General features: G+C 62.9%; 57 protein-coding genes (2 of these 57 running past the window's edge). 23 read left to right on the plus strand and 34 right to left on the minus strand.

Translation table 11 applies throughout. The features are described 5' to 3' along the window. The 6 genes from AC0L26_RS00770 to AC0L26_RS00795 all read right to left on the minus strand — a co-directional run. A protein-coding gene (locus AC0L26_RS00770) for a DUF2333 family protein (RefSeq protein WP_473630815.1) crosses the window boundary here: on the minus strand, positions 1–509 show its start. Its footprint begins 616 nt before the window's first position; 509 of the gene's 1,125 nt are visible here — the first part of the coding sequence; it begins with the start codon at positions 507–509; its stop codon lies beyond the left edge, outside the window. A 51-nt stretch (positions 510–560) separates the two neighbouring features. Next, positions 561–1,865: a DUF6638 family protein gene (locus AC0L26_RS00775; protein ID WP_473630816.1), complete on the minus strand. Its 1,305-nt coding sequence runs from the start codon at positions 1,863–1,865 to the stop codon at positions 561–563. A gap of 198 nt (positions 1,866–2,063) precedes the next feature. Further along, positions 2,064–3,974: an AAA family ATPase gene (locus tag AC0L26_RS00780; RefSeq protein WP_473630817.1), complete on the minus strand. Its 1,911-nt coding sequence runs from the start codon at positions 3,972–3,974 to the stop codon at positions 2,064–2,066. 24 nt (positions 3,975–3,998) lie between these two features. Next, positions 3,999–5,144, minus strand: a complete 1,146-nt coding sequence (locus AC0L26_RS00785) for a hypothetical protein (RefSeq protein ID WP_473630818.1) — start codon at positions 5,142–5,144, stop codon at positions 3,999–4,001. 116 nt (positions 5,145–5,260) lie between these two features. Beyond that, positions 5,261–6,349 (minus strand): hypothetical protein, encoded by a 1,089-nt coding sequence (locus tag AC0L26_RS00790; RefSeq protein ID WP_473630819.1) that lies wholly within the window; start codon positions 6,347–6,349, stop codon positions 5,261–5,263. A gap of 241 nt (positions 6,350–6,590) precedes the next feature. Next, positions 6,591–7,196 (minus strand): thymidine kinase, encoded by a 606-nt coding sequence (locus AC0L26_RS00795; RefSeq protein WP_352933389.1) that lies wholly within the window; start codon positions 7,194–7,196, stop codon positions 6,591–6,593. Between the two features lie 263 nt (positions 7,197–7,459). Between AC0L26_RS00795 and AC0L26_RS00800 the strand changes: the two genes are divergently transcribed. The 3 genes from AC0L26_RS00800 (at position 7,460) to choV (ending at position 10,551) form a co-directional block, all read left to right on the plus strand. Continuing rightward, positions 7,460–8,395 (plus strand): choline ABC transporter substrate-binding protein, encoded by a 936-nt coding sequence (locus AC0L26_RS00800; protein WP_473630820.1) that lies wholly within the window; start codon positions 7,460–7,462, stop codon positions 8,393–8,395. 123 nt (positions 8,396–8,518) lie between these two features. Beyond that, a complete protein-coding gene (gene choW, locus AC0L26_RS00805; RefSeq protein ID WP_473630821.1) occupies positions 8,519–9,373 on the plus strand; it encodes a choline ABC transporter permease subunit in 855 nt (284 codons plus the stop codon). After that, complete coding sequence (choV, locus tag AC0L26_RS00810; protein WP_473630822.1) at positions 9,370–10,551, plus strand: choline ABC transporter ATP-binding protein; 1,182 nt, start codon at positions 9,370–9,372, stop codon at positions 10,549–10,551. The genes choW and choV overlap by 4 nt, the downstream gene beginning before the upstream one ends. A 63-nt stretch (positions 10,552–10,614) precedes the next feature. Here the strand turns inward: choV and AC0L26_RS00815 are convergent, their stop codons facing one another. Continuing rightward, positions 10,615–12,021 carry an ATP-binding protein gene (locus AC0L26_RS00815; protein WP_473630823.1) on the minus strand — a complete coding sequence of 469 codons (1,407 nt, stop codon included), beginning with the start codon at positions 12,019–12,021 and terminating at the stop codon, positions 10,615–10,617. Beyond that, positions 12,018–12,734, minus strand: a complete 717-nt coding sequence (locus tag AC0L26_RS00820; protein WP_473630824.1) for a response regulator — start codon at positions 12,732–12,734, stop codon at positions 12,018–12,020. Before AC0L26_RS00820 ends, AC0L26_RS00815 begins: the two co-directional genes overlap by 4 nt. A gap of 237 nt (positions 12,735–12,971) precedes the next feature. Between AC0L26_RS00820 and AC0L26_RS00825 the strand changes: the two genes are divergently transcribed. The 3 genes from AC0L26_RS00825 to clpS all read left to right on the plus strand — a co-directional run bounded on the left by AC0L26_RS00825 (position 12,972) and on the right by clpS (position 14,144). After that, positions 12,972–13,301 (plus strand): hypothetical protein, encoded by a 330-nt coding sequence (locus AC0L26_RS00825; protein WP_473630825.1) that lies wholly within the window; start codon positions 12,972–12,974, stop codon positions 13,299–13,301. A gap of 37 nt (positions 13,302–13,338) precedes the next feature. Then, a complete protein-coding gene (locus tag AC0L26_RS00830; protein ID WP_473630826.1) occupies positions 13,339–13,554 on the plus strand; it encodes a hypothetical protein in 216 nt (71 codons plus the stop codon). Positions 13,555–13,838: 284 nt separating this feature from the next. Further along, positions 13,839–14,144 (plus strand): ATP-dependent Clp protease adapter ClpS, encoded by a 306-nt coding sequence (clpS, locus tag AC0L26_RS00835; RefSeq protein ID WP_354493199.1) that lies wholly within the window; start codon positions 13,839–13,841, stop codon positions 14,142–14,144. 52 nt (positions 14,145–14,196) lie between these two features. Here clpS and AC0L26_RS00840 read toward each other — a convergent pair whose 3' ends face one another. The 4 genes from AC0L26_RS00840 to AC0L26_RS00855 are packed head-to-tail and all read right to left on the minus strand — an operon-like array spanning position 14,197 to position 21,028. Next, on the minus strand, positions 14,197–16,284 hold the full coding sequence (locus tag AC0L26_RS00840; protein ID WP_473630827.1) for a hypothetical protein: 2,088 nt from the start codon (positions 16,282–16,284) through the stop codon (positions 14,197–14,199). A gap of 3 nt (positions 16,285–16,287) precedes the next feature. Beyond that, entirely contained in the window at positions 16,288–19,113 is a 2,826-nt protein-coding gene (locus AC0L26_RS00845) for a DUF4159 domain-containing protein (protein ID WP_473630828.1), read from the minus strand. After that, complete coding sequence (locus tag AC0L26_RS00850) at positions 19,110–20,024, minus strand: DUF58 domain-containing protein (RefSeq protein ID WP_473630829.1); 915 nt, start codon at positions 20,022–20,024, stop codon at positions 19,110–19,112. The genes AC0L26_RS00845 and AC0L26_RS00850 overlap by 4 nt, the downstream gene beginning before the upstream one ends. After that, positions 20,024–21,028 (minus strand): AAA family ATPase, encoded by a 1,005-nt coding sequence (locus AC0L26_RS00855; protein WP_352933427.1) that lies wholly within the window; start codon positions 21,026–21,028, stop codon positions 20,024–20,026. The genes AC0L26_RS00850 and AC0L26_RS00855 overlap by 1 nt, the downstream gene beginning before the upstream one ends. Before the next feature lie 146 nt (positions 21,029–21,174). On the opposite strand from AC0L26_RS00855, the gene AC0L26_RS00860 reads away from it, so the two are divergent. From AC0L26_RS00860 to AC0L26_RS00870, 3 genes are read left to right on the plus strand one after another with little or no spacing between them, the layout of a single operon-like run. Further along, positions 21,175–21,804 (plus strand): DUF1285 domain-containing protein, encoded by a 630-nt coding sequence (locus tag AC0L26_RS00860; protein ID WP_473631508.1) that lies wholly within the window; start codon positions 21,175–21,177, stop codon positions 21,802–21,804. A 47-nt stretch (positions 21,805–21,851) separates the two neighbouring features. Next, on the plus strand, positions 21,852–22,484 hold the full coding sequence (locus tag AC0L26_RS00865; RefSeq protein ID WP_473630830.1) for a CoA pyrophosphatase: 633 nt from the start codon (positions 21,852–21,854) through the stop codon (positions 22,482–22,484). Continuing rightward, a complete protein-coding gene (locus AC0L26_RS00870) occupies positions 22,481–23,749 on the plus strand; it encodes a CCA tRNA nucleotidyltransferase (protein ID WP_473630831.1) in 1,269 nt (422 codons plus the stop codon). Before AC0L26_RS00865 ends, AC0L26_RS00870 begins: the two co-directional genes overlap by 4 nt. 5 nt (positions 23,750–23,754) lie before the next feature. On the opposite strand, the gene AC0L26_RS00875 is transcribed toward AC0L26_RS00870, so the two are convergent. From AC0L26_RS00875 to hemF, 3 genes are all read right to left on the minus strand, one after another. Further along, a complete protein-coding gene (locus AC0L26_RS00875) occupies positions 23,755–23,940 on the minus strand; it encodes a DUF1059 domain-containing protein (RefSeq protein ID WP_027024449.1) in 186 nt (61 codons plus the stop codon). A gap of 268 nt (positions 23,941–24,208) precedes the next feature. Next, entirely contained in the window at positions 24,209–24,469 is a 261-nt protein-coding gene (locus AC0L26_RS00880; protein ID WP_473630832.1) for a DUF1344 domain-containing protein, read from the minus strand. 244 nt (positions 24,470–24,713) lie between these two features. Further along, the gene (gene hemF / locus AC0L26_RS00885; RefSeq protein WP_473630833.1) at positions 24,714–25,628 is read right to left on the minus strand and encodes an oxygen-dependent coproporphyrinogen oxidase; all 915 of its coding nucleotides are present in this window, start codon (positions 25,626–25,628) and stop codon (positions 24,714–24,716) included. Between the two features lie 105 nt (positions 25,629–25,733). On the opposite strand from hemF, the gene AC0L26_RS00890 reads away from it, so the two are divergent. Beyond that, positions 25,734–25,991, plus strand: coding sequence for a hypothetical protein (locus AC0L26_RS00890; protein ID WP_006202578.1), 258 nt, complete (start codon positions 25,734–25,736; stop codon positions 25,989–25,991). On the opposite strand, the gene soxR is transcribed toward AC0L26_RS00890, so the two are convergent. Beyond that, complete coding sequence (soxR, locus tag AC0L26_RS00895) at positions 25,988–26,434, minus strand: redox-sensitive transcriptional activator SoxR (RefSeq protein ID WP_473630834.1); 447 nt, start codon at positions 26,432–26,434, stop codon at positions 25,988–25,990. The genes AC0L26_RS00890 and soxR overlap by 4 nt on opposite strands. 169 nt (positions 26,435–26,603) lie before the next feature. Then, on the minus strand, positions 26,604–27,062 hold the full coding sequence (locus tag AC0L26_RS00900; protein WP_473630835.1) for a tRNA (cytidine(34)-2'-O)-methyltransferase: 459 nt from the start codon (positions 27,060–27,062) through the stop codon (positions 26,604–26,606). A gap of 422 nt (positions 27,063–27,484) precedes the next feature. Here AC0L26_RS00900 and AC0L26_RS00905 point away from each other — a divergent pair, with 422 nt between their 5' ends. Genes AC0L26_RS00905 through AC0L26_RS00920 form a run of 4 tightly spaced genes read left to right on the plus strand, consistent with a single transcriptional unit; the run spans position 27,485 to position 32,070 of the window. Further along, the gene (locus AC0L26_RS00905) at positions 27,485–27,928 is read left to right on the plus strand and encodes a hypothetical protein (protein WP_473630836.1); all 444 of its coding nucleotides are present in this window, start codon (positions 27,485–27,487) and stop codon (positions 27,926–27,928) included. 28 nt (positions 27,929–27,956) lie between these two features. Next, entirely contained in the window at positions 27,957–29,831 is a 1,875-nt protein-coding gene (locus AC0L26_RS00910; protein ID WP_473631509.1) for an ABC transporter ATP-binding protein, read from the plus strand. Positions 29,832–29,841: 10 nt separating this feature from the next. Further along, positions 29,842–31,725 (plus strand): ABC transporter ATP-binding protein, encoded by a 1,884-nt coding sequence (locus AC0L26_RS00915; RefSeq protein WP_473631510.1) that lies wholly within the window; start codon positions 29,842–29,844, stop codon positions 31,723–31,725. A 30-nt stretch (positions 31,726–31,755) separates the two neighbouring features. Beyond that, positions 31,756–32,070: a DUF6665 family protein gene (locus AC0L26_RS00920; RefSeq protein WP_473630837.1), complete on the plus strand. Its 315-nt coding sequence runs from the start codon at positions 31,756–31,758 to the stop codon at positions 32,068–32,070. 108 nt (positions 32,071–32,178) lie between these two features. Here the strand turns inward: AC0L26_RS00920 and AC0L26_RS00925 are convergent, their stop codons facing one another. Both AC0L26_RS00925 and AC0L26_RS00930 read right to left on the minus strand, forming a co-directional pair. Continuing rightward, complete coding sequence (locus AC0L26_RS00925; protein WP_473630838.1) at positions 32,179–33,030, minus strand: alpha/beta fold hydrolase; 852 nt, start codon at positions 33,028–33,030, stop codon at positions 32,179–32,181. 84 nt (positions 33,031–33,114) lie between these two features. Further along, complete coding sequence (locus AC0L26_RS00930) at positions 33,115–33,471, minus strand: cupin domain-containing protein (RefSeq protein ID WP_473630839.1); 357 nt, start codon at positions 33,469–33,471, stop codon at positions 33,115–33,117. Positions 33,472–33,772: 301 nt separating this feature from the next. On the opposite strand from AC0L26_RS00930, the gene petA reads away from it, so the two are divergent. From petA to AC0L26_RS00950, 4 genes are all read left to right on the plus strand, one after another. Continuing rightward, on the plus strand, positions 33,773–34,333 hold the full coding sequence (gene petA, locus AC0L26_RS00935; RefSeq protein ID WP_354493214.1) for a ubiquinol-cytochrome c reductase iron-sulfur subunit: 561 nt from the start codon (positions 33,773–33,775) through the stop codon (positions 34,331–34,333). Between the two features lie 17 nt (positions 34,334–34,350). Next, complete coding sequence (locus AC0L26_RS00940) at positions 34,351–35,652, plus strand: cytochrome b (protein ID WP_473630840.1); 1,302 nt, start codon at positions 34,351–34,353, stop codon at positions 35,650–35,652. Positions 35,653–35,741: 89 nt separating this feature from the next. Further along, on the plus strand, positions 35,742–36,614 hold the full coding sequence (locus AC0L26_RS00945) for a cytochrome c1 (RefSeq protein WP_473630841.1): 873 nt from the start codon (positions 35,742–35,744) through the stop codon (positions 36,612–36,614). A 99-nt stretch (positions 36,615–36,713) separates the two neighbouring features. Then, positions 36,714–37,259: an adenine phosphoribosyltransferase gene (locus tag AC0L26_RS00950; protein ID WP_473630842.1), complete on the plus strand. Its 546-nt coding sequence runs from the start codon at positions 36,714–36,716 to the stop codon at positions 37,257–37,259. Between the two features lie 49 nt (positions 37,260–37,308). On the opposite strand, the gene AC0L26_RS00955 is transcribed toward AC0L26_RS00950, so the two are convergent. From AC0L26_RS00955 to AC0L26_RS00985, 7 genes are all read right to left on the minus strand, one after another. Beyond that, complete coding sequence (locus AC0L26_RS00955; RefSeq protein ID WP_473630843.1) at positions 37,309–37,779, minus strand: MaoC family dehydratase; 471 nt, start codon at positions 37,777–37,779, stop codon at positions 37,309–37,311. Beyond that, on the minus strand, positions 37,776–38,237 hold the full coding sequence (locus AC0L26_RS00960; protein WP_473630844.1) for a MaoC family dehydratase: 462 nt from the start codon (positions 38,235–38,237) through the stop codon (positions 37,776–37,778). The genes AC0L26_RS00955 and AC0L26_RS00960 overlap by 4 nt, the downstream gene beginning before the upstream one ends. A gap of 100 nt (positions 38,238–38,337) precedes the next feature. Then, the gene (gene corA / locus AC0L26_RS00965) at positions 38,338–39,312 is read right to left on the minus strand and encodes a magnesium/cobalt transporter CorA (protein WP_473630845.1); all 975 of its coding nucleotides are present in this window, start codon (positions 39,310–39,312) and stop codon (positions 38,338–38,340) included. Positions 39,313–39,534: 222 nt separating this feature from the next. After that, positions 39,535–40,638, minus strand: coding sequence for a redox-regulated ATPase YchF (gene ychF, locus AC0L26_RS00970; RefSeq protein ID WP_352933478.1), 1,104 nt, complete (start codon positions 40,636–40,638; stop codon positions 39,535–39,537). A 96-nt stretch (positions 40,639–40,734) separates the two neighbouring features. Beyond that, positions 40,735–41,460 carry an aminoacyl-tRNA hydrolase gene (pth, locus tag AC0L26_RS00975; RefSeq protein ID WP_473630846.1) on the minus strand — a complete coding sequence of 242 codons (726 nt, stop codon included), beginning with the start codon at positions 41,458–41,460 and terminating at the stop codon, positions 40,735–40,737. Between the two features lie 23 nt (positions 41,461–41,483). Beyond that, positions 41,484–42,125 (minus strand): 50S ribosomal protein L25/general stress protein Ctc, encoded by a 642-nt coding sequence (locus AC0L26_RS00980; protein WP_473630847.1) that lies wholly within the window; start codon positions 42,123–42,125, stop codon positions 41,484–41,486. A 364-nt stretch (positions 42,126–42,489) separates the two neighbouring features. After that, complete coding sequence (locus tag AC0L26_RS00985) at positions 42,490–43,356, minus strand: LysR family transcriptional regulator (protein ID WP_473630848.1); 867 nt, start codon at positions 43,354–43,356, stop codon at positions 42,490–42,492. Positions 43,357–43,449: 93 nt separating this feature from the next. Between AC0L26_RS00985 and AC0L26_RS00990 the strand changes: the two genes are divergently transcribed. Continuing rightward, positions 43,450–44,421: a DMT family transporter gene (locus AC0L26_RS00990; protein WP_473631511.1), complete on the plus strand. Its 972-nt coding sequence runs from the start codon at positions 43,450–43,452 to the stop codon at positions 44,419–44,421. 293 nt (positions 44,422–44,714) lie between these two features. On the opposite strand, the gene AC0L26_RS00995 is transcribed toward AC0L26_RS00990, so the two are convergent. Beyond that, a complete protein-coding gene (locus tag AC0L26_RS00995; RefSeq protein ID WP_473630849.1) occupies positions 44,715–45,890 on the minus strand; it encodes an FAD-dependent monooxygenase in 1,176 nt (391 codons plus the stop codon). A 138-nt stretch (positions 45,891–46,028) separates the two neighbouring features. After that, on the minus strand, positions 46,029–47,279 hold the full coding sequence (locus AC0L26_RS01000) for an MFS transporter (RefSeq protein WP_473630850.1): 1,251 nt from the start codon (positions 47,277–47,279) through the stop codon (positions 46,029–46,031). A gap of 129 nt (positions 47,280–47,408) precedes the next feature. On the opposite strand from AC0L26_RS01000, the gene AC0L26_RS01005 reads away from it, so the two are divergent. Further along, entirely contained in the window at positions 47,409–48,275 is an 867-nt protein-coding gene (locus AC0L26_RS01005; protein WP_473630851.1) for an AraC family transcriptional regulator, read from the plus strand. A 64-nt stretch (positions 48,276–48,339) separates the two neighbouring features. On the opposite strand, the gene AC0L26_RS01010 is transcribed toward AC0L26_RS01005, so the two are convergent. The 6 genes from AC0L26_RS01010 to lgt all read right to left on the minus strand — a co-directional run bounded on the left by AC0L26_RS01010 (position 48,340) and on the right by lgt (position 54,105). Further along, positions 48,340–49,275, minus strand: a complete 936-nt coding sequence (locus AC0L26_RS01010; RefSeq protein WP_337126612.1) for a ribose-phosphate pyrophosphokinase — start codon at positions 49,273–49,275, stop codon at positions 48,340–48,342. A gap of 155 nt (positions 49,276–49,430) precedes the next feature. After that, the gene (locus AC0L26_RS01015; RefSeq protein ID WP_473630852.1) at positions 49,431–50,030 is read right to left on the minus strand and encodes a hypothetical protein; all 600 of its coding nucleotides are present in this window, start codon (positions 50,028–50,030) and stop codon (positions 49,431–49,433) included. A gap of 54 nt (positions 50,031–50,084) precedes the next feature. Then, positions 50,085–51,236 carry a M24 family metallopeptidase gene (locus tag AC0L26_RS01020; protein ID WP_354493233.1) on the minus strand — a complete coding sequence of 384 codons (1,152 nt, stop codon included), beginning with the start codon at positions 51,234–51,236 and terminating at the stop codon, positions 50,085–50,087. Next, a complete protein-coding gene (gene pgeF, locus AC0L26_RS01025; RefSeq protein ID WP_473630853.1) occupies positions 51,236–52,030 on the minus strand; it encodes a peptidoglycan editing factor PgeF in 795 nt (264 codons plus the stop codon). The genes AC0L26_RS01020 and pgeF overlap by 1 nt, the downstream gene beginning before the upstream one ends. A 135-nt stretch (positions 52,031–52,165) precedes the next feature. Beyond that, positions 52,166–53,254, minus strand: a complete 1,089-nt coding sequence (locus AC0L26_RS01030) for a class I SAM-dependent methyltransferase (protein ID WP_473630854.1) — start codon at positions 53,252–53,254, stop codon at positions 52,166–52,168. Beyond that, on the minus strand, positions 53,251–54,105 hold the full coding sequence (gene lgt / locus AC0L26_RS01035; RefSeq protein ID WP_473630855.1) for a prolipoprotein diacylglyceryl transferase: 855 nt from the start codon (positions 54,103–54,105) through the stop codon (positions 53,251–53,253). The genes AC0L26_RS01030 and lgt overlap by 4 nt, the downstream gene beginning before the upstream one ends. A gap of 131 nt (positions 54,106–54,236) precedes the next feature. Here lgt and AC0L26_RS01040 point away from each other — a divergent pair, with 131 nt between their 5' ends. The 3 genes from AC0L26_RS01040 to AC0L26_RS01050 all read left to right on the plus strand — a co-directional run. Next, on the plus strand, positions 54,237–54,539 hold the full coding sequence (locus tag AC0L26_RS01040; RefSeq protein ID WP_473631512.1) for an accessory factor UbiK family protein: 303 nt from the start codon (positions 54,237–54,239) through the stop codon (positions 54,537–54,539). Between the two features lie 421 nt (positions 54,540–54,960). Continuing rightward, on the plus strand, positions 54,961–55,461 hold the full coding sequence (locus AC0L26_RS01045; RefSeq protein WP_352933531.1) for a type III secretion system chaperone family protein: 501 nt from the start codon (positions 54,961–54,963) through the stop codon (positions 55,459–55,461). A gap of 18 nt (positions 55,462–55,479) precedes the next feature. Continuing rightward, on the plus strand, positions 55,480–55,689 hold the 5' portion of the coding sequence (locus AC0L26_RS01050) for a tRNA-binding protein (protein ID WP_352933533.1). 150 nt of this gene lie beyond the right edge of the window; the window shows 210 of its 360 coding nt (coding positions 1–210); the start codon lies at positions 55,480–55,482; its stop codon lies off the right edge, out of view.

The raw sequence follows: 55,689 nt of genomic DNA on the forward strand, positions 1-55,689 counted from the left end.
TCGGTCGCCGTGCGCCGCACTGCCTGGTTGATGCCGCGCTGGAACGAGGCCTTGTTGTCCATGAACGGCGTATGGTCCCAGCTGATGCCGAACAGGCCAAGCTTATAGAGGATCATCGACGAGACCCAAGCATTCTGGTTGACGTTGAAGTCGGTCAGGTCGGCCGCCACCTGGGCTATCCCCGAGTTTCCGCAGGTCCTGGCGGTGTCGGTGCCGGCGCCTGCTGCGGTCTGCTCGCCGGCGGAAATATTACGTTTCTCGAAGGTGTAATTGTCGACGTAGTTCGGGTTGAAATTGTTCCACCACTGGGTGGCGTAGAAGAAGTTGGCGTAGAGGCCGATCAGAACGAGCAGTGCCAGCCCGAGCACCGCCTTCAGGATCCAGCCGCGCTGTGTGTACCAGCGCCCGGCCCACATGAACGGCCACAGGATCACGCCGATGGCGAAGCCGATACCGCGGCCGATCCACTGGAAAATCCGTGTGAAGAAATTCACGATCGGATCAAGCATGGCGATGTCACCCCCTCGTCAGTCAGCCAAGAATTCGATAAGGTTAGGCATTCAATCAGTAAGACCGTAGAGGCGTGTGCGAAACGCCACCTTGTCTTTCAGATATGTGGTTTTCAGAACGTCCACAACATGCGATCGCCAGGCGTCGCTGAAGCCGTCATAGTCGCTGTAGAAGCCTGGTTTGTTGAAGACGTAGCGCGAGACGAAATCCTGCGGCACGAAATCCGAGATCAGCTGGTTGGTCAGCCAGGCGTCGGGATGGTCGGGCTTGGCCCGGATCACCAGGAAACGCTGCTGCGGGAAGACGTCCTCGATCTTGAGACGTCCGAGGTGAGCGATCTCGCGCTTGGCGGCGTTGAGAAAGGGAAAATTGCCGTCCCTGGTGATCAGGTCGGCATGGCCGTGGATCCAGGTCTGCAGCCAGACCTTGTCGACGTCGGTCAGATTGCGATCGGGCTCGGCGTCGCGGATCAGAGCGCGCACCACCATCTCGGCGCGATGTTCGAGATAGCCTGAGGTTTCGATCCATGAGGCGCGCGGCAGTTCGATGCGGCCGGTGGCAGTGAGGAACTTGAACACCCTGTCGGCATCATTGATCGAGAGGTAGCTCACTTGCCACGGTCGCGAGCGGCGGAAGCCGGGTGCTGCCGGGTCGCTGATCACCGTCGTCATGTCAGGATCGATGAACACATAGAGCCCGCCGAAATGGCTGGTCCAATAGGCGCTGTGGCGAAAGATCACCTGATCCGGCACCAGCGCGTTCTCGCGGATGTCGCCGCAGATCTTGGCAAGCTCCACCATGCGGGTGAGCATGGCATTGTCGCGCCAGGCGTCCGGCTCCTGCTTCAACTGGTCGACGAGCTTGCCGAGTTCGGCGGCCTTGCCCAGCACGTCCTCCGCCGACAGCACCCTGAACTCGACCTGGTTGATCGACAGCAGATCCTCGATGTCGTCGACCTTGGGGACCGAATCCTCGATCTCGCCATAGATGACATCCTTGATGGTCAGCGCGTCGATGGCGCGCTGATTCTTCGACATGAACTCGAACATCAGCTGCGAGGTGTTGGAAAAGGCGGTGTGGACCACCGGCAGGTCGATCTGCGACGGCGTCAGGATGATGAAGCGGCGGTTGATCTCGTTGGGATCAAGGTAGTTGTAGTCGCCGCATTCCTCGGCCACTTCAGGCGAGAAGCCGGTGCGGTCGATGTCGAAGCTCTTCAGCTTCGTCGGCCTCAGGCCGAAGGCGACCAAAGCCTTGTTGTAGCGCTGGATGAGATGCGGCTCCTCGATGGTCAGCAGCCGGCCGTAGATCAGCTCGTTCTCGCGCAGCAGATCGGATTTCTTGGCGGGGCTCATTCTTCCTTCTCCCCGTTCACGGGGAGAAGGTGCCCGAAGGGCGGATGAGGGGCGGTGCCGTCCCTTCTCCCCTTGTGGGAGAAGGTGGCCGAGCGAAGCTCGGTCGGATGAGGGGTGTTCCAGCTTGACGAATACCCCTCATCCGTCGCCTTCGGCGACACCTTCTCCCACAGGGGGAGAAGGGAGCGTCGGCGCATCTCACGCATTCCACAGGCCCTTCTTCTTCAGCTCCTCGATCTCGCGCACCGCGCGGTCGCGCAGGCGGGTGTCGCGGATCATCTTGGTCACCGCCGCGTCGTCGGACTTGTCGGAATAGCGGAACTCCGAGTCGGCGTAGCGGTTGACCTCCTGCATGACCATGTCCATCGAGAACGGTCCGCGCAGTTCTTCGATCATCGCCTTCTTGTCGTCGTAGCCCTTGTGCATGAAGACTTCCGGCTTTTCGAACCACTCGTCCGGCAGCTCGATGTCCATGGCGCGCATCTTGATCGCGTCGGTGACGTTCTTGATGGCGCGGCCGGTGAAGCGCGGCTCGGCCTCCTTGATCATATGCAAATAGGTGCCGATGTCGGCCATCGACTTCGGCGCGCCGTTCTCCTTCATGTAGCGCTCGTAGACCTTCATCAGCCCGTCTTCCCTGGGCCTCTCATGCTCTTCATAGGCTTCCATCACCGCGCGCTTGATCTCCTGCGCGGCATAGAGCTTGTGGTCGCCGAGCGGGATCTTGTGGTTCTTGCCGGCAAGCAGCACGAAGATGTCGATGTAGTCGTCGCGGCTCTGCGGGCCGTCGACCAGCCAGCGGGCGCCGGCGCGCTGGCGCAACGCGTCGTCGACGTTTTCGGGATAGTTGGAGAACATGCCGAAGGAGCAGTTGCCGCGCACCACGGTACCGGCACCCGCGAACGCGTCCATCAGGACACCGGTGATTTCCTGCTGGCCGGCCGAGGCGCGATCGTCGGAACGGCGCGCCGCCACCTGATCGATGTCGTCGATGGTGCCGAAGCCGATAACGCGCGGGTTCAGCACATTGTTGATAAACTGGCGGCAGTTCTGGCCGGATTTGCCCTGGTAGGAGGAGATCTGGTCGACGCCGAAATTCTCGTAGGCGAAGGGATAGCCGGCGACCTGACAGTAACCGTTGACGAGGCCGGCGATCATCTGGATCAGCGTCGTCTTGCCGGTGCCGGGCGCGCCGTCGCCGATGAAGGTGAACAGGAAGCCGCCGAGCTCGACGAACGGGTTCAACTCGCGCTCGAAGTCGTAAGCCATCAGCATCTTGGCGAGCTTGACCGACTGGTACTTGGCGATGTGATTGCCGACGACCTCTTCCGGTTTCTTGAAGGTCATCACCAGCGGCTTCGACCGCTTGCCCGGCGCGACGTCGAAACCGTCGAGGGTGAAGTCGTCGACGTCGATACGGATATGCGCGTTCTCGAACGGGCCGATGCCGTCGAAGCGGCCCTTTCGCGCCAAAAGCCCGTCGATGGCGATACGGGCGAAGGCGCGTGCCCGGGTCATTAAGTCGGCGTCGTCCTTCGCGCCTGATATCGCCCTGTCGAGCCCTGATACGATCGACTTCACCGCGTCCTGCGGCGTGTCGAACAGAAAGTCCGGCTCTGGCGTGTCGTTCGGCGCCTCGCCATCGCTGTCGATCAGCTGGAACAGGTAGGAAGCGAGGCTGAAGGCTGAGATATAGGCCGAGGCCGACAGCAGCTTCTTGAAGGTGGCCGCCTCGTCGCCTTCCAGCGGGGCGCGGGCGTTTTTCGCCTGCAGGCTTTCGAGGTCTGAACCTTCGGCGAAGACGTCCGATATGGCCAGGGCGATCGCCAGGCCGCGCCGGGTGCGAAACAAAAGCATGTGCTGCGCAATGCTGAGCAGCTGGTCGTCGGGATGGACGGCGGCGACGGTCTTGGAAAGCTCGACCTCGCGCGTGCGCCTGACCGAGCCGACCGAGACGGTTGAGACGAAGCGGCGGTTGGTGCCGGCAAGCGGGGTGCCGGATTCACGCGACGGGTCTTCCAGCACGACGATGCGGGTGATGAAGCTCTGCGCCGTGGCGCGGTGCTTTTCGATTGCCGCTTCCGAAATCGTGGTCAGGCCGGTGTCCATGCAGGATGCTCCGCGGTTTGACGGTCAGACGTCGCTGATCACCTGTCCTTTGGACAGGATGTGGACCTTGTAGCCCGAAAAGATCTTCTGCGCCTCGCCGGCGGCGTACAGCGCCTGATAGGCTTCATGCGGGATCAGCGCGTGGTTCTCGTAGCTCGACACGCCCTGGCGCGCCGCCTCCAGATCGTCGGTGTCGATGAAGAATTCCTGCGTCGTCTTCTCGCTCGAAAACAGACCTTTGCGGCCCGGCTTTTCGGCCTTGGAATAGACCTCCTGGATGGTCCAGGTCAGCAGCCAGGCGTTTTCCGGTTTTCGCACCTTGGCCAAAACGTCGGTTACCGTCGAATTGTTCTCGGTAATCCCTGCCGAATAGAAGGGGCCGAGCACGACGCGGCGCAACTGCTTGGGGTGGAGCGGCTCGAAATCCTTGTCGAGATTGACGGCGATCGTCGCCGGCGACAGCGTGTAGGCGGAATTCTTCTCGGTGAAGTCGTCGAAGCGGTGGGCAAGCTCGGGGTTGAGCAGCCCTTCAACGGGAAGCGGAATGTCGACCTTGTCGTTGAGCTTGCCGTTGCGGTCGACAAGCTGGTCGATCATCGCTTCGGAGGAATCCTCGACCGTCAACATGTAGACCAGCGGCAGGTTGGCGCTGCCGTCGAAGGTGGCCCAATGGACGAGGTAATAAGGCCGCCCGGTCTTCGGATTGACCGAGACTTTTGCCGTCTGCGCCAATGTGAACGGCGCGAAGGTCGTCTCGCTCCTGACGCCCTCCAGATAGAGCCGCTCGGCCATCGATTTCTGCAGCGCCTCGGGGAACTCCTTGTGGCGCAGGATGAAGTCGGCCATTTCCTCGCGCAACTCGTCGGCCAGCGGTATGTTGGCAAGCCGCGTATCGGCCTGACGGCGGTCGTTTTCCAGCTCGAGTACGTTCTGGAAGACCGGAAAGCCGCTTTCGGCGCGCGAAATGCGAAACGTCTCCGTGAAACCCAGCCGGTTACGCCAACAGGAAAAGGAGTTGTCGAGCCGCGCAATATATTCGGCGACGATCTTGGCGACGATGCCGTGCCGGTAGAGCGGCGAGCGATCGTCGCGCATGAACACTTCGAGGCCGCTGAGTGCCGCCCTGATCGCCGAGAAGTAACGCGTTGCCGCTTCGTTTTCGGGGGTCATGCAGCCAGCCCTTGGTAGGTATGCTAAAGCGCGACGCGCTTTAAGTCATTGTTCTTATGCATGTCGTTATCCCAAAACCGCTGCGCACTTTTGGGCGACATGCATTGGTGCAGCAATTACGACTGCACGTAGTTTGCCGCATTGTGTTTTTTCAGCACGTCGTCGAAGCGGCGGGCAAAGGCATCGTCGGCCAGCTTCTTGCGGCGCTGGATGTCGGCGGTTGCCACCATGTTCTTCTCGTGCATTTCGAGAAGATCGCCAATGTGCTTCTGCGAGGCAGCACCAATGCCGGCCATGGTCTCCTCGGCGGTATTGTCGACCTGGCTGCCCAGCGTGTTGATCTTGTGGGCGACGTCCTGCTGGGCGGCGGTCTTCAGCGAGTCTTCCAGCGCCTTGTAGAGCACGATGCGCTGCTCGGTATCGATGGTCAGCTTGTTGATCAGTGTCGACTGCGCCGCGATCTGGTTGTTGAGCGAATCGACGAAGGTCTGGAACATCGAGGTGTAGCGCTCCAGCGTCTGGCTTTCAGCGAGCAACTCCTGCTCCTTTGCCTGCTTCTCGTTATACTCCGTGGCCAGCTTCGAACGCTCGCCTTCAAGCTGCGTGCGCTCCTTCTGGCTGGTGGAAGCGGCGATCTTGTTCTCGATGTCGAGCAGCATCGGGTTGAGCTCCTCGATGCGCTTCTGCACGGTCTCGAGATTGGACATGGTCGCCTTGCGGCGCTCGATCACCTGCGACAGGCTGGCCTCGGAGGTCTTGTAGCGCTGGTCGAGAACCTGCTTTTGCGCCTTGAGGATGCCGACGATGGTGTCGGATTTCGCCAGCAGCTCCTGCAGATTGCCGGCCAGCGACATGTTGCGGACACGGTCGGTGCGCATGCGCTGCTTGCGCTGACTGGAAAATATGCCGATGAAGCTTTCCCAGCCGGTGTAGTTCTTCATGCTCTCGAATTCGGCACCGAAGACGTTGGTGGCATCCTCCAGCCCGATGATCAGGTCGGCGATGTTGCCTTCCATCACCTTCTGCTGTTTCAGCACATCCTCGATGCGGGCGTTCTCGAGGTCGAAATTGGCGTCGCCGATCTTCTTGTCGGTCTTGGCGAGCGTGTCGAGCACCGTGCCAGACTGCTCGATCTTCGTGCGCATGTCCTGCACGACCTGCTTGGTCTTGGCAATTTCGGCGTCGAAATTCTGCAATGTCGCCATAGGGGCCTCCCGCTTCGGCATCTGTTCGTGTCGCGAACCGCCGCGAATATATGTGTGGCATAGGGGGAAGGGAAGGCGGAAGATTAGAAGCTTGCGAAGGATCGCGCCGAAGCCTGAAGCAAAAAACCCGCCTCTGCGGCGGGTCGTCGGCGCAAATCAGCACCACGCCTAAATCACTAGCATAACTGCCGTCACAAAGCAATCGAACGCGAACTCCCCGATTGGTTTTCTCTAGCGTGCATTAGGTGAAGCCGATGAAATCGTCGGGCGCGGCGCGGCCCATTTCTTCTTCCCAATGGCGGCGGCAGAGCGAGACATAGACATCCTTGCCGATCGCCACCTGTTCGCCCTGCCTTGCGACCTTGCCGTCCGCGCCGAGGCGCACGACCATCGTCGCCTTGCGGCCGCAGCGGCAGATGGTGCGCACCTCGCGCAGATCGTCCGATATCGCCAGAAGCGCGCGCGAGCCGGAAAACAGCTTGCCCTGGAAATCCGTGCGCAGGCCGTAGCACATCACAGGGATGTCCAGCCGGTCGGCGATGCGGGCGAGCTGCCACACCTGCTCCTCCTCGAGGAATTGCGCCTCGTCGACAAAGACGCAATGCACCGTCGTATGGTCGTGATGCTCGGCGACCCGGGCGAACAGATCGTCGCCGTCGCGGAACATCTCGGCTTCCGTCTCCAGCCCGATGCGCGACGAGATCAGCCCGGTGTCGCCCTTGCGGTAGAGGGCAGCGACGAACAGCATCGTCGTCATGCCGCGCTCGCGGTAATTGTACGAGGCCTGCAGCAGCATCGTCGTCTTGCCGGCATTCATCGTCGCATAGTGGAAGTACAGCTTGGCCATGCCGCCCTTTAAAGCCGAGTTCGCGCGGCGCGGGGAGGGGGCGTCCTCGTATTCCACCAGAAAGGCGCATTTCATCGGAAAGCGGCTGGCCACCGCAAAAGCCTGGAGCAGCAGGCAGCGTGTCGCTGATCGGCCAGTCCGCGCCGTTCGTCGCGATTGCCTTATCGCTTGAAACCGCACCAGAATGGTGTTTGGCTGACGAAACAAAGCGGAGATAAAACCGTAACTTCGCTTAGCCAAAGAATCAAAATGGGAGAATTTTCATGTTGCGTATCAATTCCTTCGTCGCCGGCCTTGGCCTGGCGGCTTTCCTGTCCACCAGCGCAGCTCTCGCCGCCGATCCGGAAAGCTGCAAGACGGTGCGTCTCTCCGATGTCGGCTGGACCGACATCCAGGCCACCACCGGCGTCGCCTCGGTGCTGCTCACCGCGCTCGGCTATGAGCCGGAGGTGATCCAGCTTTCGGTGCCGGTGACCTATGCGTCGCTGAAGAACAAGGACCTCGACGTCTTTCTCGGCAATTGGATGCCGTCGATGACCAACGACATCAAGGAGTACACCGCCGACGGCTCGGTCGAGACCGTCAGCGAGAACCTCAGCGGCGCCGGCTACGGCATCGTCGTGCCGACCTATGTCGCAGATGCCGGCGTCAAGACGCTGACCGATATTGGCAAGTTCAAGGACAAGTTCGACGGCAAGATCTATGGCATCGAGGCCGGCAATGACGGCAACCGCATCATTCTCGACATGATCAAGGAGCCGGCGGCCAATCTCGAAGGCTTCGAACTGGTCGAATCCTCCGAGGCCGGCATGCTCACCCAGGCCGAGCAGTCGATGAAGAACAATGAGTGGATCGCCTTCCTCGGCTGGACGCCGCATCCGGTGATGGGCGCCATGAAGATCACCTATCTCGACGGTATGGGCGACAGCGGCTTCGGCGCCGCCACCGTGCATACCAATGTGCGTAAGGGCTACATGACCGAATGCCCGAATGTCGGCAAATTCATCGCCAACCTGAAGTTCAACCTCGATATGGAAGGCGAGATGATGGACGCGATCCTCAAGGGCGGCGACGCCAATACTGCCGCGACCGACTGGCTGAAGAAACACCCGGATGCGATCACCCCCTGGATCGCTGGCGTAACCACCTTCGACGGCGGCGACGCGGCGGCGGCGGTCAAGACCGCGCTCGGAAGCTGAGCCGATAACTTTGAATTCGGGATAATCGGAACGAGGGCAGCCACGTAGAAAAGGCTGCCCTTTTTCATATCCTGTGACAAGATGACCGTCCGGCAAGGACGGCGCCGATAGAAGAGGGGCTAGATGGATCCGATTTCCAAATTCCTGGTCAGCTACAAGATCCCCATCGGCGCTTGGGGAAAGGCCTTCTTCACCTTCCTCACCGACAATTTCAACACCGTCCTCAGGGCCTTTTCCAACGGCCTCAATTTCCTGCTCGACGGGATGGTCGACGGACTTCTTCTGTTGCCGCCCGTCCTGCTCATCGCGCTGATCGCCTTGCTCGCCTATGTCCTGCAGCGTTCGAGGGGCCTGGCGCTCGCCGTCTTCCTCGGATTGCTGTTCATTCTCAACCAGAACCTGTGGAAGCAGACGGTGGAGACGCTGGTGCTGGTGGTTGCCGCCGCCGCCGCCTCGATGGCGATCGGCGTGCCGCTCGGCATCTGGGCGGCGCACAAGCCGAAGGTCTACCGCATCATGCTGCCGGTGCTCGACCTGATGCAGACGCTGCCGACCTTCGTCTACCTGATCCCGGTGCTGACCTTGTTCGGGCTCGGCAATGCGCCCGGCCTCATCGTCACCATCATCTTCGTCATCCCGACCTCGGTCCGTCTTACCCATCTCGGCGTCACCTCGGTGCCGAAGTCGATCATCGAAGCCGGCGAGGCCTTCGGCGCCACCAAGCGGCAACTGCTCTGGAAGGTTGAGTTGCCTTCGGCGCTGCCCACCATCATGGCCGGCTTGACCCAGTCGATCATGCTGTCGCTGTCGATGGTGGTGTTCGCGGCGCTTATCGGCGCTGGCGGCCTCGGCACCGAGATCAACCGGGCGCTCGGCTCGCGCCGGATCGACCTCGGACTTGAGGCCGGCCTCGCCATCGTCGTGCTGGCCATCGTGCTCGACCGGATGACCCGCATTGGCGTTGGAGGCAAGAAATGACCGTCGCCGTCGATTTCCGGAATGTCGATATCGTCTTCGGCAGCGACCAGGCCGGCTCGCTGGCGCTCATCGACAGCGGCGCGACGCGCGCCGAGATCCTCGAAAAGACCGGCAACGTGCTGGGCTGCGCCGGGGCAAGCCTCACCGTGCACGAGGGCGAGATTTCCGTGCTCATGGGCCTGTCCGGCTCCGGCAAGTCGACGCTGCTGCGCGCAGTCAACCGACTGAACGTCGTTTCGCGCGGCCAGGTCCTGGTCAAGGACGGCGACAAGACTGTCGATGTCGTGACTTGCGACGAGGCCACCCTTCGGCGGCTGCGGCAGAAGCAGGTCGCGATGGTATTCCAGCAGTTCGGCCTGCTGCCGTGGCGCACGGTGGAGGAGAATGTCGGCCTCGGCCTCGAGCTCGCCGGCGTGCCCGAAGCCGAGCGCAAGGAGCGCGTGCATCGCCAGCTCAAGCTGGTCAATCTCGACCAGTGGTCGAAGAAATATGCGCACGAGCTTTCCGGCGGCATGCAGCAGCGGGTTGGCCTCGCACGCGCGTTCGCCACCGAAGCGCCGATCCTGTTGATGGACGAGCCGTTCTCGGCGCTAGACCCGCTGATCCGGACCAAGCTGCAGGACGAGCTGCTGCAGCTTCAGGCCGAGCTGAAGAAGACCATTATCTTCGTCAGCCACGACCTCGAGGAGGCGCTGAAGATCGGCAGCCACATCACCATCATGGAAGGCGGGCGCATCGTGCAGACGGGCGCGCCGGAAGACATCGTGCTGCGCCCCGCCAACGACTATGTCCGCGACTTCATCGCCAATGTGAATCCGCTTTCGGTGCTGACCGCGTGGAACGTGATGCGCGACCGCCGCGATCTCGAACAGGGCAAGGATGGCTGGGTGTGGCTCGACCGGCGCCGGACGACGCGTTTCAAGATCGACGAGCACGGGCTGGTGGCGGCGGCCGAGCGTGACGGCAAGCCGGCGTTCTGGGTGTCGTGCGCCGATGTCGAGGCGCAGCCGGAGGAGACGGCGCAAGTGTTCTGGGCCAATCCCGGCACCCCGCTGAAGACCGTGATGCTGGCCATGCATCGCTCGCAGACAGCGCCCGTGGCGCTGTTCGACGACCAGTCGCGCTTCGTCGGCGCCATCGGCGTCAGGGATGTGCTGAGCGCAGTTTTGCGGCGGTAGCTGTTTTCTCCCGGGGAGAGAAAGAACCAACTGCCGCATTCCGTCGCGCCCCCTCTGCCGCACCTACGCCGCCAGCGGCAATTTCAGCTCCGTCAGCAAGCCGCCGCCGGGGTGATTGGACAGGCTGATCTCGCCGCCGGCGCTGCGGGCGATGTTGCGGGCGATGGTCAGGCCAAGACCGAGGCCGCCGGTCTGGCGGTTGCGTGACTGTTCCAGGCGCACGAACGAGCCGAACACCGCGTCGAGCTCGGCCTGCGGTATGCCCGGCCCCTCGTCGCGGATGGCCAGCGTGATAGTCTTTCCGGATAGATGCAGGCTGAGATGGGCCTTCTTGCCGTAGGTCACGGCGTTCTGGACGAGGTTGGTGACGCAACGCCTGAGCGCGACCGGCCGCGCAAGGCAGATCAGGCCGCGTGACCGCGTATCGTCATTGTCGAACGAGATCTCTTCGTAGTCGTCGGCGACCGATTCCACGAGCGACCAGAAATCGATCCGTTCGCTTTTCTCCTCGGTCACCTCGAAGGTGGCGAAGTCGATGACCGAGCTGGCAATCTCCTCGATGTCGGCGAGATCGTGCGCCAGCGCGGCGCGAACAGCCGATTTCCTGAGCAGTTCGAGCCGCAGCCGCATTCTTGTCAGCGGGGTGCGCAGGTCGTGGGCGAGTGCTGCCGCAAGATGTTCGCGATCCTCGACATAGTCACGCAGCCTGGCCTGCATAGCATTGACCGCCTTTGCCGCGGTGCGGATCTCGCGGCTGCCGGTCTCGGCGATAGGCGGGCTCTTCAGGTCGTTGCCGATCCGTTTCACCGCGGTTTCCATCATCCGGTAGGGCGCGGTCAGCCGGCGCAGCGACCATATCGACATGGCCACCACCAGTCCGGCGATCAAGGCATAGAGCGGCAGGCTGTCGAAGCTCAATATGGGTCCCACCGGCGTGTTCGGCTCGGTGAAGTTCAGCCATTGGCCGTCGGCGAAGCGGAGCGACGCTGTCAGCTTGTCGCTCTGGGCGAAGTCGGCGGCCAGCACCAGGAGGTCGCGCTCGACCTCGCCGACATCACGACCCTCGATCGCGCCCCCATCGTCGGCTTCCCGTGTCGCCTGGTCGCGCCGGACCCGTGCATCGGTAATGCCGAATTTCGACAGCCGCCCGACCAGTATGTCCTCCAGTTCGGCCAGTTCGTCGTCGCCCGCTATCGACGACGCGACGGCGGGCGTGTCGGAAACGGTAAGCGCGTAGTTCGCGTTGGACAGGCCGGATGCAGTGGCCTTGCGCGCTTCGGGCGGGGCGGCATGCATCAACTGCACCAGCGAGAAGGCGCGATCATTGAGCCTGTAGAGATCGACCACGTCGTTGGCGGCGGCACGGTCGCGCGAGACGATGTAAAGCGTGGTGATCTGGCTGATCAGCAGGCCGGCGATGACGATGAGCAGCACCCAGACTGGCAGGGTCTGCGGCAGGATGCGTCTCATTCGGAGGTCGTCTCGGGCAGGAACTGATAGCCGCCACTGCGCACGGTCAGGATCAGTTTCGGCGTTTTCGGGTCGTCCTCCATCTTGCGCCGCAGCCGGCTGACCAAAATGTCGACGCTGCGGTCGAAGCTGTAGCCGCTGTCGCCGCCCGACAGTTCGATGAGCTGGTCGCGGCTCAGCACGCGCTGCGCGCTCTTGACGAAGGTCTGCAGCAGGTTGAACTCCGCCATGGTCAGCTCGACCCTGATATCGCCCGGCGCCATCAGCCGGTGGCGCGAACAGTCCATCGTCCAGCCGGCGAAATGGTAGATCTGCCGAGAGCTGGGCCGCCGTGGCTCGGCGGCGCCGTTGCGCCTCAGCACGGCGCGGATCCGCGCCAGCAGTTCGCGCGGATCGAAGGGTTTCGGCACATAGTCGTCGGCGCCCATCTCCAGCCCGACCACCCGGTCGGTCGTCTCGGTGACCGCGGTCAGCATGATGATCGGCGTAGCATAGTTGGCGCGAAGATCGCGGCAAAGCTCCAGCCCGCTCTTTCCCGGCAGCATGACGTCCAGAACGACAAGGTCCACCTGCGCGCGGCGTAGGATAGCTTCCATCTCGGTACCGTCGGCGGCCACCGACGTGTGCAGCCCCCGTTTCCGGAAGAATTCCTGAAGCAGGTCGCGAATGCCCTTGTCGTCGTCGACGATCAGTATGTGTGCGTCGGATTTCACTGGAAGCCCCGCCGTCATTGGTGGCCGAAACCGTCGTTCGGTCATCACCCACACGATAGAATTCAGGCCATATGTTGGCCGGTGACGGCAAGCGGCCCCGAACGGGCTGCTCGGAAACAATCCAGAAACAAAATTCTACAGTTCGGAAAAACTCCCGAAAAAAATCAAGGGCATAAGGGGTGCCGTGGCGGTCAGGTTATCGACTGCGGCACGCGTTACGGAATTACGGACAAACCGATGCAAAGGTTCTCGATCAGCTTGATGGGTGTGTTGCTAGGCATCTCGCTTATCACCGCCGCGGTCGAACAATCCTATGCAAAGGTGGCCGACGCAAAGCTCGCCGATACAAAGGCGGCGATCACCCGGAGCGAGCGTTGCAGCAACCTGAGCCGTCAGTTTGACGAAGCCCTCGAAACCCATGCCGCGGCAACGCAGGTCACCGCGGCGAAGGCACTTCAAAGAAAGGGCAACCGGTTCTGCGCCAACAAGAAACAGGCACAGGGCATCCGGATGCTCGCCAACGCTTTGAAGCTGCTTGGAGTGACACCGAACGACCCGGTTCAGTGACCCTCAACCCGATCTGCAAGCAAAAGGAAACGAAGCCATGAAAAAGTCCCTGCTCTCTGCTCTCGGTCTCGCCATCGCGCTTGCCTTCTCGATGCCGGTTCTCGGCGTCGGCAGCGCCAATGCCGCAGGCACGACCGCGGCGGCGACGACTGCGACGACCGCTGCGCCTGCCAAGATCGTCAAGAAGGTCGCCGCCAAGAAGACCGTCAAGAAGCACAAGAAGCACGCAATCAAGGCAGCTCCGAAGGCCTGATCCAGCGACATCTCTTGCCTGCTAAAAAGACCGCTCCAGTTGCGATGCGCCTGGGGCGGTCTTCTTTTCGTTACAGATGGGCGGCGTCTGCGGCCGAGCCATCGAAATCCCTGCCGGGCTTCGCTGCGCCAAGCCGTTGAACGGCGGCCGGCAGTTCCCACATAGGCACGGACTTGTGAACGGCCGCGCCCGCCGAAAGGCGGTTTGTGCGCGGCTCAAAATAGACGACCGCTTTCCTCCATGTCAGAATAAGGCGAAGTTATCGCTCGCAATTGCCGGTTCCGATGCCTGAGATTGTCACCAAACCCCGCACCAAAACGCAGCCGAAGATCGAACGGCCGAAGCTCTACAAGGTCATCCTGCTGAATGATGACTTCACGCCGCGCGAATTCGTGGTGACGGTGCTCAAGGGCGAATTCAAGCTGAGCGAAGACCAGGCGCGGCGGGTGATGATCACCGCGCACCAGCGCGGCGTCTGCGTCGTCGCCGTCTTCACCAGGGACGTCGCTGAGACCAAGGCGACACGGGCGACCGATGCCGCCAAGGCCAAAGGCTATCCGCTGATGTTCACGACGGAGCCGGAGGAGTAGCGCAGCGTTTTATCCTTCTCCCCTTGTTGTGGGAGAAGGATAAACCGCCGCGCTACCGTCCCTCGCGGTACCACATCGAGCCCAATGCCAGAAGCAGCAGGCCGAGGCCGAGGAAGCCGCCGAACAGCGGCACGCGCGAGACGGCCTTCAGCACGCTGTCATCTGTGGTGCGCAGGCCGATCCAGTCGTTGCCGGTCGCCGCGCCCGAGGCGCGGACCGGGACGACCGAGGGCAGCGTCACGCCGCCTGTGAGGTTGCCGAGGGCTGAGGATGGCGCCAGCCGGCGCACGCTGCCGCCGGTGGCCTCGGCCGGCGCTTTCAGCCGGTTCTCGGTGGAAATGACGTCGGTGAATTCCGGTGCATTGACCGGGCCGACATGGGCAAGCGCCTTCAGATCGCCATTGCCGACCTGGTAAAGGCCGATCTCGTTGGTCTCGATACTGCCCAGGAAGACGCCGGGCTCGGCTCTTTCCAGCTTGACGGTCAGCGCCTTGCCGGACGGGGTGATGATTTGGGCCGGGCCGGGGTCGTCGCTCATCGTCTGGCGGCGGATTTCCAGCATCATGCCGCGGCCGTCGGCGGTCAGCCGCTCTTCCTCGAGTTCGGGCTCCTTCATCAGCCAGTGGGCGATGCGGCGATAGAGCTGGACATGCGGGCCGCCGCCTTCGAAGCCGCGCGCCCACAACCAGCCCTGGTCGGACAGGAACATGCCGACGCGGCCTTCCCCCTTGCGGTCGAGCAGGAGCAGCGGGCGATCGTCCGCCCCTTTCATCACCGCCTCGCCCTCGGGGTTCTCGACGCCGATGGTGCGGAACCAGCGGCTCCAGTGCGGCGGCTCGGTGGCGGAGCCGTCGAGCCCGCGCGTCACCGGATGGCGCTGGCCGAGCTCGGTAAGGCGCGGATAGAAGGCCTTGTCGACGACTTCGCCGGTCGGCATCGCAGGCAGCGCCGACATCAAAGGTGTGCGGGCGATGGAACTTTCGCCGGCATATTCGGGCCCCGCCGCGATCAGCAGCGCGCCGCCCTTTTCGACATATTCGGCGATGTAGTCGTAATAGAGGATCGGCAGCACGTCGCGGTGCTGGTAGCGGTCGAAGATGATCAGGTCGAAATCCTTGATCTTTTCGACGAACAGTTCGCGCGTTGGGAAGGCGATCAGCGACAATTCGTTGATCGGCGTGCCGTCCTGCTTTTCCGGCGGCCGCAGAATGGTGAAGTGGACCAGATCGACCGAGGCGTCGGATTTCAGCAAATTGCGCCAGGTGCGTTCGCCGGCATGCGGCTCGCCGGAGACCAGCAGCACGCGCAAATTCTCACGGATGCCGTCGATCAGCGCGATGGCGCGATTGTTGGTGTCGGTGAGTTCGTCGGGCTCTGGATCGATGGCGAGTTCGACGATGTTGCGGCCGGCACCGGGAATGGTCACTTGCAGCGGCATGGCCTGGCCGATGGTGGCCTGCTCGACCGATACCTGCTCGCCATTGACCGACACGCGCACATCGACCGAGCCGGCCTCATTGTTGGTGCCGATGACGCGATAGGTCATTTCGAGCGGCTTGCCGACCAGACCGAAGCGCGGCGCATTCTCGAAGCGGATGCGGCGATCCTTTTCCTGGTCGTTGCCGGTGATCAGCGCGTGCAGCGGGGCGTTGAAGTCGGGAGTGCTGGCCGGCGCATCATGCACCTCGCCATCGGTGATCATGATGGCGCCGCCGATGCGCGACGGCGGTACGTCGCGGAAAGCGCCTTCGAGCGCGCTGAAAAGCCGCGTTTCGGTGCGCTCCTCGGCGGCTTCCGACTTGCCGGCCTCGACGACGCGGACGTCGAACTGCTTGAAGCGGGCGAGGCGCTGCTGAAGCCCGGCCAGCGCCTCGTCCGTCTGCTTGGTGCGCTCGCCGATGTCCTGGCTCTGGCTGCGGTCGACGACGACGGCGACAACGCTTTTCAGCGCCTCGCGCTCCTCGTCGAGAACAACAGGGTTGAGCAGGGCCGCACCCAGCGCGAGCAGGGCGGCGAAACGGAAGACCGCGCCGCGCTGGCGAAGCCACAGGCCGGCTAGTGCCAGCAGCAACAGCGGCGCCAGCACCAAGCCAAGCAGTGGCCAGGAGATGAGCGGTTCGAAGGCGAGCGACCAGTTCATGGCTTACTGCCCCAGCCGTTCGAGCAGCACCGGCACGTGCACCTGATCGGATTTGTAGTTGCCGGTCAGCATGTACATCATGATGTTGACGCCGGCGCGCAGCGCATAAATGCGCTGCATCGGATCCGACGGCACGGTCGGCAAAAGCGGATCGCCATTCTCGTCGACCGCCCAGGCGCCGGCGAAATCATTGGCGGTGATCATGATCGGCGAGACGCCGTCGCCGGTGCGCACCGGACGGTTCTCGGTGTTGCTGGCTTCGAGCGACGCCGCGACCCAGAGCGGGCTGCCGGCAAAGCGTCCGGGAAACTCAGGCAGGATGTAGAAGGATTTGGTCAGCACATGGTCCGACGGCACCGGTTCCAGCGGCGGCACGTTGAGATTGCCGAGGATGTCGCGCAACCGCTCCGTCGCCGGGCTGGCCGAATCCGCGCCGATGCCGGTGGCGAACTCGTCGCGCGTGTCGAACAGCACCGTGCCGCCCTGCTGCATATAGGCGTCGACGCGGGCGATCGCGGCCTGGCTCGGCATCGGTGCGGCAGGGTCGATCGGCCAGTAGATCAGCGGATAGAAGGATAGCTGGTCCTTAGAGATATCGACGCTGGCCGGCGCCCCCGGCTCGAGCGCGGTTTTCTCGATCAGGAAGCGGGTCAGGCCCTCCAGCCCGGCTTGGCTGATCGAATCGACGCTCCGCTCGCCGGTCTGCACATAGGCGATCCGGGTCTTGGAAATGTCCTCGATCGCCCGCTCGTCGCCGGGTTTGGCATCGTCGGCGGGCGCGATGTCGGTGTGGCCGACCAGGGCGCCGAGCGCAATCATCAGCGCGGCGGTGGTTGCGGCAGCAGTGCGGGCGCGGCGCGGCCGGCGCGAGAACAGGCCGCCCATCCAAAATACGGCCAGCGTGTCGAGCACCATCAGCAAAAGGGCTGCCGCCACCAGCGGGCCCTTCAAATTCTGCGATTCGTCGAAAGCGTACTGGATGGTGGTAACCGGCACGGTGATCTGAGGACGGACCAGCGGTGCGAAGCTGCTTTCGGCATTGAGCAGATTGTGGGCGAAGACGCCGGTTTCGGAGCCGTACAAGCCGGGCGGGTTCTCGAACGTCACCGGCAGCGGGCCGGCACCCGGCACCAGCGGCCGCGCATCCGGCGTCGGCGGCACCAGCGCGCCGTCGGCTGATATCATGCGGTAGGGCGCCAGCGAGGAGGCCGCGGCCTCGGCATTGGCGACCGCAGCACCCTGGTTGCGCGACAATTGCACGATGCGGCGCAGCATCTCGACGAAGCTGCCGGAGATCGGCAGGTTCGACCAAGTTGCCTCCGGCGTGACATGGAACAGGACGAGCGTGCCCTTGCCCTTCTTCATCCCGGTCACCAGCGGCGTGCCGTCGGCAAGCGTCGCCCAGGTGCGCTCGACGATATCTGGCGTCGGTTCGGCCAGCACCTGCCTGGTGACGGTGACCTCGGCGGGCGGAGCGAGGTCGGCGAAGGGGCCGGTCTTCGGGAAATCGGTGACCGGCTGCGGCGTCGTCCACGACAGCGCGCCACCGAGCGAGCGCTCGCCGGTGCGCAGCCTGACCGGCAGCAGGTCGTCATCATTGCCGGCGGCGACCAGCCGCGAGCCGGCGAACCGCACCAGTGTGCCGCCATTGTCGACCCAGTCGACCAGCCTTTGCCGCACCTGCTCAGGAATGGTGCCGATATCGGCCATCACGATCATCGCCGGCTTCTGGTCGAGCAGTTGCGGGATGGCGTCGGCAAGGTCGGCGCTCGACGGCTCAGCCAGATCGGCGAAGGGCTGCAGCGCGCGTCTGATATAGTAGAGCGGCGACAGAAGCGGCTGCGCCTGGTCGGCCTCGGCCTGCGACAGCAGCCCGACGCGGCGGCGCTTGGAACTCTCGTCGAGCACGCGGACGGCGCCGGCCTGCCGCTGGCCGTCGAGCGTAATCGAGGCGAAATCGTTGCGCAGTTCGAACGGCACCGCCATCGTGCCGGTGGCGGCGGATTCGCCCGGCGAGAAGGTCAGCGTGGCGTCGGCGATGCGGCGGCCCTTATCGTCGAAAGCGCCGGCCGTCACCTGAGCCGGCGCCGGATCGCCCGGTGCACGGATGGCGGTCAGCTCGAAGCCGTCCACCTGATTGTCGGCGCCGGTCAGGCCGATCAAGTCAGGCCGGTCGGAGACAGCCCAGACGACACGGGCGGCGTTCTTCGACAAAAGCGTGTTGAAGGCGGCCTCGTCGCCTTCCTGGGCCAGACCGTCGGCGAGCACGGCGACGCTGGCGCCCGGCAAGCTCTCCAGGGTTGCCGCGACGCGGGCGTAGACGGCAGGGCGGTCGGTCGGGATCGGCCGCGGCTTTGCCGCGCGCAGCCGGTCGAGCGCGGTGGCGGCATCGAAAGGGCCGATCTCGGCATTCGGCTTTTCGGCGGTGAAGGCGATGATAACAGGCACCTCGTTGGAGCTGGCATCGGCGATCAGCCGTTCGGCCGTGGCGACGCGCTGGCCCCAGTCGGCGGCACTTGCCCAGTCATTATCGATCACCAGCGCAAGGGCGGCGCCTTCGGCCGGCAGTTTTTCACGCGGGTTGAACACAGGTTCGGCCAGTGCTGCAACGATAAGGGCCGCCATCAGCAGCCTGAGCAGCGTCAGCCACCATGGGCTTTGTTGCGGCGTCTCCTCGCGCTTCAGCACGCGAGCCAGGATCTTCAGTGGCGGGAAGACCTCGGTCTGCGGCTTGGGCGGGGTGAACCGCAAAAGCCACCAGATCACCGGCAATGCCAGAAGGCCCCACAGCACCATCGGCGCCCCGAAAGAGAGCGGCAGCCAGCTCATGCGCGGATCCTCCCGGCGGAGCTGCCATCGACGGTCATCGCCATATGGACGCGCACCAGCGCTTCGGAGGCGAGACGGTCGGTATGGTTGACCGTGAAGCTCCAGCCGAGCCGCTTGCACCAGTCGGTCAGCTCCTGGCGACGGGCGGTGTAAAGCAGGCGGTATTCATCGCCCAGCGTTTCGGCCCGGCCGGCGGTCAGCTTGTCGCCGGTCTCGGGATCGGTGAATTCGGTGCGGCCGGCATAGGGAAATCTCTCCTCGGCCGGGTCGGCGACCTCAATCAGGTGGGCACGCACACCGTGGCGGGCGAGCACGTCGAGCCAAGCGATCGTGTCCTCGACCGGATCGAGGAAATCGCTGACGATGACGATGTCGCAGAAGCGGCGGATGGCGGACAGGTCGGGCTTAGCCGGCAATTCGCCGGCATGGGTGAGTTGCGCCGCGATACGTTCGGCGCCGTTGCGGGCGGTGAACGGATCGGTCAGTCCGGGCCAGGCGATGCGCTCGCCGCTGCGTGACAGAAGCTCGGCCATGGCCAGCGCCAGCACCAGCGCACGAGATTCCTTCGAGACGGTGGCTCCGGTCGATTTGTAGAGCATCGAGGGCGAGGGATCGGCCCACAGCCACACCGTATGGGCGGCCTCCCATTCACGGTCGCGCACATAAATGTGATCGTCGCGGGCCGAGCGGCGCCAGTCGATGCGCGAGGAATCGCCTTCGACATAGGGTCGGAACTGCCAGAAATTCTCGCCGATGCCGCGCTTGCGGCGGCCGTGCCAGCCGGCGATCACCGTGTTGACGATGCGGCGCGCCTCGACGAGCAGGTCAGGCACCAGCGACGCCCGCAACCGGCCGCGGGCGAGCGCGTCACGCGTCGCTGCCGGTGCCTGGGCCTCGCCAATACGCGCCATCAGATGCCTTTTGCCAGTTTCGCCACCACGTCGCGCACGGTCGTGCCCTCGGCACGGGCGGCAAAGGTCAGCGCCATGCGGTGCTGCAGCACCGGCTCGGCCAGCGCTCTGATATCGTCGACCGACGGCGCCAGCCGTCCGTCGTAGAGGGCGCGGGCGCGGGCGCACAGCGTCAGCGCCTGACTGGCACGCGGGCCTGGGCCCCAGGCTACGTGCTTGTCGGTCTCGGCATTGCCCTGGCCGGGGCGCGCCGAGCGCACCAGCTGGAGGATCGCCTCGACGACGCTTTCCGGCACCGGCATGCGGCGGATCAAGGTCTGGATCTCCTTCAGCCGCGCCGGCTGCAGCACGTTCTGCGCCTTGGCGTCCTCAATGCCGGTGGTTTCCAGAAGAATGCGGCGCTCCGCCTCGATTTCGGGATAAAGGATGTCGACCTGCATCAGGAAGCGGTCGAGCTGCGCCTCGGGCAGCGGATAGGTACCTTCCTGCTCCAGGGGATTCTGCGTCGCCAGCACATGGAAGGGCGCCGGCAGGTCGTGGCGAGCGCCGGCGATGGTGACGTGGTATTCCTGCATCGACTGCAGCAGCGCCGACTGAGTGCGCGGCGAGGCGCGGTTGATCTCGTCGGCCATCAGCAGCTGCGCGAAGATCGGCCCGGAGATGAAGCGGAAGGAACGCTTGCCGAATTCATCCTGCTCCATCACCTCGGAGCCAAGAATGTCGGACGGCATCAGGTCGGGCGTGAACTGGATGCGGCGGGAATCGAGGCCGAGCACGATGCCCAGTGTCTCGACCAGCTTGGTCTTGGCGAGGCCGGGCACGCCGACGAGCAGAGCATGGCCACCGGCCAGCAGCGCCACCAGCGTGCGTTCGACGACGCTTTCCTGGCCGAAGATGACGCGGCCGACGCCGTCGCGAACCCTGGAAATGTCGGCCAGCGCCGTCTCGGCCTGGGCGATCATGTCCTTTTCGCTGATCGGGCTTTCCTTGATCATCACGCTCATGCAGCATCGATCCTTCTCGTTGGAAATACCGGCTTGCACCCTCGACGCCGCAGAATGCCGCGATTCGGCCTCGCATGGCGCCTGTCTTTGAATTTAAATCACAGACTTAGGCTGACAAGCGGAACAACAGTGACTATTTCGTGACCATGACGGAACGCGCCGAGGATCGTGAAGAGAGTTTGGCGGCAGCCACCGAGGCGCGCGGACTGGAGGCGCTGATCTCGCGTGCCGCCCGCGCGGGCAAGGGGCCGGCCCCGGTGGAGCGCTGGAATCCGGCCTTTTGCGGCGATCTCGACATGGAGATCAGGCAGGACGGCACCTGGTTCTACCTGGGCACGCCGATCGGTCGCATGCCGCTGGTGCAGCTGTTTTCGTCCGTGCTGCGCAAGGACGAAGACGGCAAGACCTATCTGGTGACGCCGGTCGAAAGGGTCGGCATCCGCGTCGTCGACGCGCCTTTCATAGCCGTCGAGATGGATGTTTGCGGCACCGGCGATGGCCAAGTCATCACCTTCCGCACCAATGTCGGCGACGTGGTAGAGGCCGGGCCGGACCATCCGCTGCGCTTCGTCGACGAGGACGCGACCGGTGGCCTGAAACCCTATGTGCTGGTGCGCGGGCGGCTGGAGGCGCTGGTGGCGCGGCCGGTCATGTACGAACTGGTCGGGCATGGCGAAGAGATCGACGTCGGCGGCAGAAGGATGTTTGCCGTCCGCTCGAAGGGCGCGATCTATCCGATCATGACGGCGGAAAAACTGCAGCGGCTGAGCGCATGATGGGCAGCGTACGATGGACCAGGTGACGCTATGGACCAAGTGACATTATGGACCAAGTGACAGGGGCGCCGTTTTCCGCCTGGGATTTTCGCGCACGTGTCGCGGCACAGCCGCTGGCGCATGCCGCCGACGATTACGGCGACCATCGCTTCAATCCTGGCCATCCGCGGTTGAAGCTGGCGAAGGCATTGCGCGATGCCGCCGTGCTGATCCCGGTGGTCGATCATGGACGCGACGCCACGGTCCTCCTGACCAAACGGGCGGAAAAGCTGCGCAACCATTCGGGGCAGGTGGCTTTTCCCGGCGGCACGATCGACCCCACCGATCCGAGCCCGGAGGCGGCGGCATTGCGCGAGACATTCGAGGAGATCGGGCTCGGCCAGGACCAGATCGAGATCATCGGCCGCATGCCCGATTATGTCTCCGGCAGCGGCTATCGCATCGCCCCGGTGCTGGGGATCGTGCGGCCGAGTTTTTCACTGACGCTGAATTCCGAGGAGGTAGATGCCGCCTTCGAGGTGCCGCTGCGCTTCCTGATGGACCCGGCCAACCATGGCCGCGACAGCCGCATGTGGAACGACCTGGAATGGTTCTTCTACGAGATGCCCTATGACGGTCAGCGCATCTGGGGCGTCACCGCCGGCATCATCCGCACGCTCTATGAAAGGCTCTATACGTGAGTGGCCGGGTGTCGCTCGCGGGCAAAGCCGACTGGCTCGGCGAAAAGCACCTGCAGCGCCTGCTGGCGGCGCTGGCCGATGGCGGCGAGGAGGCGCGTGTCGCCGGCGGCGCGGTGCGCAATGCGCTCATCGGCCAGCCGGTCGCCGACGTCGATATCGCCACCACTTGCCTGCCTGATGAGACTATCCGCCGCGCCGAGGCGGCGGGCTTCAAGGCCGTGCCGACCGGCATCGAGCACGGCACCGTCACGATTGTCGCCGGCGGGAAGCCATTCGAGGCGACCACGCTGCGTGCCGATATCGAGACCGACGGGCGGCGGGCAAAAGTGTCGTTCGGGCGCGACTGGAAGGCCGACGCGGAACGGCGCGATTTCACCATCAACGCACTCTATGCCGAGGCCGACGGCACGGTTGTCGACCTGGTCGGCGGCATTGCCGACGTCGAGGCGCGCCGGCTTCGCTTCATCGGCGATCCTGAAGCTCGTATCCGCGAGGATTATCTGCGCATCCTGCGCTTTTTCCGCTTCTTCGCCTGGTATGGCGACGGCCGGCCGGATGCCGAAGGGCTGAAGGCTTGCGCCCGGCTCAAAGAGGGGCTCAGCCAACTTTCGGTCGAGCGCGTCTGGTCCGAGCTGAAGAAGCTGCTGTCGGCGCCCGATCCATCGCGCGCCTTGCTGTGGATGCGCCAGGCCAGCGTGCTCACCAGCGTTCTGCCGGAAAGCGAGAAATGGGGCATCGATGCGATCCATGCGCTGACCAGGGCCGAAAAGGATCTGGGCTGGACGCCGGACCCGCTGCTCAGGCTGGAAGCGATCGTGCCGCCGGACGCCGCGCGAATGAAGACGCTCACCGAGCGGCTGAGATTCTCGGTCAGCCAAGCCGGCCGTCTCAGGCAGTGGGCGCTGACAGCGCCTGTCGAGCCGAAGACGACCGAGGCGGAACTCGCAAAACGGCTCTATCGTGGCGATCATCAGGGCTTTGTCGATCGTTTGCGGCTGTCGCTCGCTTCGGCTCGAGCCCGCGCGGTCGAGGACAATGACGCGCTGCTCGAAGCCGGCGGCTTCTCGCGCCTGCTGACCTTCGCCGGAAAGTGGAAAAAGCCCGTTTTTCCGCTCAAGGGCGCCGATCTGACGACACTTGGCGCGGCGCCCGGGCCGAAACTCGGCGCAACCTTGAAAAACCTCGAAAACGAGTGGATCGAGTCCGGCTTTGCGCTGGATCGCGGCGCGCTCCTCGGGCGCGCCGCAGAAGCACTCGAAAGTTAAGCAAATCAGGCCGCGTCGCGGGCCTTTTCGATGCGCGAACGGATGGCTTCGATCATCGTCTCGCGAATAATCGTCTCGCCGTGCGTCTCGCGCATGTGCTCGACCGCACGACGCATGACTTCAGCTTCCTCTTCGGCGCGCGTATGCCAGTCACAACCCGGAACGAGCGAGCCGCAGTGGAATTCCTTCATCGGATTTCTCCTTTTCCTCCTCGGAGCGCCGCGCACTCGCTGAATGCGGAAGCTCCAGCACCTTTGATCGACGCATGATCCCTGTCGAGACCGGGTATCGGTTTCGGGTCATGCGCTGGCCAAGCAAGCATAACACGATTGAGTGGCTTTGGTTGCCGCACGACCGAAAAGGCGGAGCAGCGCTGCTCCGCCCTCTTACGCTACCCCGGAGACAAGACTGTGTCTTGCTCTGGAGGCAAGACCTCGTCTTGCTTCAGCGGGCAGGCCGTCACTTCACGATCCTGACTGCCTCGGCAATTTTGCTCTTGCCGCTCATGTCCCACGAAACGCGAACCTTTTCGCCGACCTTCAGGCCAGGATCCTTGAAGGCCTTGGGCAGCGTAAAGGTAGATCCGTCATCTAGAACAAGGCTCATAGCCGTTCCATCATAGACCTTGACTGTGCCCGTGGTGTGCTTGACCGCTGCGAAGGCAGCGTCACCAGAGGCAAGAACGGCAACAGCCGCAGCCGACATAATAAGCTTGCGCATGGCATGCTCTCCTGGAAAATGAGGGCACTTGAAAAGGTGCCTCACTCGATCATAGGCCGTCCGGTCGCGTCGGGTCGCGGTTCTGGAGGAGGCGAGAACCGCCGGCGTTTCCCGGCCCGAAGCGAAAAATAGTCCTGTTTTTTCAAAGGGATATTAGACGAAAAAGATATTCTCTGTGCCACATTCGCCGCCAGAATCCAGCGATTTGGACCTGAATGCGGCTCACGTCCAGCTCACCGAGATTTTACGGCCATTTCACCTCTGGCGGCAGGCTGGACAGGATCGAGGCTACGTTGCCGCCGGTCTTCAGCCCGAAGATGGTGCCGCGATCGTGAAGCAAGTTGAATTCGACATAGCGGCCACGGCGGATCAGCTGTTCTTCGCGATCGCCGTCGGTCCAGTTATCGTTGAAATTGGCCCGCACCAGATGTCCGTAGACGACGAGAAAAGCGCGCCCGACATCCTGGACGAAGTTGAAATCGGCGTTCCAGCCGCCTTTGTCCTCGTCCGAATGCAACCAGTCGAAGAAAATGCCACCGGTGCCGCGCGGTTCATTGCGGTGCGGCAGATAGAAATACTCGTCGCACCAGGCCCTGAATTTCGCGTGGTCGGCCACCGCCGGATGCTTGTCGCAGGCGAATTGCATGGCGCGGTGGAAGGCAACCGTGTCCGGGTCGTCCTGGGTGCGGCGGCGGTCGAGCACCGGCGTCAGGTCGGCGCCGCCGCCGAACCAGTGGCGCGAGGTGACGACCATGCGCGTGTTCATGTGCACGGCCGGCACGTTGGCGTTCCAAGGATGGGCGATCAGCGAAATGCCGCTCGCCCAGAAGCGCGGGTCTTCCTCGGCGCCCGGCATCTGCTTCCTGAACTCCGGCGAGAATTCGCCATAGACGGTAGAGGTGTGGACGCCGATCTTCTCGAACACGCGGCCATGCATCATCGACATCATGCCGCCGCCGCCCTTGCCGGCGTCCCGCTCCCACGGCGTCTTTTCGAAGTGGCCGGGCGACCATGAGGCCTGCGGCCCCTGCAGGTCCTGCTCGATCTGCTCGAAAGTGGCGCAGATGCGCTCGCGCAACGTCTCGAACCACAGCCGCGCCTCCATCTTCTTCTGTTCGATGTCGGCCGGCAGCCCCGCCGCTATTTCGGGTCGTAGCAAATGCTGTCTCCGGTTGCGGGGCGCGCCCCGACAAATGACTCGTCTTTTCCGGCCGCGATCCCTAATCTCTTGGATGCAAGGGTCAAGTGTGAATGGAGTTCTTTCGTGCGCACCCCGGCAAGACCGCCGCTGGATGGCCTGAAGAAGAGGCTCGACCGTTCGCGCGCCGAGCGCGAGCGCATGCCGCGCGACGGCTTCCTGCGCGAGACTTTCGTCCTGCCGCGCTCCGATGCGCGGCTCAAGGCGAAGGAGTGGTTCGAGCGCTTTCCCAAGCAGGCCTACTGGACCGAGATCGAAAGCTGGTTCGAGCGGCCGGGCGACGTCATCGAATTCACCATCAGGCGATTGCCCGCGGCCGATTAACGAGCGACCAGCAACCGCCTTGCTCCCGGGCCTTGAGCGCTCAATCGGTCTTCCTTGTTCCGCAGCGGGCACTTGTCGATCGACATGCAGCCGCAGCCGATGCAGTCGGTCAGCCCGTCGCGCAGCTTCTTCAGCTGGGCAATCTTCTGATCGAGCTGGTCGCGCCAGGCCGTTGAAAGCAGGTTCCAGTCCTCGCGCGTCGGCGTGCGGCCTTCAGGCAGCGCTTCAAGTGCGGCACCGATCTCGGCCAGCGAGATGCCGACCTCTTGCGCGATCCTGATGATCGCCACACGCCTCAGCACGTCGCGGCCGTAGCGCCGCTGGTTGCCTAATGTGCGGTGGCTGCGGATCAGTCCGCGCGCCTCGTAGAAATGCAGCGCCGACACTGCCACGCCGCTTCGCGCCGCCACTTGACCGACCGTCAATTCCGTCACCGCAGCCATTCGAATTTTCCGCTTGACCTCAAGTTAAGTTGAGCTTGTAACCAAGAAACTCTTGATATGCAAACCGCAGGAGAAGGCGATGTGCGCCTGGGTGAGAGTGACAAGAGATGGTGTGGTTGTCGGCCAGAAAGCCGCGATAAACGTTGCGCCGACCGAGGGTCTGCAAATCCTATCCGAGCTGCCGGATCGCCTCGCCGGTCACCATGGCGACCGAGAGCGCGACGTTGATGCTGCGCGCGGCGGCTTGCATCGGGATGATCAGTCGCGCGTCCGCCGCCTCGTGGACAGAATCCGGTACGCCTGCGGATTCGCGGCCGAACAGAAGGACGTCATCGTCGGCGAAGACGAAATCCGTATAGGCGGTCGCAGCTTTGGTCGACAGCAGCACCAGCCGCCGCGCTTCGCCTCTGCGCCAGTTCTCGAAGGCGTACCAATCGACATGCCGGGAAAGCCGCGCCATTTCGAGATAATCCATGCCGGCTCGTTTCAGCGCCCGGTCGGAGAGCGGGAAGCCGGCCGGTTCGATGATGTCGACGCCGAGACCGAGGCAAGCGGCGAAACGCAGGATTGTCCCGGTGTTGCCGGCGATATCCGGCTGGTAGAGCGCGATGCGGAGACGGTCGTTCATTTCCACGCCATTTTGATCCGTGGCAGATCGGCCACAGAGGTCGCGCGGTTTTGGAAATTGCTGGACTGGCGGGTGGTCATTTTTTTCGAAGTCGGTTATACGCCGGGCATTGTCAACCCGAACCGATGGAGGGGTAATTCATGATGATCATGTACATCCAGCGCCCCTCTTGTGGGCTTACCAGCCTGCCGGCGGTTTCGGTACGACGATTCTCCTGACCTTTTAGACTTCGATCGCACCGATTCTTAGCCGAAACTTTTTTCGGTCTTCGAAGGAATCCTGCGATGTTTTTCAAGCTGTCGAAGGGGCTGAACGCCCCGCCTGAACACGCCTTTGTTCAATCCTCGCCTTTCGCCGGCCGTTCGCCCGCGAACAGGCCGGATTCAGCGTTTTTCCTACACTTTCACACGGAGGACGGACCGATGTTCGATCCCTGCAGAATTCCCGGTTCAAGAAGCCTGCACGAGCGCAGGATGGCGACCTGGGCGCTTTTGATCGGCGAAACCTATTCGTCGGCGGTTCACGCCGAGACCCGTCGGCGCCCACATCGCGGCATGCTGCCGGACGTCGATTTCTCGCGCGCGGTTCCCGACCGCAGCCGGCCGTCGCTGGTGCGCCGCATTATCAGACTGATCCGGCCTGGCGCAAAGACAGGCGCGAAACTCCGGGTCGTCGACACCGCGCTGTCAGGATCGCCAAACGAGCCTGTCGGCGAAAAGACTGCGACGTCCTATATTGCGCGAAGCAGGATCGGCGGCCCGGATGATTCGGGGACGCCGATCTTTGCCGCCACGCGATCCCAGGATGTTCCACGTTTCCAGAACGTTACGCGCTCCCAGGACGCCACGAGCTCCCGCGCCGCGTGAGCGAAAACAGCATATGAGTACCAAGACAATGTTCCGCTGGTTTGAAAGAAGGCTCGATCCATTCCCCGCCGAGGAACCGGTCGAGCCGCCGAAGACGCTGATCGCCTTTTGCGTGCACTATACGCGCGGCGCCTGGCCCTACATCGCTCTCGATGCGGTGCTGGTGACGGCTATTGCCGTCGCCGAGGTGTGGATGTTCGGCTTCATGGGCCGGATCGTCGACTGGCTGTCGGTGCAGAATCGCGAGACGTTCCTGCAGACCGAGGGCTGGAACCTCGCCGCCATGGCGTTCATCGTGGTTTTTGCCTTGCCGGCGACGGTCTGGTTCCATTCGCTCCTCAACCAGCAGACGCTGATGGGCAACTATCCGATGCGTATCCGCTGGCAGGTGCATCGCTACTTACTCAAACAGTCGATGAGCTTCTACCAGGACGAGTTCGCCGGGCGCATCGCGACCAAGCTGATGCAGACCGCGCTCGCGGTGCGTGAGTGCGTCATCAAGCTTATCGACGTGCTCAATTATATCGTCGTTTATTTCCTCGGCATGCTGTTCATCGTCGGCTCGGCCGACTTGCGGCTGGCGGCACCGCTTGGCGTCTGGCTTGCCGGCTATGTCTTGCTCCTGCGCTACTTCATTCCGCGCTTGGGCAAGGTCGGCGAGGAGCAGGCCAATGCGCGCTCGACCATGACCGGCCGCGTCGTCGACAGCTACTCCAATATCCAGACGGTGAAGCTGTTCTCGCACGCACGTCGCGAAGCGTCCTTCGCCCGGGAAGGCATGGCCGGCTTTCTCGACACGGTGTACCGGTCAATGCGGCTGGTGACGCAGCTCTACGGCCTGCTCTACATCCTGAACTCGCTGCTGTTGTTTTCGATCACCGCGATCTCGCTGTGGCTGTGGCTCGGCCACGCGGTGACGATCGGCGCCGTCGCCCTGGTCATCGGCCTCGTGCTTCGGCTGTGGGGCATGTCGCAATGGATCATGTGGGAGATGTCCGCCTTGTTCGAGAACATCGGCACTGTGCAGGACGGCATCAGCTCGATCTCGCTGCCGCGCCTCGTCGAAGACAGGCCTGGGGCCAAGGATATTGCCGTGACCAAGGGCGAGATCCGTTTCGAGGACATCCGCTTCCACTACGGCAAGCAGAAGGGCATCATCGAAAGCCTGTCGCTGACGGTGAAGCCGGGCGAAAAGGTCGGCATCGTCGGCCGCTCGGGCGCCGGCAAGTCGACACTGGTCAACCTTCTGTTGCGCTTCTACGACCTCGAAGCTGGCCGGATCCTGATCGACGGCCAGGAAATCGCGGCGGTGGCGCAGGATTCGCTGCGTGCTCAGATCGGCATGGTCACCCAGGACACCTCGCTGCTGCATCGTTCGGTGCGCGAGAACATCCTGTACGGCCGGCCGGACGCCAGCAACGAGATGCTGGTAGAGGCAGCACGCCGGGCCGAGGCGCTTGATTTCATATCGAGGCTTTCGGACGCCAGTGGCCGCACGGGTTTCGACGCGCACGTCGGCGATCGCGGCGTCAAATTGTCCGGCGGCCAGCGGCAACGCATTGCCATTGCCCGCGTTATGCTGAAGGACGCGCCGATCCTCATTCTCGACGAAGCGACGTCTGCGCTCGATTCCGAGGCCGAGGCGGCCATCCAGGAGAATCTCTACAAGCTCATGCAAGGCAAGACCGTCATCGCCATCGCGCACCGGCTCTCGACCATCGCAGCGATGGACCGGCTCGTCGTCATGGACAAGGGCCGCGTCATCGAGGAAGGTTCGCATGAGCAACTCGTCGCCAGCGGCGGGCTTTATGCGCAGCTTTGGCAGCGCCAGTCGGGCGGCTTCCTGCTCGACGACGGCGCCGCCGCCAACGACGCCATCGTCAAGGGTCAAGCAGCCGAATGATGGCAGCCGCATGATGATTGCCGTCTATCGCTGGTTCGAGAACTGGGTCTATCCATTCAGGGAGCCCGCGGACCTTCGGCCACCGGTCAGCGTCAGGGGGTTCCTCTGGCACTATGTTGGCCAGGCGAAGGTCGCCTTCTTCGCCATGCTGCTCATTGGCGGCATCGCGCCGCTGGTCGAGGCTGGACTGTTCTACTTCGTCGGGCGGCTGGTCGACATTCTCGACCAGCTCCCCGGCGAGCGCAGCTGGGACGCGCTATGGACTGCCGCCGGTCCCGAACTTGTCTTCATGGCCGTCGTGGTGCTGGTCATCCGCACCATCGTCGTCGGCCTGGCGGCGCTGGTCGACGAGCAGACGATCACGCCCGGCTTCTACAATCTGGTGCGCTGGCAGGCTCACCGCCATGTCTCGCGCCAGTCCTACGCCTTTTTCCAGAACGATTTCGCCGGCCGCATCGCGACCAAGGTCTGGCAGGCAGGGCAGGCGACCGGCGATTTGATGGAAAGCTTCATCGAGGTCGTCTGGTTCATGGTCGTCTATACGGTGACGACGCTGGTTCTGGTCGCCAGCCTCGATCTCAGGCTGGCGGTGCTGGTGGTGATCTGGATCACCGCCTTCGGCTGGCTGGCCAAGCGCTATGTGCCGGCGATCCGCAAGCATGCCGAGGCAACCGCCGAGGCCGGTTCGATGATCAACGGCCGCATCGTCGATTCTTATTCGAACGTGCAGACGCTGAAGCTGTTCTCTGCCGACGGCGACGACCGCTACATCAGGAGCGGTTTCGATATCTATCTCGACGCACTGCGGCCGTTCACCCGCCGGCTGACCGGCGTGCGCATGGCGCTGACGACGCTGTCGGGGATCATGATCACGGCGATCGCCTGTTTTGCCGTCTATCTCTGGGTCGAAGGCTCGATCACCGTAGGCGCCGTCGCCTTCACGCTGTCGCTGGTGCTGCGGCTCAACATGCTGCTCGGCAGGCTGATGATGCAGCTCAACAGCATCCTACGGAACCTCGGCGTGCTGGAAAACTCCAAGGCGCTGATCTCGCAGCCGCTCGGCCTGACCGATGCGCCCGACGCCAGGGAGCTTGTGGTAAGCGGCGGCCGGATCGACGTGAAGAATGTCGAGTTCCACTACGGCAAGGGGTTCGGCGTACTCAACGGCATCGACCTTGTCGTGCGGCCGGGCGAGAAGGTCGGACTGGTCGGGCCGTCCGGCGCCGGCAAGACGACGCTGGCCAATCTGATCCTACGCCTCTACGACCTAGAGGGCGGAAAAATAACGATCGACGGCCAGGATGTTGCCAAAGTCACGCAGAATTCTCTGCGCGCCCATATCGGCGTCGTCAGCCAGGATACCGCACTGTTCCATCGCTCGCTTCGCGACAACATCAAGCTCGGCATGCCCGACGCGACCGACGCCGAGGTAATCGCGGCCGCCAAGAAGGCCGAGGCGCACGACTTCATCCTCGACTTGCGCGACAATCGCGATCGCCAGGGCTACGAGGCCTTTGTCGGCGAGCGTGGGGTGAAATTGTCCGGCGGCCAGCGTCAGCGCGTCGCGATCGCCCGCGTCTTCCTCAAGGACGCGCCGATCCTGATACTCGACGAAGCGACGTCGGCGCTCGATTCCGACATCGAGGCGGCCATACAGGAAAATCTGGCGAGGCTGATGGAGAACAAGACGGTCATCGCCATCGCGCACCGGCTGTCGACCATCGCGGCACTCGATCGCCTGGTGGTGCTCGACGGCGGCCGCATCGTTGAACAAGGCACGCATGACGAACTGGTCGCACTCGACGGGCTTTATGCGCGGCTGTGGAAGCGGCAGTCGGGCGGCTTCCTGTTCAACGAAGAGAGCGTGCTGGAGGCGACGCGGCCGGCGGAATAGGGCCAGATTTCAGCAAGACCGGAGTGGACCATGTCGGTGCGAATGCCATCGAATTTCGGACGGTCGGGAGCGCAGGAGAGCGCACTCGACTTGCTCGGCCATGAAATCCTCGGCGAAAAGGCAGCGGCGCTCGGCCGCGCCGGCCGACGCGTGGATGAAACGCTGGCGAGGTTGCGCGAACATGGCGACGATGGCGAACAGCGTGCCCGGCTGCTCAAGGATGCCGCGGAGGCCGTCCACGGCTATTTCATCCAGCGCGAACTGTGCGGCTTGCGCAAGCACGACGCGGTGATCCGGGAATACAACATCCCAAAAGCCGTGCTGGCCAGGCTCGGCGCCAGATAGGCATTCGGCGCCTGCAGCTCAAAGCGCGACGCGCTTTAATGTTGCATCCTCGTCCCAAAGCCGCCGCGCACCTTTGGTCAAGCCGGGCATGCTTTTGGGCACATGCCTTTAGCGGACTTTTTCGCGGAAGCGCATGAGCCGTTCGACAAGCGCCCCCGGATTCTCGTCGGCGGCGAAATGGCCGCTGTCAGGAATGATGCCGCATTCGATATTGGTGAGCCCCGCAGAACGAAGACCCTCCAGATAATCCTCGATAGCGCCGGGCTCGGCCGACCCTCTGAGATACAGCACGGGCACGTCGATCCGGGCCTTCGGCGTCGTTGTGTTCTCCCTGGCGTCGACGGCGAAGGCGCGATACCAGTCGAAACCGGCCTTCAGGCTTTCGGGGCGGGAATAGGCTTCGGCGTAGATGTCTCGCGCTTCGGACGAAATAGCGGAGCCATCTTTGCTCAGAGCGTCGAAGAAGAAATCGAAATAGGCGCGCTCACGACCGGCCACGAGTTCCTCGGGGAGCCTTGGCACGGCATGAAACCCGAAATGCCAGATCTGCGGATTGCGGATCACTTCCTCCCACGGCGATATGCCGGGAATGGCGACATCCATGATCACCGCACCAGCAAGAGCATCGCGATGATTGCGGAGCATTGAATATACGACCTGCCCGCCGACGTCATGACCAACCACCACTGGCCGGTCCAGCATGAAAGCGTCGGCGACACTTTTCATGAGCCTCGCGAGGGTCTTCTTGTCACCGGCCTTCGGGGCACCGAATGAGCCGCCAATGCCCGGCAGATCGGGAGCGATGACGTGGTATTTTTGCGATAGTCGCTCCATCGCCGGCTCGAAGGCATGGGAGCTTTGCGGCCAGCCATGCAGCAGGAGAAAGGCTGGCGCTGCCATCGGGCCCGCCTCGCGAACGGCGATCGTCAGGCCTTCGACCTCTATGCTGCGTCCAGGCATTCGCGTTACCTTTGGATGCGGATGCCGATGATCTAACGCGCGCTTTGGCTGTGGCCAGACCCACCACATGGCAGCGCCGCGCGTCTATTCCAGCCATTCAGTGATGAAGCTGCCGTTTTCGTGGATGTCGGTGGTCTCGAGCGGGCCTGGGCCGAGATTGGTGAATTTGTGCGGCGTGTCCGGCGGCACGATCAGGATCTGGCCGGCCGATGCCTCGATCTGCCGGTCGCCGACAGTGAACAGCCCGGTGCCGGCGCGGATGATGAATATCTCGCAATAGGGATGCGTGTGCAGCCGCGGGCCGCCGCCGATCTCCGGCAGATAGTTGAAGATCAGGCAGCTTTTGGAGCCGTAGGCGCCGCACTGCAGTTCGCCTTGCCAATGGTCGGACCGGCGGTCGGACGCCCCGGCCCATTTGTCGCGGTCGATGACATGCGCCATGGGCCGAGGATAGACCGGGGACGGGTCTCCTGTCGAGGTAACCGCAGGTGCCGGTTTTGCCGTTGTTTTCCTGTGGTTTGGCCGTCTTCGTCGGCGTGCCTCCCGACGCCGATTTGCGTCCCCGCGACAATCTGCCCTTGTGCCTTCACCCGTCTGGACAAAAACAGGCTTCACGCATAAACCGAAGTCCAAATGCCGGAGGAATTCGCTAGCCTGTTCGCCATGCGCTGTCGGGTTGGCGTGAATGAGCGGGGAACAAGGCTCGCCACCGGCACGGAAGAGGCGAAAGGATCAGGCACCCGTGAGCGCAACCGACACCCAGGATCCCAACCGTCGTGATTTTCTCTACGTCGCCACCGGCATGGCGGCAGTGGTCGGCGCGGGTGCCGTCGCCTGGCCGTTCATCGACCAGATGCGCCCGGATGCCTCGACGCTGGCGCTGGCCTCGGTCGAGATCGACGTCTCTTCGCTGACGCCGGGAACGTCGCTTGTCGTGAAATGGCGCGGTAAGCCGGTGGTCGTGCGCAACCGCACCGAACAAGAGATGAAGGACGGCGAGGCGGTCAATCTGGCCCAGCTCAAGGATCCGCTGGCCCGTAACGCCAATCTGCCGGCCGACGCACCGGCGACGGACGCCAACCGCACCATGCCCGGCAAGGAAGCCTGGATGGTAATGGTCCAGGTCTGCACCCATCTCGGCTGCATTCCGCTTGGCCAGGAAGGCGAGTTCGGCGGCTGGTTCTGCCCGTGCCATGGTTCGGTGTACGACACCGCCGGCCGCGTCCGCGGGGGGCCGGCGCCGGAGAACATGGCGGTGCCGGTGTTCCAGTTCATTTCCGACACCAAGATCCGTATCGGCTGAGGCGAGGGGACATTTCGATGAGCGAGGGACACTCGACCTACACGCCCAAGACCGGGATCGGACGCTGGTTTGACGCCCGCATGCCGCTGCCACGGCTGGTCTATGACAGCTTCGTCGCCTATCCGGTGCCGCGCAATCTCAACTATGCGTGGACCTTCGGCGGCATCCTGGCGCTCATGCTGGCGGCGCAGATGCTGACCGGCATCGTGCTGGCCATGCACTATGCGGCAGACAGCACGCTCGCCTTCGATTCGGTCGAAAAGATCATGCGCGACGTGAATTCGGGCTGGCTGCTGCGTTATCTGCATTCGAACGGCGCGTCGTTCTTCTTCGTCGCCGTGTACATCCACATCTTCCGCGGCCTCTACTACGGTTCGTACAAGGCGCCGCGCGAGCTTCTGTGGATCCTTGGCTGCATCATCTACCTGCTGATGATGGCGACGGGCTTCATGGGCTATGTGCTGCCCTGGGGGCAGATGAGCTTCTGGGGCGCGACCGTCATCACCGGCTTCTTCAGCGCCATCCCGCTGGTCGGCGACTGGATCCAGCAGCTTTTGCTCGGCGGCTTCGCCGTCGACAATCCAACGCTGAACCGCTTCTTTTCGCTGCACTATCTCTTGCCGTTCATGATCGCCGGCGTCGTCGTGCTGCATATATGGGCACTGCATGTGGTCGGCCAGTCGAACCCTACCGGCATCGAAGTCAAGTCGAAGACCGATACCGTCGCCTTCACCCCTTATGCGACCATCAAGGACGCCTTCGGGATGCTCGTGTTCCTGTTCATCTTCGCCTATTTCGTCTTCTATCTGCCGAACTTTCTCGGCCACCCGGACAACTACATAGTCGCCGACCCGCTGAAGACGCCTGCCCATATCGTGCCGGAATGGTACTTCCTGCCGTTCTACGCGATCCTGCGCGCCATCACTTTCAATATCGGGCCGATCAACTCCAAGCTCGGCGGCGTGCTCGCGATGTTCGGCTCGATTGCCATGCTGTTCCTGGTGCCGTGGCTCGACACCTCGAAGGTGCGCTCGGCGGTCTACCGGCCCTGGTACAAGCTGTTCTTCTGGCTGTTCGTGATCGATGCCGTCCTGCTTGGCTGGCTGGGTTCGCAGCCGGCCGAAGGCAGCTATGTCTTCATGGCGCAAATGGCGACATTGTTCTACTTCGCGTTCTTCCTGGTGGTGCTGCCGGTGCTGGGCCTGGTCGAAACGCCGCGGCGGCTGCCGAATTCGATCACCGAGGCGGTGCTTGAGAAAAACAAGGGCGGCGGCGGACATCCGGCTGGCGCGACGGCCGCACCGGAAACCAAGGGCTGAGCATGATCCTGAACAGTGGAGACCGGTTTTCGGACAAGATCATGCTCGAGATGACGACGGCGCGGCAGAGAATCTCAAGGGGATTTGGCATGAAGAAGATTCTCACCTCGCTGGCGCTGCTCGGCCTAGTCTTGGCAGGCGCTGGCGCTGCGACCACCGGGGCCATCGCCCAGGAAGAGGCGCACAACGAAGCCGCGCCGACGCATTTCCCGATACACGAGCCGAAGGAGATGGACTGGAGCTTCGCCGGGCCGTTCGGCACCTACGACAAGGCACAGTTGCAGCGCGGGCTGAAGGTCTACAAGGAAGTCTGCGCGGCCTGCCATTCGATGAAGTTGGTGGCGTTCCGCACGCTGGAGGATCTTGGCTACTCGGAAGCGCAGGTCAAGGCGCTGGCGGCAGAGTACACGATCAATGACGGTCCCAACGATGCCGGCGACATGTTCGATCGTCCCGGCATACCGTCCGACCATTTCCCGGCGCCGTTCCCCAACGATCAGGCAGCAGCGGCCGCTAATGGCGGGGCTGCCCCGCCCGACATGTCGCTGCTGGCCAAGGCACGCGGCGTCGAGCGCGGCTTTCCGCGTTTCGTCTTCGACATCTTCACCCAATACGCCCAGGGCGGTCCCGACTATATCCACTCGCTGCTGACCGGCTATGACGAGCAGCCGCCGGCGGGCATGGAGATACCGGAGGGCACGCACTACAATCCCTACTTCATAGCCGGCGTGTCGCTGAAGATGCCCAAGCCGCTTTCCGACGATCAGGTGACCTATGACGACGGCTCTCCGCAGACCGTCGACCAGTATTCCCGCGACGTGTCGGCCTTCCTGATGTGGGCAGCCGAGCCGCATCTGGAAGCCCGCAAGAAGACCGGCTTTCGCGTGCTGGTCTTCCTGCTGCTGTTCGGCGCGCTGGTCTATCTGACCAAGCGCAAGGTGTGGGCCGGCGTGGCGCACTGACCGGTACTGAAAGAACGAAAATGCCCGGGGCGCCGAAAGGCGCCCTTTTCTTTTCGGCCGCTTACCGGCAAAACTGTACCGCAACGGAATCTCCGCCTCATGAAATCTTCGCTCGAAGACACGCTGCTTGCTGCGATCCGCACCATTCCCGACTACCCCAAGCCGGGCATCCTGTTTCGCGATATCACTACGCTGCTCGGCAATGCGCGCGCCTTTCGCCGCGCCATCGACGAACTGGTGCACCCCTATGCCGGCGAGAAGATCGACAAGATCGCCGGCATCGAGGCGCGCGGCTTTATTCTCGGCGGGGCTATCGCCCATCAGCTCTCGGCCGGCTTCGTGCCGATCCGCAAGAAGGGCAAGCTGCCTTACGAGACGGTGCGCGTCGCCTACAGCCTCGAATACGGGCTGGACGAGATGGAGATGCACAAGGACGGCGTGTCTCCGGGCGAGAAGGTCATCCTCGTCGACGATCTGATCGCCACCGGCGGCACGGCGGAAGCGGCGGTCAAGCTTCTCAGACAGATCGGCGCCGACATCCTCGCCGCCTGTTTCGTCATCGACCTGCCGGACCTTGGCGGCCGCGACAAGCTCGAAGCACTCGGCGTGCCGGTCAGGACGCTGATCGGGTTTGAGGGGCATTGATGCGCTTTTTCCTTCTCCCACAACAAAGGGGAGAAGGTAAGCCGCGCTCTCACCCCACCTTCACCAACACCGCACTTTCGAGCTCGATAACCTTGTCGCCGGTCGAATCGAAAGCCTCCGAGCGCAGCGTCAATAATCGCCAGCCCGGCCGCGATGCGATGGGGCGGTGGGTAAGCGCGGTGCGGGTGAAGGTTACGGTTTCTCCTGCATAGACGGGCTTCAGCCATTTGAGATTCTTGAAACCGGGCGAGGGGCCGAATTCGGGCGCAGGCCCAGCGCCGGCCCAGCGCGCGCCCTCGGCCTCCACACCGGTTTCGAGGTTCAATTTCATCCAGGTTGCCGCTGTGTGCCAACCCGAGGCGCACAGGCCACCGAACACGCTCTTCTTCGCCGCCTCTTCGTCGAGATGGAATATCTGCGGATCGTATTTCCGGGCGAACGCCTTGATCGACTCGGGTTCGAATGTGTGGGAACCGAGGGTGACGGTGGCGCCGATGCGAAAGAACTCGTCGAGGCTCACGCGCTGGCCCCTCGGGTCAGGAACATCACGGTATTCTCAAGTTCGAAGACGCCTTCGCCACGCTGGTTGAAAAGCTCGCTGCGCATGGTGACGAGGCCGATCTGGGGCTTGGATCTGGACAGGCGCTTGGCAAGGACGGTGGTGTTGCCGCTCAAAACGTCGCCGGCCAGCACCGGCCTTTTCCATTTGACGTGGTCGACACCGGGGGCGCCTTGCGAGGTCGAGTCCAGCAGGAAAGCGTCGCACAGCATGCGCATGAACATCGCGCATGTGTGCCAGCCGGAGGCCGCCAGCCCGCCAAGGATGCTGGCCTTGCCCGCTGCCTCGTCGAGATGCATCGGCTGCGCATCGAATTCCTGCGCGAATTCGATGATCTCGGCCGCGCTCACCAGCTTCGTGCCGAGGTCGAGCGAGGCTCCCTCGACGAAATCCTCATAGGCCCAGGTCTTTCCGGTCATGGTCTGGAATCCGGTTCAAGATTGTACGATCCCAAGGGATCGGCGTTCCCGGATGCAGGCCGGACAGCCTTTGGTCAAGAGATTTCTAGCCAAGCCTTGGTCAGAGCCAGCCGCGGCGGCGGAAATACCAGAACGGAAGGATCGCCGACAGGATCATCAAGCCGATGGCGAACGGGTAGCCGAAATGCCAGCTCAGCTCGGGCATGACATTGAAATTCATGCCGTAGATCGACGCCACCAGCGTCGGCGGCAGGAAGATGACCGCGGCGACGGAGAAGATCTTGATGATGGCGTTCTGCTCGATCGAGATCATGCCGAGCGTCGCGTCGAGCAGGAAGTTGATCTTCTGCGACAGGAAGGTGGCGTGGTCGGCAAGCGACAGCACATCGCGCGACAGGGTCTTGATGCGCGCGCGGACGTCCTTGCTCATCTTAGTCTGGGCCGAGGCGTGGGTGAGAAAGCCGGCCAGCCGCTGTAGCGAGATCAGGCTGTCGCGGATCGAGGAGGCGATGTCCTCCTTGCGGCCGATGGCTTTCAGCAATTCCTGGAAGTCGCGGTTGCGCTTGGAAGCCTTGGTCGACCTTGCCTCGAAAATATCGCGCGAGATCGCCTCGATGTCGCGGCCGGCGCGCTCCAGAATGTCGGCAAGGCGGTCGACGATCGCCTCCAGCAGGCCGATCAGGATGGTGTCGCTGCTGGTGCAGCCGGTCGCCACCTTTTCGGCGCGCAGCGGAAAGGTCGTGAAGGCCTTGGGCTCGTGGTAACGCACGGTGATCAGCCTGTTGCCGGCCAGCACGAAGGTGACCGGCGACATCAGAGGATCGTCGGCCTCGGTCTGGGCCGGCAGCGTGGCGGTCATGAAATAGGCGCCGTCCTCGATATAGAGGCGGCTCGAAATCTCGATCTCCTCCATCTCCTCGCGCGTCGGGATGGCAACGCCGAGCCAGGTCTCGATCGTCGCTTCCTCCTCCTTTGTCGGGTTCAGAAGATCGGCCCAGACGATCCTGTCGCTGTTTGCCAAGAGATCGTCAGCGAGGCGCAGTCGATCATTGTCCACGACGAATGCCTTGATCATCGCCGGGTCTCCCTTGCTGTGGCCAAAGAGCGGTGCGTTCGATAGCTGCGTCGTTTCGGATTGCACGGGACGGGTGCTTTCGATGAAAGCACGTGCTGGGTGCAGACGCCCCTTAGACCGGGCATTGCAGGCAGTCAAGCGCGCGAAAAGGCTTATGTGGCCGCGCACGAGGCTGTGATCGCGTCGGCGGCCATGATGGCTCCCGGCGCGTCGTCGGTCACATCACGTGTTGAACTTGAACAGCATGATATCGCCGTCCTGGACGACATATTCCTTGCCTTCGTCGCGCGCTTTGCCGGCTTCCTTGGCCGCCACTTCGCCACCCAGCGTAACGAAGTCGTTATAGGCGATGGTCTGGGCGCGGATGAAGCCACGCTCGAAATCGGTGTGGATGACGCCAGCCGCCTGCGGCGCCTTGGCGCCCTTGTGCACGGTCCAAGCGCGCGTCTCCTTCGGCCCGACGGTGAAATAGGTGATGAGCTGCAAAAGCTCGTAGCCGGCGCGGATCACCTTGTTCAGGCCCGGTTCCTCGAGACCCAGCGTGGCGAGGAACTCCATTTCCTCTTCATCGCTGAGCTGCGCGACCTCGGCTTCGATCGCCGCGGAAATCACCACGGTGCGGGCGCCTTGCGCGGCAGCCATCCGGTCGACCGCTTCGGTGTGCGCATTGCCGGTGGCAGCGTCGGCCTCGGCGACATTGCAGACATAGAGCACGGGGTGCGACGTCAGCAGGTTCAGCCCCTGCAAAATGCGCAGATCCTCGGGCGCGATGCCGTTGAGCAGGATGCGGGCGGGCTTGCCGGCCTGCAGGAGTTCGAGGGCGGCTTCCATCATCGGAAGCACGGCCAGCGCCTCCTTGTCCTTGCCGGAAGCGCGCTTGCGGAACTGCGCTATGCGGCGTTCGAGGCTATCGAGGTCGGCGAGCATCAGCTCGGTCTCGACGGTCTCGGCGTCGGCGACGGGGTCGATGCGGCCCTCGACATGGGTGATGTCGTCATCCTCGAAGCAGCGCAGCACATGGACGATGGCGTCGACCTCGCGGATGTTGGCCAGGAACTGGTTGCCCAGCCCTTCGCCCTTCGAGGCGCCGCGGACCAGGCCGGCGATATCGACGAAGGAGATGCGGGTCGGGATGATCTCCTTCGACTTGCCGATCGCCGCGATCTTCTGCAGGCGCGGATCGGGGACCGCCACCTCGCCGGTGTTCGGTTCGATGGTGCAGAACGGGTAGTTGGCGGCCTGCGCCGCCGCCGTCCTGGTCAGCGCGTTGAAAAGCGTCGACTTGCCGACGTTGGGCAAGCCAACGATGCCGCATTTGAAACCCATTTTTGTCCGGTCCTATCGGGAAATCGAAATTTGATGAGGGCTATGGGCGAAAGCGGTGACGAACGTCAAGCCCTTCGGCTCCGTTCAGGCCGAAGCTCAATCCTTGCCGCCAAACAGCTTCTTCAGCATGGCGGCCATCGGGCCGGTTTCAGGCGGTTTGACCGCCGGCTGCTGCGGCCGCGCCTGGCGGACGTGACTCTGCTGTTTTGCACCCTGTTGCTTTTGCCCGGACTTTTCCGGTTCGGGCGCGGCCTTGCCCCGAACGGCAACGCTGACCTTGTTCATGAAGCCGGATTCATCACCTCTGACGATCATTTCGGCATGATCACCGATGGCGTCGAGCAGCGGTTCCAGCCATTCGCGGTCGGCCTTGGCGAAATCGCCAAGCACATGATGCTGGACGAATTCCTTGACGCCGGGATGGCCGACGCCGATGCGCACGCGGCGGTAAGCGTTGCCGATATGGCCGTCGATCGAGCGGATGCCGTTGTGACCGCCGGCGCCGCCGCCGGTCTTCACGCGGACCTTGCCGTCGGCGAGGTCGATCTCGTCATAGAAGACGGTGAGCGCCGAGGGGGCGAGCTTGTAGAAGCGCAGCGCTTCGCCGATCGACTGGCCGGAATTGTTCATGAAGGTCTGCGGCTTGATCAGGATGATTTTTTCGCCGCCAAGCGTGCCTTCGGCGATCAGGCCCTGGAATTTCTTCGACCAGGGCGAAAAGGAATGGCGGCGGGCGATTGCGTCCGCCGCCATGAAGCCGACATTGTGCCGGTGGTTGGCGTATTTCGCGCCCGGATTGCCGAGGCCTGCAAACAGCAGCATCGTCACCTCCGGGCGGAAAGGGATTACTTCTCTTCGGCGGCAGGGGCCGCTTCGGTTTCAGCCGCTTCGACCGTCTCTTCCGTCTCCGGCTTCATCGCCGCGGAGCCGGCAATGGTGGCGACGGTGAAGTCGCGGTCGGAAATCACCGGCTTGACGCCGGCCGGCAGCTTGACCGCCGAGATGTGGATCGAATCGCCGATATCGGTGCCGGTGAGATCGACGGTGATGAATTCCGGGATCGCATTGGCCGGGCAGTGGAACTCGACCTCGTGACGCACGATGTTGAGCACGCCGCCGCGCTTGATGCCGGGCGACTTGTCCTCGTTGATGAAGTGGACCGGCACGTCGACATTGACTTCGGTGTCCTTGCCGATGCGCAGGAAGTCGACATGGACCGGGAAATCCTTGACCGGGTCGAGCTGGTAGTCCTTTGGCAGGACCTGGATCTTCTTGCCGTCGACATCGATCGTGGCGATCGTGGTCAGGAACCCGCCGCCATGGATCTTGTAGTAGATGTCCTTGTAGGTCAGCGCAATCGCCAGGGGAGGCTGTTTGTCGCCGTAAATTACTGCAGGCACTTTACCGTTGCGGCGAACTGCACGGGCGGACCCCTTACCGACCTGTTCGCGCGCTTCGGCCTTGAGCTCGTAAGAAGCTTGGCTCATGGCATTTCCTTTCGCGTTGTTCTGGAGCGTTCGCGGCCGGCGAGATGCCTGGGCCGTAAACGTCGAAAGCCGTCATGGTCTTACATGATCTGGTCCAAAATCTTTTTTGGGATCACGCAGGCCGGACAGCCTTCCGCCGCGTTGCCTCCAAGGGTGTCTACGCGGGTGGCGGCTCTATAGCGGAAGGCGGGGCGGGGTGCAAGCCAAAGGCAGGCAGGACTGTATCTCACCTGAATTCGGCGGTGCGCGGGCCCAGGCTCTTCGTTCATGGGAACGATGAAGCGCCTGACATAGGTTCCAGAAGACGCCCGTTGGGCTAGACCATCACGATCTTTACATTGCACGCAACGAGACCAAAAGCTTGCTATGAACCCAAGGCCATCGAGCGGAGGCGATGCGCAAGGTGATCGATGACCAGTGTGGCGCCGGCAGGAGACGTTTCGGACCGATGAAGACGGATCTCGGCTCCTGGCAGCGGCGGCAGATGTCGGCCTGGATGGATGCTGCGTAGGCCAGGCGCAAGCATGCTGCCTTTGACGACGGTTATCGCCAGGCCTTGCTCAACGATGGCCTCTACAGCTGACAGGCTCGGGCTGACATAGGCCAATCGCCACGGCAGACCTGCCTTGTTGAGCGCCTCGACAGCCCAGGAGCGAAATAGGCAATCGGGATTCGATAAGGCAATGGGCAGAGGATTGAGCTCTTCGACAGCATGGTCGGCCGCCGCTGCCCAAACAGCCCGTTCGCGGCATATCAGATCACCCTTGGTTGCACCTTCCATATGCATGGCTATGACCGCATCGAACGATGAACCGAGCCTTTTCAGGAGCCGGGCGGTGAGGCCTATCTCCATTTCGACCTGTACCAGCGGAAATCGCCGAGCAATGTCGGCGAGGAGGCGCGGCAGAACCTTGGTGCCATAGTCTTCCATGACCCCGATGCGAATGCGCCCAGCCACTCTCTGATTGGAAACACGTGCGATCGCTTGCTCATTGAGGGCAAGAATGCGGTGTGCATCGATCAGAAAGCCATCCCCAGCGGCGGTGAGTTCGACGCGAGCAGTCGAGCGGCGGAACAATGCGACGGCAAGGCGCTCCTCAAGACGTCTCACCTGCAGGCTTACAGCGGCCTGCGTTCGGTTGAGCTGCTCGGCTGCCCGCGTGAACGAGAGGTGCTCGGCAACGGCAACAAAAGCCCGCAGGAGTTCTGGATCGAGACTCGGGGTGCTCATAGCGAAACCTTATCAAGCTTATTGAGCTTATTCGATTCCTTTAAGCGCGCCTGCCCATTATCGCTGGTTTCAAGCCCGCGAGGTCATGCAACGATGGAAATTCTCGGAGTGCTAGCAGCGGTTCTCTCCAGCGCCCTTGGCGGCACTGCGGTCGGTGCGACACGGTATCTCACAGACACGCTCGATCCTCTCACCATCGGGGCCGTTCGATTCGGTGGTGGCTTTCTTGTCTTGGTCGCCGTGGCGCTTTGGCGACGAGACAGGTGGCCGGCGAAAGGCGACTGGCTGGGCGCCGCCGCTATGGGTCTGCTGTTCTTCGGCCTGTTTCCCGTGCTCTTCAATGGGGCCCTTATCTATACGACGGCGGCGCGCGGAGCCTTGGCGCTATCGACACTGCCTTTGCTCACCATGGTTGCAGGGGCAGTTCTACGGGTCGAGCCGCCGACGATGCGCAAGATCGTCGGCGTCTTGATCGCGATGGCAGGAGTGGTGGCTGCACTCGGCATGAGCCTGACGACCGCTCCCCCAGGCGCATGGCGCGGAGACCTCCTCATGGTTGCGGCGGCGTTCTGCATGGCGCTCTACAATGTCTGGTCCCGACCGTTTCTATCCCGCTCCGGGCCAATCTCGTTTACGGCGTTTGGCATGGGCATCGGTGCAGTCTGCCTATCGATCTCCGCGGCGTTGAATGGAGGCTTGGCGCAACTTGCGGCGCTCGGCGCACTGCAATGGATTGCGAGCGGATATCTGGCCGTAGTTTGCGGGGCTTTCATCTTCTTCCTCTGGGCGTTCGCGCTTGGACGCGCAGCGCCGACACTGGTCGCCGTCTCCGTTGCCGTAAACCCAGTGACAGCGTCAATTTTCGGCGCCGTGTTGTTGGGCGAACCGGTGAGCGCGAACCTGATCATCGGGCTCATGGCAGTGCTGGTTGGAATAGGAGTCGCATCGGGGAGAGGGGCTGAGTGGCGTGGCCTTGTGACCCGACGACCAGCACCCGCCATAGCTGTGACCGGAGCAACGCTGACCGAAGCGAACGGCACCAAGAACAAACCTTCATCAACCTGAGACTCAAACACGATCACCACCCCTTTGGCCGCGCCACCTGCGCGCATAGCGGCTGGATTGGTTCTTGACCTGATTGGTGATCTGCAGATCCGGCGGGTCATTTACACTGTGCCCGTTCCTTCAGTCGAGGATATCCATTCAAGAGCGGCTGCTGCAATCAGTGCCTTTAGAAAGCTTTTGCAGCGTGATGGCAGAAATCGATCTGTACCTGCTCTCATGTGTAGGGCGAGCGGGAAGAGGTTGTTCTCCACGAGCGGGAAAAGGTTGTTCTCCAAGGGCGCGCAGGCCCGGAGCTACGCGGCGGCCCTGACCGGCTCGAAGTCTATGTCGAGAACCGAATCCAGCTGCCGGTCGATGAAGCGTTCGGGGATGCTCTTCACCAGCAAGTTGCGGAGGGGAACGACAAGCGGGTTCCGCCATTGCGCAACCTTGGCGTAAAGACGCGATTCGGATGCGATGCTATGCGCCCTGCCGAGGCGGCGCTTGTTATACTTGCGGATTGCCTGCTCGACTGGATGGCGTCCGAACGAAGCCGCAAGCACCGCTGCATCTTCAATGGCGAGTCCCGCTCCCTGTCCCAGATCTGGGGTAACGGCATGGGCGGCATCGCCGAGCAGCGCTACCTTGCCGCGGGTAAACGCAGGCATTGGATCGAGATCGAGAATGTCCGTCCAGAGCATCGAGCCGGCAGGGGTTCGATCGAAGATCTCCGGAACCGGATCGTGGAAACCGGAAAACATTGCGCGCACCTGGGCAAGATCGGCCTGCGCCAGTTTGGGGTCGTCAACGCGGTCGGCGCCACTGCAGGCAAACCAGTAGACTCTCTCGCCGGGAATCGCGGCCAAGCCGATGCGTTTCCCGGCCCCCCAACTCTCGGTCAGACGGGTCGGGTCCATCCCTTGCGGAAGACCGGACGCGATTGCGCGCCAGCAGACATAACGCGCGAAGTGCTCCCTCGATTGCGGAAACAGCGCCTTGCGAACCGCGGAGTGGATGCCATCGCAAGCGAGTACCAGATCGCTCTCTATGCTCTCCTCATTCGCGAAGCAAAGGACAATGCGATCGCCTACGTCACGTGCATCGACGCATTCCATATCGGTGTGAATTATCGAGCGGGGCAATTGCGAAAGAAGCGCCCCGTGAAGGTCGCCTCGGTGCAGCACCGCCATGCTGAGATGGCCGTATCGTTGGCTAAAGCGCTGAAAATCTGTCGATTGAAGAACCTGGCCTTTGTCGTCAAGAAGGTCGAGCCGGTGTATCGCCTGGGCATTCGCCACAACCGCATCGTAGAGTCCAAGCGTACGCAGCGCCCTAAGCGCGTTGGCGCTCAGGCTGAGACCTGCGCCCAAAGGCTTCAATTCGCTCGCCTGCTCGAAAATCTCGACCTCCCAGCCAAGGAGCCGAAGCCCCTTGGCAACCGAAAGTCCCGCGATCCCGGCGCCAACGATGACTGCCCGCATGACCTCCATCCGAGGGAATTCTGCATAGCGCTGCGATGGCGCTTGCAATACCGGCCTCGTTCTCAACGAGCGCCTGCAGTGCGAGTTCCCATCGAGTTGCCATTTCGCGCCGCCTGACGGTGGAAAAGCCGAAATCCAACTGAAGCCTCACCCGATCGTGATCCCGTCCTCGAGCTTTCTCGCCTCCTTCATGTTCGGCAAGAACACCGTCAGCAAACCGAGCAGCGGCAGGTAGGAGCAGACCTGAAAGACGAAGTCGATGCCTTTCATATCGGCGACGACGCCGAGCACGGCTGCGGCGATGCCGCCCATGCCGAAGGCGAAGCCGAAGAAGATGCCGGCAATCATGCCGACCCGGCCGGGCACCAGCTCCTGGGCAAACACGACGATATTGGAAAAGGCCGACGACAGGATCAGGCCGATCAGCACGGTCAGGATCATCGTCCACTCGAAATTGGCGTAGGGCAGGGCCAGCGTGAAGGGCAGCACACCGACGATCGAGAACCAGATCATAGTCTTCTGTCCGTAGCGGTCGCCGAACGGACCGCCGAGCAGGATGCCCAGCGCCGAGGCGCCGAGGAACAGGAACAGCATGACCTGCGACATCTGCACCGAAACGCCGAATTTATCGATGGCGTAGAACGTGTAGTAGCTGGCCAGGCTGGCGACGTAGGCATTCTTGGTCAGCACCAGCAAGGTTAGCACCGCCAGCGCGCCCATCACCTTGTGGCGCGGAAAGGGCGAGACAAAGGCTGCCGTCTTGCGGTTGGCGAGCGAGGCGCGAAGGCGGCTGTACCAGCCACCGACCCGCCACAGCACGACGATGCCGGTCAGCGAGCCGACGGCAAACCACGCTATGCTGGTCTGGCCGAAGGGCACGACGATGAAGGCAGCCAGCAACGGCCCGATGGCCTGGCCGAGATTGCCGCCGACCTGGAAAAGCGACTGCGCCAGGCCGAACCTGCCGCCCGAGGCGAAGCGGGCGATGCGCGAGGATTCCGGGTGGAAGATCGCCGAACCGAGGCCGATCAACGACGCGCCGATCAGCAGCAGCGAATAATGTCCGGCATAGGCCAGCACGATCAGGCCGATCAGCGAGGCCGCCATTCCGTATGGCAGCGAATAGGGCATCGGCCGCTTGTCGGTGACCATGCCGATCAGCGGTTGCAGCAATGACGCCGTCACCTGGAAGGTGAAGGTCAAAAGCCCGATCTGCCAGAAATCGAGGCCGTAGTTGTCCTTCAGCAGCGGATAGATGGCCGACAGCAGCGACTGCATGATGTCGTTGACACAGTGGCAGAAGCTTACCGCAAGAATGACGGTGAAGGCCGTCGCTTGCGCCGAAGCGTGGCTGGCCGGCGCAGGCGTGGCGACGGTGGTGGCTGTGGTGTCAGTCAAGGCATGCTCCGTGGTCTTCTTGGCGGGCGCTCCCGCAGGGCGGCCTTACGGCCGGCCGCCTTATAGGACACTTGCCGGGCGACTTCTTTCGTGGTTTGGTCCAATAGTTTCGCGAGTGGGCCATACCCAATGCCGCACGGCAAGGAAATCTTCAAAGCGGCCAACACCGATCTCGGCCAGTTTACCGATCTAGGGCTGTTGCATGAGCGCCGCTGGCAGTGGCTGGAACAGGTTGCCGGGCCAGCGGTTGCCCTGCCGACCGAATATCCCGACGGTTACCATGTGCCGCAGCACCGCCATAGCCGCAGCCAGTTGCTGCATGCGCTTGTTGGCGTCGTGCTGGTGACGACGCGGCACGGGCGCTGGATGGTGCCTCCCGATCATGCCATGTGGATTCCCGCCGGTACCGAGCATTCTGTCGAGATGCTCGGCGATGTCAGCATGCGTTCGGTCTATGTGATGCCGGAGGCGATCCCGGGACTGCCAGAAGGGCTGCGGGTGGTCGGCGTTACCGACCTCATGCACAGTCTGATCGTGGAATCCGAAAAGCTGCCGCAAGGCGGCGAGTTGGAAGGGCGCGGCGGGCTGATCATGAATCTGCTTCTGTATGAAATCCCGACTCTGCCGGAACGGCCGCTCGGCTTGCCGTTCCCGTCCGATCCCAGGCTCGCGGCGCTATGTCGGCGCTTCGTCGCGGCGCCCTCGCCGCATGCGACCATCGACGAATGGGCCGACATCGTCGGCATGAGCCGCCGCTCCTTCACGCGCGCCTTTCATCGTCAGACCGGATTGTCGCTGTCGACATGGCGCCAGCAGGCCTGCCTGTTCGCGGCACTGCCCAGGCTGGCCGATGGCGAGCCGATCACCAGGGTGGCGCTCGATCTCGGCTATGACAGCGTACCGGCTTTCACCACCATGTTCAGGCGCATGCTGGGAACCTCGCCGCGCGGCTATATGCGTGGGTCAAGAGACAACATCAGGGTGTCGAAGGGGTAACGCATGACCCCGAACCTTCGGTTGGAAAGGATCCGCTGGGCGCGCGGCTGTGGCGCGGCGGATTTCAGTCGAACAGGCTCGACACCGATTCCTCGGTCGCCGTGCGCGAGATCGCCTCACCCATAAGGTCGGCGATGGAGATGACGCGGATGTTGCTGGCGTCGAGCACCGCCTGGGTCGGCTGGATCGAATCGGTGATCACCAGTTCCTGCAGCTTCGAGGCGCCGATGCGGGCGATAGCGCCGCCGGACAAAACGCCATGTGTGGTGTAGGCGGTGACGCTGGTGGCGCCGGCGGCGAGCAGCGCATCGGCCGCATTGCACAATGTACCACCCGAATCGATGATGTCGTCGATCAGCAGGCAATCCTTGCCGCGCACATCGCCGATGACGTTCATGACTTCCGATTCACCGGGACGTTCGCGACGCTTGTCGACGATGGCAAGCTGGGCGTCGATGCGCTTGGCGAGCGCACGGGCGCGGACCACGCCACCGACATCCGGCGACACGACCATGACATTGGCAAGCTGCTTGTATTTCGCCTTCACGTCGCGGGCCATGACCGGCACTGAAAACAGATTGTCGGTCGGGATGTCGAAAAAGCCCTGGATCTGGCCAGCGTGGAGATCCAGCGTCAGCACGCGATCGACGCCCGCCCGCGTGATCATGTTGGCGACCAGCTTGGCCGAGATCGGCGTGCGGCCCGAGGCGCGGCGGTCTTGCCTGGCGTAGCCGAAATAGGGAATGACCGCCGTGATGCGCTTGGCCGACGAGCGCATGAAGGCATCGATCATGATGAGCAGTTCCATCAGATGATCGTTGGTCGGGAACGAGGTGGACTGCAGGACGAAGACATCCTCGCCGCGCACATTCTCCTGAATCTCGACGAAGATTTCCTGATCGGCGAAGCGCCTGACGCTGGCTTTGCCCAGCGGGATATTGAGATAGCGGGCGACCGCTTCGGCTAGCACCCTGTTGGAATTGCCCGCGAAAAGCTTCATGCACCGTTCCTGGTGAAGGATTGAGAGACTCCGACAGACTCTCTTGAGCCTCTTAGTCGGGCTTTTAGCGGCCCGTGCCGGTATTGCAAGCGTCGTGATCGGGAATCCGCCGGCTAATCTCAATAAACGTTTGCGATGAGCAAGCCGGCAACATGTCAGCCCGCTTGGCTGCCAAGCCAGGTGGCAAACTGGTCGATCGTCTGGTCGGCGATCGCCTGCATGGTCTCTGGCGCGACCGCAGCCCAGCCGTCGCCACCATTGACCGACGGCGCCTTCTGCTGGCCATTGATGCGATGCAGCCGGTTGCCCGCCGGATCGTAGACGTCCCAGACATAGATGACGGTCGTGTCCTTGCCTTCCGACATCGTCGAGAAATAGCCTTTAAGCACGTGCGTCGGGGTCTGGCCGGCGCTGCCGGCGAGGGTGATGCCGCGCTGCTTGGCTCGCGTCTGAAGCTCCGCGGTCAACGGTGTGGCTGCTTCCACCGAGGCGCCGACGATCGGCGCCACCTGCAGGCGGGTTCGTGCGATAACGGCGGCGCTCTTTGCGGGCACGGTCGTGGTTGCCGATTGCGCCGGGGCGGAAGGTTGTGCCGTCGCGGAAGGCTGCGGTGCTGCAGCCGTGCCGGCTGCGGGCACGGCCTGTGTCGACTGCGGGGCGATGGCCGAGGGTTCGAGAACGTCCTTTGCATTGGTGCAGGCGGCCAGCGCCAGCGCCGCGAGCAATGACACGGTCGTCATATGCGATCGCCTCATTTGCCTCAAAACTCCCTGGCGATGAACGCCCTTTGAATCCTTATCATTATGGATTCACTGCACGATCAAGTCGAGATCATGGCGGGACAGCGGCTTCGGCTGCGATTCGGTCGTCAGGTAGGTGCGGCCAAGCGTCATCGCGGTCTCGGTTTCGGAGTCCATGATGATCATGTGGGCGAACAGCGTCATGTTTGGCGCGATGGGTTCGGGGTTGCCCTGATAAAACATCGGCATGTCCATCCATGACGGGGTGAAGCGGGCGCCGAGCGAGTAGCCGCAGGCATTGAGCCGGTGCTTGGTCAAATTGTGCGATTCGAGCGTGCGGGCATGCGCATCGAATACGTCGCCAAAGGTGTTTCCGGGGGTCATCGCCTTTTCGACGGCCAGAAGTGCGGCGCGCGCAGCCTCGAACAGTTCCTGGTGACGTTTCGACACTTTGCCGGTCAGCACAGTGCGCATCATCGCCGCATGATAGTGGTGGAAGACGCCGGCCCATTCGAGCGTCAACTGGTCGTTCTTGGTCAGCTTGCGGCGACCGGCCTTGTAACGGCAAAGCAGCGCATCCGCGCCCGAGCCGATGATGAATTCGTTGGCCGGATAGTCGCCGCCGCCGGCAAAGATCGCACCCTGCATGGCAGCCAGGATCAAGGCTTCATCGCCGCCCTGCTTGATCAGCGGCAAGGCCGCGTCCAGCGCGTCGTCGGCGAGATTTGCGGCCTTCTCCGCCTTGGCGATCTCGGCCGGGCTCTTGAACAGGCGCAGCCGGCTGACGATGCCGGAAGCGTCGGCGATTTGGCCAAAGGTCTGCAATTGCTCATCCAGGCGCCGGCCATTGTAGGCGGTCAAGCCGTGGGTATCGTATTCGACGCCGATGCGGGCGCCGAGCAGGTCGAGATCGTTGAGCAGATTGCGCAGGTCGATCGCCGGATTGGCGCCGTCGCGATCGGTCCACAGCACGATGTTGTCGATGATCGAGGTGTGCCGCGCCTGGCGCAGGTCGGCCGAGCGGGTGAGCAGGATCATCGAGCCGTCTGCCTTCACCACCAGGCACTGGAAGAAGCAGAAGCCGAACGTATCGTAGCCGGTCAGCCAGTACATGCTCTCCTGCGCAAACAGCAGGACGGCATCGAGCTTCTTTTCGGCGATCTCGATCATCAGCCGATCGCGCCGCGCGTCAAATTCCGACCGTTCGAAATGCAGCGCCATTATTCAGTCTCCAAAACGATTGCCGAAATCTGCCGCCCGTAATCCGGCTCGTTGCGATGCGTGGTGCGCCGGTAGGAATAGAACAGATCCTCCTCGGCATAGGTGCAGCGGCCGAGCCCGTCGGCGGTCACGCCGGCCCGGGTCAACCGATCGACGGTATAGCGGTTGAGGTCGAACATTGCATGTCCCGACTTCGCGGAGGGCGCGAAATAGCTGATATTGTTGGCGTCAGCCTCGACGAAGCGGGTGACGAATTCCGGCCCGACCTCGTAGTTTTCGGGGCCGATGGAAGGACCGAGAACCGCGACGATGCGCTCGCGCCGGGCGCCGAGGCCTACCATCGCCGCAATGGTGTTTTCCAGCACGCCTGCCAGCGCGCCCTTCCAGCCGGCATGGGCCGCGCCGATGACACGCGCCTCGGCATCGGCGAACAGCACCGGTCCGCAATCGGCGGTCGAGGCGCCGACGGCGATGCCCGGCCGGTCGGTGACGATGGCGTCGGCCCTCGGCCGCTCGCCGGCAAAAGGCTCCTTGGCGATGACGACGTCGGGCGAATGGATCTGGTGGGCGGTCAAGAGGTGGCTTGAAGGCACACCCATCCAGTCGGCGACGCGGCGGCGATTCTCGGCCACCTGCGTCTGGTCGTCGCTCGAGCCGGTGCCGATGTTGAGCCCCTGATAGATACCGCTGGAGACGCCGCCGACGCGGGTGAAATAGCCGTGGCGAATGCCTTGTGCCCGCACTCTTTCCAGCAAGGGCGACCGAACGGGATCCGGTTTCGTCTGATTCAGCATGGCGGCGTTGTTGTCCGTGTGGGCGATTTCGTCAAGCTACAGTCCAAAAGATGGGCGACAGTCCAAGATGGGCTACAGTCCAAAAGATAGGCGACGGTTGGAAGTCGGGAGAGTGGGAGAGGCGACGGCGAAAAGTCAATCCGCCGTTGCAAAGGGCGGAACGGCGATGCCGGCAGGCAGGATGGCAAGCACCTTGAACAGGTCGCCCATGGCTTGGGGGCCGGCGAGGCGTTCGACCTCGCTCGCGAACTTTTCGCGAGCCGCCTGATCGGCTTTGGCGCCGAGCTGGCCGGCGCGTTCGAGAAGGCCCATTTCCACCAGGAATTCGCCTTGCGTGGAGAGATGGGCATCGAGGCCGTGCGCTCGCACAACGGCAGCAAGGGCAGCAAAATCGACATGGGCGGTGAGATCGGCTTCGCCCGGATTGGCCAGCACATCTTCGTGATCGTGCTTGCGCAATGCCTGCAACGTGTCGCCGATCCCTGGCCGGAAATAGCCATAGTCGAGGAATAGCCCGACGCCGCCACGACTGGATATGCGCTCAGTGATGGTCGCCATCAGTGCGGCTCGGGCCGGCGCGACCTCGACAATCGCGCCCTGTGGCGCGTTTTCGGCCTCGTTCGGCAACAGCATCGGATCGACCGAGCCGGCGCCGGCGAAGAAGTGCAATTCATCCGCGCCGTCGAGGCCGATCATCCGTTCGCGCCAGCCTGTTCCGGCGCGGACGAACTGGCGGATGGGCACGGCGTCGAACAATTCGTTGCCGACGATGAAAAGCGGAGTTTGCGGCAGCGTGTCGATGCTTTCGTGCCAGCCGATCGTAGCCGGCGCTGCGGCAAGCGTTTGCTTTTGGACATCTATCAGCCGCGGGCTGGTCTCGATCATGGCGAAGGACGCGGCGGCGGTCAGCGCCGGATCGAGCCGCGAAAGCGTGCGCAGCATGTCCTTCATCAGCGTGCCGCGGCCGGGGCCGATCTCGGCGACGGTGACCGGCAGCGGCCTGCCGGTCGCCAGCCAGACTTCGTAGAGCCAGACTGCGACTAGCTCGCCGAACATCTGGCTGATCTCCGGCGCGGTGACGAAGTCGCCGGCGGCTCCGAACGGCTCGCGCGTCGTATAGTAACCTTCCTCAGGATCGAACAGGCAAAGCGCCATGTACTGGCTGACGGGTATCGGCCCCGCCGCACTGATCAGCTCGGCGATGCGGGTTTTCAGCCGAGTCATACCGGCTGCGGTTGCGTTACCGGCTTTGCCGTCGCCATTGCCCAGACGCCGGCAAGCACCATTGGCAGCGACAGCACCATGCCCATGGTCAGCCAGCCGGTGCCGAGGAGGTAGCCAAGCTGCTGATCGGGCTCGCGGAAGAATTCGACAAAGATGCGCGAGAGACCGTAGCCGGCGATGAAGGCGCCGCCGACGAAGCGCGGCGTCTTCAGCTTGAGCCTGGAATGGGTGAGAAAGCGCAGGACCAGGAACAGCACCAGGCCTTCGAGCAGCGCTTCGTAGACTTGGCTCGGATGACGCGCAAATGGCCCGCCATTGGGGAATTCGACCGCCCACGGCACGTCGGTCGGCCTGCCCCACAATTCGGAATTGATGAAATTCGCCATGCGAACGAGGCCAAGGCCGACCGGCACGCCAGCCGCCACCACGTCGAACAGCGACCATGTGCGGATGCCGCGAGACCAGGAAAAGAGCGTCATGGCGAGGATGACGCCGAGCAGGCCGCCATGGAACGACATGCCGCCCTGCCAGACGGCGAGGATATCGAGCGGATGGGCGATATAGCGCTGCAGGTCGTAAAACAGCACGTAGCCGGTGCGCCCGCCAAGCACCACGCCGATGGCCGCCCAGACGATGAAGTCGTCGAGATCCTCGGGCTTCATCGGCACCGTGCCGTCGGGCCAGAGCCTTTTGTTGGTGACGAGCCGCTTGGCATACCACCAGGCGAAGAGAATGCCGACGATGTAGCCGACGCCATACCAATGCACCGCCAGCGGCCCAATCTGGACGATGACCGGGTCGATGTTGGGGAAGGGCAGGGCCGCCAGCGGCAGCATCAGATACTCGTTCAACAAGATCTCCCGGTTGCGATCACGTTCGGGCGCGGACCATGCGGCAGGGTTTTGGCGGGGTCAAGGCGATGTGGATGCTTGCATTCCGCGTCGCGCGCCACTACGTCAAATCGACCAAGCGAGGATTTGCCATGTCGACCGGACCGAACCGCATTCTCGATGAATTCGCCAAGCTGATGACCGACGCCGCGGGTGCTGCGCAAGGGGTGCGTCGCGAAGTGGAAACCGCCTTCAAAGGGCAGGCCGAGCGCCTTCTCAATTCAATGGACCTGGTGCAGCGCGAAGAATTCGAGGCCGCCCGCGATATGGCGGCGAAGGCCAGGGAAGAAAACACCCGTCTCGCTGCGCGCCTGGAAGCACTTGAGGCAAAGCTCGCCGAATTGACCGGGCAGACCGCGCCTGCAGCTGCGGCAAAGCCCAGATCAAAAAAATAATCGTTAAACTTTTCCACAAAGCACAATCGCAAAAAGCGCTTTGTCGTGAATCCCTTAACGGCATTGCGTGAATCTTTGTGACAGCGGCTTTCCACATGCGAATGACGCAGTGCGAAAAATTGGGCTGGTCACGCGACTCCCGATCAATAGACTGAATTTGTTGCATGATTCGGAGCAGGGTCATGCCGCCGGGCGGTGGGGTCCGGTCTGGGGTCTTTGCGTTGACGAAGTCCCGGCCGTCCGAGTTCTAGACAAGATTGTTCGCTGTGTGTGCCCCGCGGAGCGTGAGGCGCTCCACTAGAGCGACGTGCGTCCACTTGGACGCACAAAGTACGCTCTAGAACTTTGAACGTTCGCATCGTGCTTTCCGAAAATCGAACCGATTTTCGGGCCGATGCGAAGGAACGACAGGAAGCATTCCATGGAACTTCTCGAACTCGAACTCTCGCGCGAAATCCACCCGGTGGATGTCATCGAGCAGGTGGCCCACAACAACGACTGGTCTTTCGAGCGAGCCGGCGACGACGAGATTTCGATTTCGGTTGCCGGAAGCTGGACCGACTACCACGTCTCATTTTCCTGGATGGAGGATTTCGAGGCGCTGCATCTGGCTTGCGCTTTCGACATCAAGGTGCCGGAGGCGCGCGCGCTCGAGGTGATGCGGCTGCTTTCGTTGATCAACGAGCAGATGCTGTTCGGCCATTTCGACCTCTGGGAACAGGAAGGCGCGATCATGTTCCGCCAGTCGCTGCTGCTCGCCGGTGGAGTCGAGCCGTCGAGCCAGCAGGTCGAGGTGCTGCTGTCGTCGGCGCTGGAAGCCTGCGAATGCTATTTCCAGGCATTCCAGTTCGTCGTCTGGTCGGGAACCTCGGCCAAGGATGCGCTGGCCGGCGTCCTGTTCGAGACCTATGGAAACGCCTGAGCCAGGTCCTGATCCTAAATGAGTTCGAGCAGCCAGCGCAAGCCCGAGATCAGCTTCGCCGATTTCGACCGTGTCGATATCCGTGCCGGCACGATCGTCGAGGCCGAGCCATTCCCCGAGGCGCGCAAACCGGCATTCAAGCTGAAGATCGATTTCGGCGCCGACATCGGGGTGAAGAAATCGTCGGCGCAGATCACCAAATATTATACGCCGGAGACGCTGATCGGC

The sequence above is a fragment of the Mesorhizobium sp. WSM4823 genome, assembly GCF_055811195.1.

Excerpts from the sequence above, each read along its gene's own strand:
- AC0L26_RS00790 (WP_473630819.1), bottom strand. The coding sequence starts at position 6,349 with ATGGCGACATTGCAGAATTTCGACGCCGAAATTGCCAAGACCAAGCAG.
- AC0L26_RS00920 (WP_473630837.1), top strand. The coding sequence starts at position 31,756 with ATGTCGGTGCGAATGCCATCGAATTTCGGACGGTCGGGAGCGCAGGAG.
- choV (WP_473630822.1), top strand. The coding sequence starts at position 9,370 with ATGACCGTCGCCGTCGATTTCCGGAATGTCGATATCGTCTTCGGCAGC.
- AC0L26_RS00800 (WP_473630820.1), top strand. The coding sequence starts at position 7,460 with ATGTTGCGTATCAATTCCTTCGTCGCCGGCCTTGGCCTGGCGGCTTTC.
- AC0L26_RS00880 (WP_473630832.1), bottom strand. The coding sequence starts at position 24,469 with ATGCGCAAGCTTATTATGTCGGCTGCGGCTGTTGCCGTTCTTGCCTCT.
- AC0L26_RS01020 (WP_354493233.1), bottom strand. The coding sequence starts at position 51,236 with ATGGCGCTGCATTTCGAACGGTCGGAATTTGACGCGCGGCGCGATCGG.
- AC0L26_RS00860 (WP_473631508.1), top strand. The coding sequence starts at position 21,175 with ATGACGGAACGCGCCGAGGATCGTGAAGAGAGTTTGGCGGCAGCCACC.
- AC0L26_RS00855 (WP_352933427.1), bottom strand. The coding sequence starts at position 21,028 with ATGAGCGTGATGATCAAGGAAAGCCCGATCAGCGAAAAGGACATGATC.
- pth (WP_473630846.1), bottom strand. The coding sequence starts at position 41,460 with ATGCTGCTGTTTGCAGGCCTCGGCAATCCGGGCGCGAAATACGCCAAC.
- AC0L26_RS00985 (WP_473630848.1), bottom strand. The coding sequence starts at position 43,356 with ATGAGCACCCCGAGTCTCGATCCAGAACTCCTGCGGGCTTTTGTTGCC.
- AC0L26_RS00900 (WP_473630835.1), bottom strand. The coding sequence starts at position 27,062 with ATGAACGACCGTCTCCGCATCGCGCTCTACCAGCCGGATATCGCCGGC.
- AC0L26_RS00875 (WP_027024449.1), bottom strand. The coding sequence starts at position 23,940 with ATGAAGGAATTCCACTGCGGCTCGCTCGTTCCGGGTTGTGACTGGCAT.
- AC0L26_RS00960 (WP_473630844.1), bottom strand. The coding sequence starts at position 38,237 with ATGACCGGAAAGACCTGGGCCTATGAGGATTTCGTCGAGGGAGCCTCG.
- AC0L26_RS00995 (WP_473630849.1), bottom strand. The coding sequence starts at position 45,890 with ATGGAGGTCATGCGGGCAGTCATCGTTGGCGCCGGGATCGCGGGACTT.
- AC0L26_RS00780 (WP_473630817.1), bottom strand. The coding sequence starts at position 3,974 with ATGGACACCGGCCTGACCACGATTTCGGAAGCGGCAATCGAAAAGCAC.
- AC0L26_RS01005 (WP_473630851.1), top strand. The coding sequence starts at position 47,409 with ATGCCGCACGGCAAGGAAATCTTCAAAGCGGCCAACACCGATCTCGGC.
- AC0L26_RS00830 (WP_473630826.1), top strand. The coding sequence starts at position 13,339 with ATGAAAAAGTCCCTGCTCTCTGCTCTCGGTCTCGCCATCGCGCTTGCC.
- pgeF (WP_473630853.1), bottom strand. The coding sequence starts at position 52,030 with ATGCTGAATCAGACGAAACCGGATCCCGTTCGGTCGCCCTTGCTGGAA.
- AC0L26_RS00945 (WP_473630841.1), top strand. The coding sequence starts at position 35,742 with ATGAAGAAGATTCTCACCTCGCTGGCGCTGCTCGGCCTAGTCTTGGCA.
- AC0L26_RS00915 (WP_473631510.1), top strand. The coding sequence starts at position 29,842 with ATGATGATTGCCGTCTATCGCTGGTTCGAGAACTGGGTCTATCCATTC.
- AC0L26_RS00905 (WP_473630836.1), top strand. The coding sequence starts at position 27,485 with ATGTTCGATCCCTGCAGAATTCCCGGTTCAAGAAGCCTGCACGAGCGC.
- AC0L26_RS01045 (WP_352933531.1), top strand. The coding sequence starts at position 54,961 with ATGGAACTTCTCGAACTCGAACTCTCGCGCGAAATCCACCCGGTGGAT.
- AC0L26_RS00930 (WP_473630839.1), bottom strand. The coding sequence starts at position 33,471 with ATGGCGCATGTCATCGACCGCGACAAATGGGCCGGGGCGTCCGACCGC.
- AC0L26_RS01015 (WP_473630852.1), bottom strand. The coding sequence starts at position 50,030 with ATGAGGCGATCGCATATGACGACCGTGTCATTGCTCGCGGCGCTGGCG.
- AC0L26_RS00825 (WP_473630825.1), top strand. The coding sequence starts at position 12,972 with ATGCAAAGGTTCTCGATCAGCTTGATGGGTGTGTTGCTAGGCATCTCG.
- AC0L26_RS00840 (WP_473630827.1), bottom strand. The coding sequence starts at position 16,284 with ATGAACTGGTCGCTCGCCTTCGAACCGCTCATCTCCTGGCCACTGCTT.
- AC0L26_RS00785 (WP_473630818.1), bottom strand. The coding sequence starts at position 5,144 with ATGACCCCCGAAAACGAAGCGGCAACGCGTTACTTCTCGGCGATCAGG.
- AC0L26_RS00850 (WP_473630829.1), bottom strand. The coding sequence starts at position 20,024 with ATGGCGCGTATTGGCGAGGCCCAGGCACCGGCAGCGACGCGTGACGCG.
- AC0L26_RS00925 (WP_473630838.1), bottom strand. The coding sequence starts at position 33,030 with ATGCCTGGACGCAGCATAGAGGTCGAAGGCCTGACGATCGCCGTTCGC.
- AC0L26_RS00775 (WP_473630816.1), bottom strand. The coding sequence starts at position 1,865 with ATGAGCCCCGCCAAGAAATCCGATCTGCTGCGCGAGAACGAGCTGATC.
- AC0L26_RS00815 (WP_473630823.1), bottom strand. The coding sequence starts at position 12,021 with ATGAGACGCATCCTGCCGCAGACCCTGCCAGTCTGGGTGCTGCTCATC.
- AC0L26_RS00990 (WP_473631511.1), top strand. The coding sequence starts at position 43,450 with ATGGAAATTCTCGGAGTGCTAGCAGCGGTTCTCTCCAGCGCCCTTGGC.
- ychF (WP_352933478.1), bottom strand. The coding sequence starts at position 40,638 with ATGGGTTTCAAATGCGGCATCGTTGGCTTGCCCAACGTCGGCAAGTCG.
- AC0L26_RS00910 (WP_473631509.1), top strand. The coding sequence starts at position 27,957 with ATGTTCCGCTGGTTTGAAAGAAGGCTCGATCCATTCCCCGCCGAGGAA.
- AC0L26_RS01040 (WP_473631512.1), top strand. The coding sequence starts at position 54,237 with ATGTCGACCGGACCGAACCGCATTCTCGATGAATTCGCCAAGCTGATG.
- soxR (WP_473630834.1), bottom strand. The coding sequence starts at position 26,434 with ATGGCTGCGGTGACGGAATTGACGGTCGGTCAAGTGGCGGCGCGAAGC.
- AC0L26_RS01030 (WP_473630854.1), bottom strand. The coding sequence starts at position 53,254 with ATGACTCGGCTGAAAACCCGCATCGCCGAGCTGATCAGTGCGGCGGGG.
- AC0L26_RS00940 (WP_473630840.1), top strand. The coding sequence starts at position 34,351 with ATGAGCGAGGGACACTCGACCTACACGCCCAAGACCGGGATCGGACGC.
- AC0L26_RS00795 (WP_352933389.1), bottom strand. The coding sequence starts at position 7,196 with ATGGCCAAGCTGTACTTCCACTATGCGACGATGAATGCCGGCAAGACG.
- AC0L26_RS00950 (WP_473630842.1), top strand. The coding sequence starts at position 36,714 with ATGAAATCTTCGCTCGAAGACACGCTGCTTGCTGCGATCCGCACCATT.
- clpS (WP_354493199.1), top strand. The coding sequence starts at position 13,839 with ATGCCTGAGATTGTCACCAAACCCCGCACCAAAACGCAGCCGAAGATC.
- choW (WP_473630821.1), top strand. The coding sequence starts at position 8,519 with ATGGATCCGATTTCCAAATTCCTGGTCAGCTACAAGATCCCCATCGGC.
- AC0L26_RS00980 (WP_473630847.1), bottom strand. The coding sequence starts at position 42,125 with ATGAGCCAAGCTTCTTACGAGCTCAAGGCCGAAGCGCGCGAACAGGTC.
- AC0L26_RS00845 (WP_473630828.1), bottom strand. The coding sequence starts at position 19,113 with ATGAGCTGGCTGCCGCTCTCTTTCGGGGCGCCGATGGTGCTGTGGGGC.
- corA (WP_473630845.1), bottom strand. The coding sequence starts at position 39,312 with ATGATCAAGGCATTCGTCGTGGACAATGATCGACTGCGCCTCGCTGAC.
- AC0L26_RS01010 (WP_337126612.1), bottom strand. The coding sequence starts at position 49,275 with ATGAAGCTTTTCGCGGGCAATTCCAACAGGGTGCTAGCCGAAGCGGTC.
- AC0L26_RS00865 (WP_473630830.1), top strand. The coding sequence starts at position 21,852 with ATGGACCAAGTGACAGGGGCGCCGTTTTCCGCCTGGGATTTTCGCGCA.